At 51.5% G+C, this 57671-nt stretch carries 52 protein-coding genes, 1 pseudogene and 1 other annotated feature (1 of these 54 running past the window's edge); of the genes and pseudogenes, 22 read left to right on the top strand and 31 right to left on the bottom strand.

Annotated features, from left to right (window positions below):
- From HVY19_RS00265 to HVY19_RS00255, 3 genes are all read right to left on the bottom strand, one after another.
- Nucleotides 1–161, bottom strand: the 5' portion of a protein-coding gene (locus HVY19_RS00265) for a DUF1471 domain-containing protein (protein WP_181682461.1). It extends 52 nt beyond the left edge of the window; only the first 161 of its 213 coding nucleotides appear in the window; its start codon is at nt 159–161; the stop codon falls past the left edge of the window.
- Between the two features lie 295 nt (nt 162–456).
- Nucleotides 457–1290 carry an AraC family transcriptional regulator gene (locus HVY19_RS00260; protein WP_181682460.1) on the bottom strand — a complete coding sequence of 278 codons (834 nt, stop codon included), beginning with the start codon at nt 1288–1290 and terminating at the stop codon, nt 457–459.
- Nucleotides 1291–2211: 921 nt separating this feature from the next.
- A complete protein-coding gene (locus tag HVY19_RS00255; protein WP_181682459.1) occupies nt 2212–6048 on the bottom strand; it encodes a S6 family peptidase in 3837 nt (1278 codons plus the stop codon).
- A 353-nt stretch (nt 6049–6401) separates the two neighbouring features.
- On the opposite strand from HVY19_RS00255, the gene HVY19_RS00250 reads away from it, so the two are divergent.
- The 6 genes from HVY19_RS00250 (at nt 6402) to HVY19_RS00225 (ending at nt 12136) form a co-directional block, all read left to right on the top strand.
- On the top strand, nt 6402–6932 hold the full coding sequence (locus tag HVY19_RS00250; RefSeq protein ID WP_181682458.1) for a fimbrial protein: 531 nt from the start codon (nt 6402–6404) through the stop codon (nt 6930–6932).
- Nucleotides 6933–7019: 87 nt separating this feature from the next.
- Nucleotides 7020–9377, top strand: coding sequence for a PefC/AfrB family outer membrane usher protein (pefC, locus tag HVY19_RS00245; protein WP_181682457.1), 2358 nt, complete (start codon nt 7020–7022; stop codon nt 9375–9377).
- Nucleotides 9370–10071 (top strand): fimbrial chaperone, encoded by a 702-nt coding sequence (locus tag HVY19_RS00240; RefSeq protein ID WP_181682456.1) that lies wholly within the window; start codon nt 9370–9372, stop codon nt 10069–10071. Before pefC ends, HVY19_RS00240 begins: the two co-directional genes overlap by 8 nt.
- Nucleotides 10072–10089: 18 nt before the next feature.
- Nucleotides 10090–11091 carry a fimbrial protein gene (locus tag HVY19_RS00235; RefSeq protein ID WP_181682455.1) on the top strand — a complete coding sequence of 334 codons (1002 nt, stop codon included), beginning with the start codon at nt 10090–10092 and terminating at the stop codon, nt 11089–11091.
- Nucleotides 11092–11103: 12 nt separating this feature from the next.
- Nucleotides 11104–11625: a fimbrial protein gene (locus HVY19_RS00230; RefSeq protein WP_181682454.1), complete on the top strand. Its 522-nt coding sequence runs from the start codon at nt 11104–11106 to the stop codon at nt 11623–11625.
- Complete coding sequence (locus HVY19_RS00225; protein ID WP_181682453.1) at nt 11618–12136, top strand: fimbrial protein; 519 nt, start codon at nt 11618–11620, stop codon at nt 12134–12136. Before HVY19_RS00230 ends, HVY19_RS00225 begins: the two co-directional genes overlap by 8 nt.
- A 53-nt stretch (nt 12137–12189) precedes the next feature.
- Here the strand turns inward: HVY19_RS00225 and HVY19_RS00220 are convergent, their stop codons facing one another.
- On the bottom strand, nt 12190–12717 hold the full coding sequence (locus HVY19_RS00220; RefSeq protein ID WP_181682452.1) for an anti-virulence regulator CigR family protein: 528 nt from the start codon (nt 12715–12717) through the stop codon (nt 12190–12192).
- 134 nt (nt 12718–12851) lie between these two features.
- Here HVY19_RS00220 and HVY19_RS00215 point away from each other — a divergent pair, with 134 nt between their 5' ends.
- A complete protein-coding gene (locus HVY19_RS00215; RefSeq protein ID WP_181682451.1) occupies nt 12852–13754 on the top strand; it encodes a carboxylate/amino acid/amine transporter in 903 nt (300 codons plus the stop codon).
- A 25-nt stretch (nt 13755–13779) separates the two neighbouring features.
- On the opposite strand, the gene nlpA is transcribed toward HVY19_RS00215, so the two are convergent.
- Both nlpA and HVY19_RS00205 read right to left on the bottom strand, forming a co-directional pair.
- Nucleotides 13780–14598 (bottom strand): lipoprotein NlpA, encoded by an 819-nt coding sequence (gene nlpA, locus HVY19_RS00210; protein WP_181682450.1) that lies wholly within the window; start codon nt 14596–14598, stop codon nt 13780–13782.
- 179 nt (nt 14599–14777) lie between these two features.
- Entirely contained in the window at nt 14778–15194 is a 417-nt protein-coding gene (locus tag HVY19_RS00205; RefSeq protein WP_181682449.1) for a GNAT family N-acetyltransferase, read from the bottom strand.
- Nucleotides 15195–15322: 128 nt separating this feature from the next.
- Between HVY19_RS00205 and HVY19_RS00200 the strand changes: the two genes are divergently transcribed.
- Entirely contained in the window at nt 15323–15616 is a 294-nt protein-coding gene (locus HVY19_RS00200) for a YicS family protein (RefSeq protein ID WP_181682448.1), read from the top strand.
- A gap of 33 nt (nt 15617–15649) precedes the next feature.
- Here the strand turns inward: HVY19_RS00200 and HVY19_RS00195 are convergent, their stop codons facing one another.
- Entirely contained in the window at nt 15650–16606 is a 957-nt protein-coding gene (locus HVY19_RS00195) for a LacI family DNA-binding transcriptional regulator (protein ID WP_181684186.1), read from the bottom strand.
- 292 nt (nt 16607–16898) lie between these two features.
- On the opposite strand from HVY19_RS00195, the gene HVY19_RS00190 reads away from it, so the two are divergent.
- The 5 genes from HVY19_RS00190 (at nt 16899) to HVY19_RS00170 (ending at nt 21950) form a co-directional block, all read left to right on the top strand.
- Nucleotides 16899–17213, top strand: coding sequence for a PTS sugar transporter subunit IIB (locus HVY19_RS00190; protein WP_181684185.1), 315 nt, complete (start codon nt 16899–16901; stop codon nt 17211–17213).
- Nucleotides 17214–17369: 156 nt separating this feature from the next.
- Nucleotides 17370–18701, top strand: a complete 1332-nt coding sequence (locus HVY19_RS00185; protein ID WP_181682447.1) for a PTS sugar transporter subunit IIC — start codon at nt 17370–17372, stop codon at nt 18699–18701.
- A 20-nt stretch (nt 18702–18721) separates the two neighbouring features.
- Nucleotides 18722–20104: a glycoside hydrolase family 1 protein gene (locus HVY19_RS00180; protein ID WP_181682446.1), complete on the top strand. Its 1383-nt coding sequence runs from the start codon at nt 18722–18724 to the stop codon at nt 20102–20104.
- Nucleotides 20105–20116: 12 nt separating this feature from the next.
- Nucleotides 20117–20419: a PTS lactose/cellobiose transporter subunit IIA gene (locus tag HVY19_RS00175; RefSeq protein WP_008786514.1), complete on the top strand. Its 303-nt coding sequence runs from the start codon at nt 20117–20119 to the stop codon at nt 20417–20419.
- A 154-nt stretch (nt 20420–20573) separates the two neighbouring features.
- A complete protein-coding gene (locus HVY19_RS00170; protein WP_181682445.1) occupies nt 20574–21950 on the top strand; it encodes a carbohydrate porin in 1377 nt (458 codons plus the stop codon).
- A gap of 121 nt (nt 21951–22071) precedes the next feature.
- On the opposite strand, the gene nepI is transcribed toward HVY19_RS00170, so the two are convergent.
- From nepI to ivbL, 9 genes are all read right to left on the bottom strand, one after another.
- On the bottom strand, nt 22072–23265 hold the full coding sequence (gene nepI, locus HVY19_RS00165; RefSeq protein ID WP_181682444.1) for a purine ribonucleoside efflux pump NepI: 1194 nt from the start codon (nt 23263–23265) through the stop codon (nt 22072–22074).
- A 158-nt stretch (nt 23266–23423) separates the two neighbouring features.
- Nucleotides 23424–23876, bottom strand: coding sequence for a DUF1198 family protein (locus tag HVY19_RS00160; protein ID WP_181682443.1), 453 nt, complete (start codon nt 23874–23876; stop codon nt 23424–23426).
- Between the two features lie 194 nt (nt 23877–24070).
- Nucleotides 24071–25462: a hexose-6-phosphate:phosphate antiporter gene (uhpT, locus tag HVY19_RS00155; protein WP_181682442.1), complete on the bottom strand. Its 1392-nt coding sequence runs from the start codon at nt 25460–25462 to the stop codon at nt 24071–24073.
- Nucleotides 25463–25604: 142 nt separating this feature from the next.
- Entirely contained in the window at nt 25605–26933 is a 1329-nt protein-coding gene (locus HVY19_RS00150) for an MFS transporter (RefSeq protein WP_181682441.1), read from the bottom strand.
- Nucleotides 26934–26942: 9 nt separating this feature from the next.
- The gene (gene uhpB / locus HVY19_RS00145; protein ID WP_181682440.1) at nt 26943–28448 is read right to left on the bottom strand and encodes a signal transduction histidine-protein kinase/phosphatase UhpB; all 1506 of its coding nucleotides are present in this window, start codon (nt 28446–28448) and stop codon (nt 26943–26945) included.
- Nucleotides 28445–29038, bottom strand: coding sequence for a transcriptional regulator UhpA (uhpA, locus tag HVY19_RS00140; RefSeq protein ID WP_181682439.1), 594 nt, complete (start codon nt 29036–29038; stop codon nt 28445–28447). The genes uhpB and uhpA overlap by 4 nt, the downstream gene beginning before the upstream one ends.
- 153 nt (nt 29039–29191) lie before the next feature.
- Nucleotides 29192–29482 (bottom strand): acetolactate synthase small subunit, encoded by a 291-nt coding sequence (gene ilvN, locus HVY19_RS00135; RefSeq protein ID WP_181682438.1) that lies wholly within the window; start codon nt 29480–29482, stop codon nt 29192–29194.
- A gap of 3 nt (nt 29483–29485) precedes the next feature.
- Nucleotides 29486–31180, bottom strand: a complete 1695-nt coding sequence (gene ilvB / locus HVY19_RS00130) for an acetolactate synthase large subunit (RefSeq protein WP_181682437.1) — start codon at nt 31178–31180, stop codon at nt 29486–29488.
- A gap of 106 nt (nt 31181–31286) precedes the next feature.
- Nucleotides 31287–31385, bottom strand: coding sequence for an ilvB operon leader peptide IvbL (ivbL, locus tag HVY19_RS00125; protein WP_012908030.1), 99 nt, complete (start codon nt 31383–31385; stop codon nt 31287–31289).
- 525 nt (nt 31386–31910) lie between these two features.
- Between ivbL and tisB the strand changes: the two genes are divergently transcribed.
- The 3 genes from tisB to emrD all read left to right on the top strand — a co-directional run bounded on the left by tisB (nt 31911) and on the right by emrD (nt 34433).
- Nucleotides 31911–32000, top strand: coding sequence for a type I toxin-antitoxin system toxin TisB (gene tisB / locus HVY19_RS00120; RefSeq protein WP_181682436.1), 90 nt, complete (start codon nt 31911–31913; stop codon nt 31998–32000).
- A 118-nt stretch (nt 32001–32118) separates the two neighbouring features.
- Entirely contained in the window at nt 32119–32952 is an 834-nt protein-coding gene (locus HVY19_RS00115; protein WP_181682435.1) for a DMT family transporter, read from the top strand.
- A gap of 296 nt (nt 32953–33248) precedes the next feature.
- A complete protein-coding gene (gene emrD / locus HVY19_RS00110; protein ID WP_181682434.1) occupies nt 33249–34433 on the top strand; it encodes a multidrug efflux MFS transporter EmrD in 1185 nt (394 codons plus the stop codon).
- Here emrD and dsdC read toward each other — a convergent pair.
- Nucleotides 34426–35367, bottom strand: coding sequence for a DNA-binding transcriptional regulator DsdC (gene dsdC, locus HVY19_RS00105; protein ID WP_181682433.1), 942 nt, complete (start codon nt 35365–35367; stop codon nt 34426–34428). The genes emrD and dsdC overlap by 8 nt on opposite strands.
- A gap of 230 nt (nt 35368–35597) precedes the next feature.
- On the opposite strand from dsdC, the pseudogene dsdX reads away from it, so the two are divergent.
- Together dsdX and dsdA are read left to right on the top strand one after the other, a co-directional pair.
- A pseudogene (dsdX, locus tag HVY19_RS00100) lies at nt 35598–36936 on the top strand (D-serine transporter DsdX).
- A gap of 17 nt (nt 36937–36953) precedes the next feature.
- Complete coding sequence (dsdA, locus tag HVY19_RS00095) at nt 36954–38276, top strand: D-serine ammonia-lyase (protein ID WP_181682432.1); 1323 nt, start codon at nt 36954–36956, stop codon at nt 38274–38276.
- Nucleotides 38277–38309: 33 nt separating this feature from the next.
- Here dsdA and HVY19_RS00090 read toward each other — a convergent pair whose 3' ends face one another.
- The 3 genes from HVY19_RS00090 to HVY19_RS00080 are packed head-to-tail and all read right to left on the bottom strand — an operon-like array spanning nt 38310 to nt 40133.
- Nucleotides 38310–39437 (bottom strand): anaerobic sulfatase maturase, encoded by a 1128-nt coding sequence (locus tag HVY19_RS00090; RefSeq protein WP_181682431.1) that lies wholly within the window; start codon nt 39435–39437, stop codon nt 38310–38312.
- Complete coding sequence (locus HVY19_RS00085; RefSeq protein WP_181682430.1) at nt 39434–39796, bottom strand: DUF202 domain-containing protein; 363 nt, start codon at nt 39794–39796, stop codon at nt 39434–39436. The genes HVY19_RS00090 and HVY19_RS00085 overlap by 4 nt, the downstream gene beginning before the upstream one ends.
- Complete coding sequence (locus HVY19_RS00080) at nt 39786–40133, bottom strand: DUF202 domain-containing protein (RefSeq protein ID WP_181682429.1); 348 nt, start codon at nt 40131–40133, stop codon at nt 39786–39788. Before HVY19_RS00080 ends, HVY19_RS00085 begins: the two co-directional genes overlap by 11 nt.
- 97 nt (nt 40134–40230) lie before the next feature.
- Between HVY19_RS00080 and HVY19_RS00075 the strand changes: the two genes are divergently transcribed.
- Nucleotides 40231–40560, top strand: coding sequence for a hypothetical protein (locus tag HVY19_RS00075; RefSeq protein WP_181682428.1), 330 nt, complete (start codon nt 40231–40233; stop codon nt 40558–40560).
- Here HVY19_RS00075 and HVY19_RS00070 read toward each other — a convergent pair.
- Nucleotides 40521–42014, bottom strand: coding sequence for a sulfatase-like hydrolase/transferase (locus HVY19_RS00070; protein WP_181682427.1), 1494 nt, complete (start codon nt 42012–42014; stop codon nt 40521–40523). The two genes, HVY19_RS00075 and HVY19_RS00070, sit on opposite strands and share 40 nt — an antisense overlap.
- On the bottom strand, nt 42011–43726 hold the full coding sequence (locus HVY19_RS00065) for a solute:sodium symporter family transporter (protein ID WP_181682426.1): 1716 nt from the start codon (nt 43724–43726) through the stop codon (nt 42011–42013). Before HVY19_RS00065 ends, HVY19_RS00070 begins: the two co-directional genes overlap by 4 nt.
- Before the next feature lie 167 nt (nt 43727–43893).
- Between HVY19_RS00065 and HVY19_RS00060 the strand changes: the two genes are divergently transcribed.
- Nucleotides 43894–44757 carry a helix-turn-helix transcriptional regulator gene (locus HVY19_RS00060; RefSeq protein ID WP_181684184.1) on the top strand — a complete coding sequence of 288 codons (864 nt, stop codon included), beginning with the start codon at nt 43894–43896 and terminating at the stop codon, nt 44755–44757.
- A 69-nt stretch (nt 44758–44826) separates the two neighbouring features.
- Here HVY19_RS00060 and HVY19_RS00055 read toward each other — a convergent pair whose 3' ends face one another.
- From HVY19_RS00055 to ibpA, 3 genes are all read right to left on the bottom strand, one after another.
- Entirely contained in the window at nt 44827–46488 is a 1662-nt protein-coding gene (locus tag HVY19_RS00055) for a putative transporter (RefSeq protein WP_181682425.1), read from the bottom strand.
- 157 nt (nt 46489–46645) lie between these two features.
- Entirely contained in the window at nt 46646–47077 is a 432-nt protein-coding gene (ibpB, locus tag HVY19_RS00050) for a small heat shock chaperone IbpB (RefSeq protein ID WP_181684183.1), read from the bottom strand.
- 114 nt (nt 47078–47191) lie between these two features.
- On the bottom strand, nt 47192–47605 hold the full coding sequence (ibpA, locus tag HVY19_RS00045; protein WP_181682424.1) for a small heat shock chaperone IbpA: 414 nt from the start codon (nt 47603–47605) through the stop codon (nt 47192–47194).
- Nucleotides 47599–47671 (bottom strand) — a sequence feature (ROSE (Repression Of Heat Shock gene Expression) occurs in the 5'-region of heat shock genes and acts as an RNA thermometer to modulate expression.). It overlaps the preceding gene by 7 nt.
- Before the next feature lie 242 nt (nt 47672–47913).
- On the opposite strand from ibpA, the gene HVY19_RS00040 reads away from it, so the two are divergent.
- On the top strand, nt 47914–48246 hold the full coding sequence (locus HVY19_RS00040; RefSeq protein WP_181682423.1) for a YceK/YidQ family lipoprotein: 333 nt from the start codon (nt 47914–47916) through the stop codon (nt 48244–48246).
- On the opposite strand, the gene HVY19_RS00035 is transcribed toward HVY19_RS00040, so the two are convergent.
- Nucleotides 48247–49473, bottom strand: coding sequence for a DUF3748 domain-containing protein (locus tag HVY19_RS00035; RefSeq protein ID WP_181682422.1), 1227 nt, complete (start codon nt 49471–49473; stop codon nt 48247–48249).
- Nucleotides 49474–49572: 99 nt separating this feature from the next.
- Between HVY19_RS00035 and cbrA the strand changes: the two genes are divergently transcribed.
- The gene (gene cbrA, locus HVY19_RS00030) at nt 49573–50634 is read left to right on the top strand and encodes a colicin M resistance lipid reductase CbrA (protein WP_181682421.1); all 1062 of its coding nucleotides are present in this window, start codon (nt 49573–49575) and stop codon (nt 50632–50634) included.
- Here cbrA and yidA read toward each other — a convergent pair.
- From yidA to dnaA, 5 genes are all read right to left on the bottom strand, one after another.
- Entirely contained in the window at nt 50631–51443 is an 813-nt protein-coding gene (gene yidA, locus HVY19_RS00025) for a sugar-phosphatase (protein WP_181682420.1), read from the bottom strand. The genes cbrA and yidA overlap by 4 nt on opposite strands.
- 200 nt (nt 51444–51643) lie before the next feature.
- Nucleotides 51644–54058, bottom strand: coding sequence for a DNA topoisomerase (ATP-hydrolyzing) subunit B (gene gyrB, locus HVY19_RS00020; protein ID WP_181682419.1), 2415 nt, complete (start codon nt 54056–54058; stop codon nt 51644–51646).
- Nucleotides 54059–54086: 28 nt separating this feature from the next.
- Nucleotides 54087–55160, bottom strand: a complete 1074-nt coding sequence (gene recF / locus HVY19_RS00015; protein ID WP_181682418.1) for a DNA replication/repair protein RecF — start codon at nt 55158–55160, stop codon at nt 54087–54089.
- Complete coding sequence (gene dnaN / locus HVY19_RS00010) at nt 55160–56260, bottom strand: DNA polymerase III subunit beta (RefSeq protein ID WP_181682417.1); 1101 nt, start codon at nt 56258–56260, stop codon at nt 55160–55162. The genes recF and dnaN overlap by 1 nt, the downstream gene beginning before the upstream one ends.
- Before the next feature lie 4 nt (nt 56261–56264).
- Nucleotides 56265–57671 carry a chromosomal replication initiator protein DnaA gene (gene dnaA / locus HVY19_RS00005; protein ID WP_181682416.1) on the bottom strand — a complete coding sequence of 469 codons (1407 nt, stop codon included), beginning with the start codon at nt 57669–57671 and terminating at the stop codon, nt 56265–56267.

Genomic DNA, 57671 nt, shown 5'->3' with positions numbered 1-57671 from the left:
GTGATTTTGTATTCAGAGGCGTTCATCTCTTTCGCTTTCTGCGCAATGACGCTTTCCGCAGAATCCAGCGTGGTGCCCGTTGCCGTTACAGATTGCGCAGAGGCGCTAAACGCCGCAGCAGAGAACAGAGAAGCGGTAACAATTGCGATAAAAGTTTTCATAGTCATATCCAGAATGTATTGATTAAGTGCGTCGGTTAACGCGATGGGAGGAGAATACGCCTGTCGCTTGATGACATAAATGATACAAATGGCAATAGACTATTGCTTTTTAGTTAACAATAAGGGGGAATCGGCTCGCCTGTGGAAGCTAACGGGATCTATACCGCAAAGACTTAACGCAACAGGCGGGGTAAAGATTTTAGTAATACTCCAGCCTGTTGCGCCAATGCCGTTTTCTTCTGTGATGTGCCTTAAAGATATCTAAGGATGATTTAAGGAACATTGTATGAAAAAATCATAATGACTGTTTTTTGACTTTTAAAGCAAACTGCTTCGGTGTAATACCAAAAAACTCTTTAAAGTTACGGATAAAATAAGATGTACTGGTATAGCCCACTTCATTGGCGATACTGTTAATGTGCTTCTCAGTCGTGGTGATAAGTTTCGCCGCCTGATGCATGCGAATATCCAACACCAGCGTATTAAAATTATTACTCTCTTTCTCAAGCTTTTTACGAATCGACACCTCCGACATATGTAAAATTCTCGCCAGATCTGCCAGCTTCCACGATTTAGAAAGATCAGCTTCAACGATTGACTTCAGTCGCTCAGTAAAGGTGGTATCCGTTGATACCGACAAGGAATAAACTAACGATTCTATATCCCTCATTTTAGAAAGAAGATAGGTTATTTTATAGACTTGTCGGTGTTGCGGGACATCGTTCCCCATTAATCGTCTGAAGATTTCTGTATCTGTTTCATCAACAGGACAGGTAAATATTTTACGCCGCGTCTGGTTAACTCGTTGCGGATCCAACAGGAGCGGCTCCATCACCTTACAAATACAGCTTAACACATCACTATCAACATGATAGATCTCGTAGGGAACGCCTTTACCTAACACTTTTAATGCCACATCAATCACAGTGTTTTTTTCGATATAGCACAGTGATTCAGGGGGTACATTAAAGGACTGCCCATCTTTCGTTTTTATAAGCAGTTGCGCATCCCGCAGATAGATAATCGCGCAGTTATAAAAACGTATCTTTTTCAGCACCAACAGATTGTTGTGTGCAAAACTTTCCTTAGCCGGAAAATTAAGGGTACTTAAAGCACTTTGACTATTCATACAGTCACCCCCATGCTTTGTATGTATATAATTTCATGGGTTATCAGCCCTGTAAACTCGGAATTTTTTAATTGTTGAAACACTTATAATTTTAATTATTTCTTTTTTAACCATGTATTTCTATAAAATACATAGCGTTACCCAGCGACTTTGGAGAGGGAATTAATAATTTTAATATTTTCAATGAGAAACAATGCGAAAAAGTGGTAATCACACATTCGGTGTAAGAAAAAAATTCTTCAGCAAGATCGGCAGCTTTCGGGTAGATTTCGCACCCAATTTGAGTTTAATCGATCGTATCTTATAATAAATATTATTCTCTTTTAGCTGCGTTAACTTCGCGATCTCCCTGATTCTCTTCCTCTTAAAAAAATACAGATAGACGATTTTTCGTTCATCATCCGTAAAGCCATTGAACACTGAAACAGGCGAAGGTCTGCGGCTCGAGAACACACGCAGCTTCTCATGCTGGTACGAAACCTCCTCAAGGCTAAGACAGGTGACCGGGATTTTCTCCATCAGAAAGCAGTATGAAAAGTAATCATCCCTGTCGCAAACCAAATAGACTTGTTTATATTTAATCAGCATTTCATGAGCAGCATCGACATCGCTGTACTCGTAACATTTAATATCTAAATCATCATTAGCGAGCAATGATAATCCGTAATTAAAATAAGTATTTTTACTTGCCAACAAAAAAGCAACCGACATAAGAACTCTTAGTGATGAAATGTATTAGACACCCTAACTAAAAGTGACTATAAGGTATGAAAAGTGCAAAAACCACCCTAAAAAATAGCCCGTTACGATAAAATTTTGCACATTGAACTATTGCGCAAATGGATTTAATTCTCACTAACATTTAATTCATAAAAAAGCCTGAACGATGGGTTCAGGCTTTTACTTGCTCACCCGTTAAAATCAGAATGAATAACGGATATTAGCGTTAATTGCCTTATCAATATCGTAATCACCGAAGGCTGAACGCTCTATATTAAGACTAATCCTGGTGTTTTCTTTAATTTTGGCGTTAACGCCTAAACTGAAGATCGCCCGGCTATCTTTACCATTCTTAATATGAGTTTCCCCGGCAAAATCATGGACAACCGTTTCTGCCGGATTAAACAGGTCATACTGATAATGAACGCCCACCAGCGCCGTCAGTTCCCAGTCTTTGTCCCTGAACGTTTTCCCGGATTCCACACCTGTACGACCTATCAACGGATTATCCTGCTTACGCTGCATATGGATATCTGAGCCTGCAGAGTGCCAGTCAAACCGGGTTCCTGACACCGAGCCATAAACCAGTTCCGTCTGCGGCTGAATATAGGTTTCACCAGGTAACGAGAAGCGCCAACCCGTTTCTGCCCCTAGATACCAGGAGTGCGAACGGTAATCCTGCTCCGGCATTTCGGTTTCACTCGCAGCATAGTGGTTGTCGTGGCGAACATACTTGCCGATCGCATCCACATACAGCCCTGAGTCGAACATCGCGGACGCATAGAGACCGATACCGGTTGATTTCGTCTGACCGGACCAGCCATCGCTATGGCTGTTACTGTGAGTGAACGTGGCCGTCACACCGGTAAACAAATCACCACCGTCAAATGCGTGCTTTCTGTCGGCTCCAATCTGGAGATGAGTCCAGCTGTTGGAATAACCCGCATCAGCGGAACCCGTACCGCTGAAGACGCGCGCCCACGCCCCGGTTTCACCGTGAGTGTTGCGCAGATCACCCATGCGGTAGTTCAGGTTGTTCATCTCCGTCAAGAAGTTTCTGTATCCCATATTCATAACAGCTTTGCTGGCCTGCACCGCCGCATTGTCCTGCTGCACGTCAAATCCTTCCAGCTGCCATTGTTTGCTGTTCCCGCTCTCCACGATGCCGATCTGCGGCGTGAAGGTATGAACACCCGAGCGCTGTGTCACCGGTTTGAGCGTGAACACATCGGTAGCCGTTGTTTTCGGTGCCGTAACTAACGCTACGGGTGACATTTCATTACTGGCGGGGGCTGTTGTCGGGACAACAGTCAGCGCATTATTTTTACCCGTCAGCGACTGTTTAACCGTTACTGTATCTGCCGTTTTACCGTCAGTGTTCATGATGAACTGACTGTTGCTGGCAGTCAGATTGTCCACAGTCAGAGAACCCACTGCACCGGCGTCGCTGAAGCGCACTTGCGAACCATCCAGGCCGAGGGATTTCACAACGGACTGCCCGTTCGCCTGCCAAAGGGTATTCTTCATCGCCGCACGAGCCAGTGGCGCATTCAGGTTGCCGCCATAAGCCGTGAACAGATTCTTATGGGCTTCCTCTGCCGTACCAAAATTCAGGCTGGCGGCATCATCCGCCTGAATATTTCCTGTCATTACGCTACCCGCGCCGACATTCAGCGTCGTGCCCTGTCCGGCAACGCTCCAGCGCTCAGCGGTATACTCGCCGGATAACAGCGAAAGCGTTGACCCCGCACCGGCAGCCACTTCACTGTCAGAAACCAGCCCCGAGGTTGCCGTCAGCTTAGCACCATTTGCCAGCGACAACGCTGAGTGGCTGAAACGGCTGTACTGGCTGAGAACGGCGTCGGTGGATGCCACCCTCACCGAACTGTCTGCGCTGTCAATCCCGCCGGTAAAATGCTCATTAATGTTCAGGGTGGAACCTTTCTTCAGGTGGATGCGTCCGGTGAAATGGCTCTGATCGGCGTCGTTTGTCGCTTTTGACTGCCCGAATGTGGGCGTGGTCATCACGCCGTTCCCGTCATTGAGATCGATATAGAGATTTTCACTGCCCAGCGTTACGGAGGAATGGTCTGCAAAAAGAGTGGTATCGAGGCTGGCATTCCTCGCCAGACTAAAATCAGCGTTGTAAAGATTAAGCTGTTTCAGGTTGAAATGGCGGGTCTCCCAGTCATTCTGGGTAAAGGAAACCGGCTGAGTGAGAACAGAATTGTCGCCAAGCGCCTTCAGCTTATCCGCCACAGCCTGGCTGCTCACAGCGTGAACGACCGGATGCCCCTGAATAAACAGGCGGCCATCTTGTTGGGTGAAACTCCCTCGCGTGTTCATCCCGCCATCCATGACAAAGTCATTCTGCGTTCCGGGCGTAACGGTATTTTTGACATCAACATTGCCGGTGAAGTGGCCATGCCAGATGTTTGCCACCGCCGTCGTGGCACCCGCTTTGTTGAAATCCAGACTAACGGAAGCCTGCCGCCCGCTGTTGGTCAGGATCGCCCCATCATCCGCACCATTAAGCTGATGGAAGGTAAGGCTATTACCGTTAATATCAAGCTTACCGCCGTGATAGCCCCATTTGATATTGTCGGGATTAACCTGTTTGTCATCGCTTAACACAACGGTTGGGCGACCACTCACAATACTGACATTATTGAAGGCCTGAACATTGCCATCGCTGTCTGGCCGTTGCGCCAGAACCACCGTCCCTTCGCCAACATTCAGACCTCCGGGGTTGATACCCGTGCCATTCACTTTCAGCGTTCCGGTACCGAGCTTGTGAAGATTATCACCCTGAACACCGTTCACCTGCCAGTCGACGGTGTGATCGCTGCTAACAATGATCCCGCCACCTTTCCAGGTCTGAGAATCCAGGGGCTTAATAATGTAATCATCATCAAAGGTCAGCGTCCCCGCCCCCTGGTCAATGGTATTTTCTAACACAACGGAACCGCCCCCCTGGAAGGTGAGATCTTTACCGCTGTTCAATGAGGTAGTCGTAGCAGGACCAAAATTGCCATGCATTGACCAGGCGTTCGCTCCCTGGGTTAATGTGCCGATGCCGGTTTTATCATCATAAGACCAGTGAATATCACCTTCATTTCGTTGTGAATTGATGGGGGCATCAGCGTCCTCTTTCATGGTATTGGCCACGTCACCGACTGGGATGAGGGTATACCAGTTCGTATTTCCTTTAACCTGGGCCCACGCATGTTGTACAGCGATAATAACCCATTTATTTTTCTTTGCATCCCAGGCAAAAAGCGGAGAACCGCTATCCCCGGGAGCACCATAAGAAGACAGGGGAGAATCATCTATATTCGTGACGAAACTCCAGTCTGATATAATAGGAGGGTTAACAATCCCCCCCGTTTTATAAGCATACCCACCAGCAATATGTACTGGATTGCCATTAGCATCTCTGACATATTGCGTGCCCGTACCTACCCGATAGAAAACGGGGAACCGTTCCTGATTCTGATATGTACCTCTTGCGGTTCCTGCATCGGTCATATCCAGCGCAGTGACCTCTGTCACAATTTTGTTTAATCGGGGGGTGTGAAAGTCCCTCCAGTGGTTATTTCTGTCTACCAGGGTATAATTGGTGTCGTCCCCATAACCAAATTTTACATTTTTATAGCCGGCATTATGCTTTACACTCACAATATATTGAGGCGCGACTAAGGTTGCAACCCCCGTTCTGACGTTTGAACTAAAGTCTATCATGGGTGCTTTATTTAAGGTTGTAAGGACATTGCCTTGCTTATCATAAAGAGGAATATTCACGGCGCCGGGTTTGAAAAGACCCTTATTTTCTGAAAAATCACGGTAAGTCTGGTAAGGAATATCGTATCCTACTCTGGAAGCCGTTGACGCTGCAGAATATAACACACCCAAAAGTGTCACTAATAGTACACTCATCGATACTCGCGAGGTGATGTACTTTCTTATACCTTCACTGACCTCTGAAACAACAACCATCTCGCCCTTTCTGTTCTTTTTTATCGCATATATTTTATTCATTCTTCCCCCTGCACCTGTCAGCTGAAATAACTGAAACTCAAACAAAGATCAGAGCCAGTCAATAAAAAATGGTGTTTTTTATATTCTTATATCCTGCAAGAGCATCATGACGATGAACCTACTGCATCTATAATTCCATATCATCTCCCAGGTAGAAAATAGAAAATATAGTTACGGAAATTGAAACGACATAATCAACGGAATCTCAAATAGAAAAATTCGATAGAAAAATAACGATCGTCATTTTAGGATTTGCCAGCGCATTTCGAGCACCATATATTTTGTCTCGCTCATTAAGATTGTTTTGAGCTGACTTAAGAATTAAGCGATTTAGTTTATTAATGGAGCATAAAATGAAAAAGCTGATTTTAGGTTCGGCAATTGCGGCAGTTCTGGGTGTAGCGTCTAGTGCTATGGCTGCGCCAAACACCGGTACTGTAAACTTTACAGGTAGTGTTTCTACTGCAACTTGTAATATCGATCTTAAAGATTCTGCTGGTAGCGATATTTCAACCGTTGATTTAGGGACAATTGCAACAACTGCTACTGCCGGTACAGTAGTAAACTTCAAACTGATCCCTAAAGAACAAAACTGCCTCACTAAAGCTGCTGCGACTATGACCTGGAATTCACCAACTTTAAATGCTACGGGTTTGAGCAACAGCGTAGCTAATGGTACTAATGCAGTTATGCTTCTGACGGCTTCAAACGCAACTGCTCAGGATAAATCTGTTAAACAAGGAAACACCACTTTTGATTATAACGTAACGGGTGGTATCAAATCATTTGATTATGCTGCTGCACTTGCTAAACCGAATGCAAACACAGCATTTACTGCTGGTGCCTTCAGCGCAGCTGCCACTTACTCAGTTGCATATAAATAATCACTGTTAACTCTGAGAAGGGAGCATCGTGCTTTCTTGCCTGCTCCCTTTTACTTCTTAAATTTCAATAACTGGTGGCAAGAATAAATGAAAAAAGAGATCGTTTTTTTTGCAATTATTTTTCATTTAGCTTCAAAATATGCTCTTGCCGAGGAGTTTAATTACAATTTCATTCGTGGTGGAAGCAAAGAAATACCTGAAATACTCAACAACACTGGCAGAAATGTTTCTGGCAAATATTTCGTCGATGTAATATTAAATAAATCTAAAATTGCAAATTCTGTTGAGTTAAACATCAACAATAAAGATTCACAATATATTTGCCTGACAGAAGACTGGCTAAAAAATGTAGGCATATACCTTAATAAGGAATTTTATAAGGATTTTTTCAACGCTAGCCGAGAATGCTATAACATTGAAAAAGAAAAAAATAGCCAGGTAAAATTTGATCCTTCCCTGCAGGAGCTATCAATCGATATGCCTCAGGCAGGTTTTGTCGATTCTAAAAAAGAAGGCGGCACCTGGGATTATGGCAGCGCTGGTTTCAAACTCGCCTATGATCTTAATACTTCGAAATCAAGCGACCAGGAGCGGACAACATACGGGAATATCGAAGGCCAGATCAATATTGGAGAATGGGTCCTGCTTGGCAGGGGATATGCCTATCAGGGAGAAAAATTCGAGAGCAATAATCTTCTGTTAACACACGCGATAAAATCGATTAAATCAGATATTCTTATCGGTAAAACCCAGTCTTATAATACGTTGAACGATGGTTTTACCTTTTATGGCGCACAGTTAAAGTCAAACCAGGATATGTATCCCTGGGACTCGCAGTCTTATGCCCCGGTAATCAATGGTATTGCCAGAACACATGCGCGTGTCACTGTCGAACAAGGCGGATACACATTAAAATCGCTCGTGGTCCCGCCGGGTCCTTTTGTGATTAACGATCTGACCGGCGTGTATTCAGGGGACATTATTTTAAAAATCTATGAAGAAGATGGTTCGGTAAAAGAACAGCGATTCCCAGTCGCTGTGCTGCCCAACTTATTAAAACCTGGCAATTATAATTACAATATCGCGGTAGGTAGCAAAGTTGATCAATACAGTGACAAGCGTGATGATGACAGTTTATTCGCGCAGATGACCTATGATTACGGTTTTGAGCCTTTTACTCTCAATACCTCTGCGCTGGTCGATAAAAACTATAACAACTTTGGCCTGGGTCTTATCCGTTCTTTCGGCTGGTTTGGTGCCGTGGCAATGAGTGGTAACCTGTCACAGGCAAAATACCATAATGGCAAAGCCATGAACGGCTTTAGCGCATCGGTGAAATATGCCCGTGCCTTAGGGGAAAATGCGAATTTACAGTTAATCGGTTATCGCTTTAACTCAGAAAATTACATTGATTACGCGGATTTCAACTATCGCTATTACAATCTGTTAAACAACAGACCCAAGCAGCGGTATGAATCGATTATCACCTATCAACTCCCGGATATGAATGTGTTCTTCAACATGTCAGCCTGGAAGGAGGATTACTGGGACAGTTCCAGTGAGGTAGGTGCAAACGTCAATCTCAGTAAGAGTTTTAATAATATATCGGTCTCCCTGAATGCCGGGTATTCCCGACTGCAGGGTATGGAAAACGATTATAACGCAGGGGTATCTCTTAGCGTACCCTTCAGCATGTTTGATAAATCACACTACAGCTTCTCTGGCATAAATTATGATCGCCGTAATGGCACGAATTTCAATACCGGTGTTGCGGGAAGCGTTAATTCTCGCCTGAGCTATAATGCGTCCATCAGTCAGTCACGTAACACTACAGGAAGCGCGATTTCGGCGTCTTATCTGTTTGACGAGGTTCAAACCTCGGCAAGTTATTCGCAGATGAGCAGTACTTCCAGTTCTTCCTTCCAGGTCGGCGGAAGTGTTATCGGGCTGCCAGATGCAGGTATTCTTTTTACTCCTGTGAAAAATGATGAAATTGCGATTGTGCAAATGGAAGATGTTCCCGGTGTAAGATTTAATGGCTCGATGCCGGGCGATAAAAAAGGTCGCGCCGTCATTCCATTAACGGCGTATAACAATAACACGATTACGGTCAATGCCGACAACTTGCCTCAGAGCGTCGAATTGACAGAAAACGCAATCAATGTCACGCCGACAGAGAATGCAATTATCTACAAAAAAGTGAAATACAGAAAAATTAACACGTATATCGTAAAAGTCATCAGCAGTAATGGTTTTGTTATTCCAATGGGGAGTATCGCTAAAACCGCAGATAACCAGGAAATCGGCTACGTCAACAATGGCGGGATTCTGTTAATGAATCTTGAAGATAAAGATGAAGGGATCATTTCTGTAGGTGATTGCAAATTCAATTCACAATCGCTGCAGAAAGATATGGGTAAAGTACAGGAGATTAAGTGTGGCTAAGAACAATACACTGAAAAAGGTTTTCTTTTCTGCATCACTGTTTTTATTTGCAGCATCAAGTCATGCGGCATTTGTCCTTAACAGCACTCGTTATGTGTTTGATGGAAAAAGAGAGAATATCTCCGTACAGGTTGATAACCAGTCCACTCAGGAATATGGTGGACAGATATGGATTGAAAACCAGGACCAAAACGACAAAAATGTCTATTTTGTGCCCAGCCCGACATTTTTTAAAGTGGCCGATCAGCACAAACAAGTCCTGCGTATCCTGAAAATTAATGATGCGTTACCCAAAGATAAAGAATCGCTTTTCTGGATCAATATCCAGGAGATCCCCAAAGCACCGAAAGAAGGTACGAATGCATTATCAATTGCGCTGCATACCCAGGTCAAAATGTTTTATCGCCCTGATGCCCTGAAAGAGAAAAGAGAAAACGCCGAACAGCAGATTAAAATGATAAACAGTGATGGCAATACTGTTCTCTGGAATGATACGCCCTACTATTTTGCGATCATCAGTGTTAAACAAAACGGAGCACCTATTAAAGTTAGTAATGATATTAAAGAAAAATTATCTGTCTTTGCGCCAGGTGAAAAAGTTTCTCTGGGCAAATCAATTACCAGTAGCAGCCTTAGTATCGTAGCGTTTGATGATTATGGTGTTGACAAAGAGTATAAATTAAACAAATCCTGACACGTTTAAGGTTTTATTATGTGTAAATTCATATTTGCTCTTTCCATCGCTTTGTTATCACTCTGTTCTTTACCTTCCATGGCAGCTAACTGCAGTGGAGGAACCATACTTTTTGATACGGACCCCAGTGACCATGGGTACTGGATCAGTGGCTATACATCAGCAGATGATGATCGATTGTTAATAATGCAAGTGAACGTACAAAATGGCATGTCTTGCGATCCAGATTATGTAGAGAATGCGGTCGGGATGAGTAAAATGACCATGAGAATCACCAGCGGAGGAACTTGTAAAAACGCAACCACTATAACGACACCTTATCCAGGTATTGAATGGGAACTGGAAGGTATGCATTGTGATGGTAATTCTATCATCTCTAACAACATTAAATCTGGATCGTCATGGGATAGTAGAATTGACTGGCCCTCTGGCACTAGTCTCGGTAAAGTCAGGCTGGTTGTGAAGGATCAATATTGGATACAAAATACGACAACCGGGATGTACACCATTAATATCCCTGCCCTATCCTTTGGATCTACTTTATCAAATAGTCCAAGTGTATCTGTCGCTTCTGCATTGGGGTTTTCTGTGCCATTCCAAGTTAGGGATACTGCCACTTGTTCAATGAGTCTTTCTACTGAAAATTTAGACTTTGGTAAATTAACACCAACTAACGTTAATAATAATTCTTTATACAAAGAGCTCTCAGTTTATTATTCATGTAAAAATAAAGCCTTAGTTAATGGTCTGTATGTGCGTTTCGACCCAGAGAATGTTGTTAATGCGACAAATGGTATGTTTAGTGCCAACGATAATAATGGACGAAAACTTAACTTTCAAATAACCCGGGTTCGCGGAAATGAACACGTTATCCCTCTTAATGCAAATTTCCAAATATATCAGCCATCAAAAGTAGATCTTGATGCCACAGAGACATTCAGAATTAATGTCAGACCTTCAACACCGTTTCCTGCCGGGAAGGTTTCTACATACATGAATGTTTCGCTAATATACAGATAGGCTGGATTAATTATGCACAAATGGTTAGCCTTTATTTTGATAACTTTTTCAATTCACAATGCATCTGCGTCGAAATCCTTGCAGAAGAGAGTGACGATAAACGCCGAGTTAGCCTTAAACACGTGCGCACTGTCTCTCTCTCCGGCAAACCTGAACTTTCAACAAATCAGCTTTAGCCAGTTTGAAAATAGCGCAACAACGCCACAGACAGTGGATCTGAATATAGCGTGCAGTTGGCCTGCAACCGGGATCTCGCTAAAATTCTCGCCTGCAGCTGGCGTTTCCACAAGCAGCACTAGCCTGATGAAGACGGGTCTATCCGGCGTTGGGCTTGCGTTGTCATGGAAAAATGCAGCCGGCACAGATTTTACGCCGCTAGAATTGAATAAGTCTTTTGCACCCGCATCAACGGCATTAAGTAACAAAAATGAAACGCTTGGTCAGTTTCAGCTGTTACCTAAACAAATTCCAGGTGAAACGCTCCAGGCAGGGAATATTTCCACCAGTCTGACTGTCGAGGTGACCTATGACTGACAGGACATGTCTATTTTTCCCGATGCTGGTGGGGCTGTTAAGCGCATTTACGACGTTTAACAGCCACGCCGCACAAAAGGCAAGCGTAAGCCTCCCCATTGCAATGCAGGTCACTAATCCTCAGTGCCAAATCAATAAGGGGCTAGGCCTGCCTGAAACCGTGCAACTTCCGCTGATCACAACATCAGGTACCTTCTTAGGCGATAATAATGTTGAAGTTCCCCTTATGATTGACTGCGCCAGTGATATCACCAAATTCGAAGTGACTCTGGCGGGGGGCAATAATTCGAAACTCACTACGTCAAATAATATGGTCGATATTACCCTGTCATGGAAAAAGGGCGGAGGTGCAGTGGTGTTCGGGACGCCGGTCGAACTGAGTAAAGCGCCTTTTCTCGTAAGCCCAAAGCAGTTTGATGGAACCTTATTGGCCAGAGTATCTCCACATACCGGTACAATACCCGCTGGTAATTACACCGCCAGTTTGCCGGTGACGTTTACTTATTATTAAGATTGTATTGCAAAAGCCGGGGAATTCCCCGGCTATTTCGTTAATGAATTCGATTAATCAAACACGCCGTTAATAATCGCCGTAACCACTGCGGTGCTCAAGGCAATCAGTACTAAATCATCCCCAACAATTTTCCATTCATAGCCCGGATAGTAAGGAAGCTGTCCCAGCATTGATGCGGGAACCGTTTTTTTCGCAATCCCCGGAGGCAGAGGTTTTCCTCGCGCCAGGTTTTTTGCAATCCCCGGCGGCAAGGAGTCATAACCCGTCAGGCCATAGTTCACCGCCAGATGGCGAGCGGTCGCAAAGCTAATATCAGAATCAACGTGATCGGGTTTACCGTAATTTTTACGGTGATCGGAAGAGGCATTATTCTTTTGCCCTGAGTTTCCTTTCTGCCCGTGATTTCCCTGATTACCCTTGTTTCCATGATTGCCACTGCTGTTGTCCTGACCGCCACCGTTGCCATTGCCATTGCCATTGCCATTGCCATTCCCAGGGTTAGCCATAACAGGCGCAGCAAACAGGGAGAGTGAAACAACAGCAGCCAGCATAGCCGTTAAGCCACGACGCTTACCCATGATAAATTCCTTCCAGGTGAGGTTACATCCTGACAATAGAATGCCGGAAAGCGACCCACAATATCAAAGATTCCTGGTTTTCAGTGATTGCCTGTTATCATGCCAGGCTACGCAAAACAGACACCGAGGGAAAAATGAGTTCCAGCAGAAGAGGGATGCTAAACGTTCTGATTGCCGCCGTGCTGTGGGGGAGTTCTGGCGTTTGTGCGCAGTACATTATGGAACAAAGTCAGATGTCTTCGCCGTTTCTGACGATGATACGTTTGATATTCGCTGGTCTGATCCTGTTAATGCTCTCTTTTGTCCATGGCGACAAAATCTTTTCCCTGTTTAAAAACCGTAAAGACGCGCTGAGTCTGCTGATTTTCTCGGTGGTTGGCGCACTGACCGTACAGCTAACCTTTCTGCTCACCATAGAAAAATCCAACGCGGCAACCGCCACGGTGCTACAGTTTTTGTCGCCAACGATTATCGTCGCCTGGTTTTCGCTGGTAAGAAAAGCGCGTCCTGGCACGCTGGTGCTGACCGCCATCCTCACCTCGCTCGTCGGCACGTTCTTACTGGTGACTCACGGCGACCCGACCTCGCTGTCAATCTCTCCCGCCGCGCTGTTCTGGGGAATTGCCTCAGCGTTCGCCGCCGCGTTTTACACCACCTATCCTTCAGCGCTGATTGCTCGCTATGGCACCTTACCGATTGTCGGCTGGAGTATGCTGATTGGCGGGCTGATTTTATTGCCCTTTTACGCAGGACAAGGGACGAACTTTGTGGTGAATGGTAGCCTGATACTGGCGTTTTTCTACCTGGTGGTGATTGGTACCTCATTGACGTTCAGTCTGTACCTGAAAGGCGCACAGATGATTGGTGGCCCGAAAGCGAGCATTCTGAGCTGCGCCGAGCCGCTGAGCAGCGCGCTGCTCTCGCTACTGCTGTTAGGCATTACGTTCACGCTCCCGGACTGGCTTGGCACGCTGCTGATCTTGTCTTCTGTGGTGCTGATATCAATGGATTCCCGCCGCCGCACCGGTGCGGTTTAACGCGTCGGCGCGGCAACGATGGCAATTACCAGCCGGGAACCGCGCCGCCGTTAAAGATTTTTTCCGCCGCTTTTGCCACTTCCGGCGACTGATAGGATTGCAAAAACGCTTTTACGTTTTCCGCATCTTTATTGTCTTCGCGCGCCACCAGAATATTCACATACGGCGAATTTTTATCTTCGATAAAGACGCTATCGTGAACTGGGGAGAGCCCGGTTTGCTGGATATAGGTTGTGCTGATAATCGCCACATCCACTTTCGGATCGTCCAGCACACGCGGCAGTTGAGCGCCTTCCAGTTCCATAATCTTTAAATGTCGTGGGTTGTCGGTAATATCCAACGCGGTTGGCAGCAGACCTTTGCCCTCTTTCAGGGTAATGAGTTTCTCTTTTTGTAACAGCAGAAGTGCGCGACCAAGGTTAGTCGGATCGTTAGGAATCGCCACCGTGGCACCGTCTTGCAGTTGGTCGACCGTTTTTATTTTTTTCGAATAGCCCGCCATCGGGAACACAAACGTATTACCGACCGTCACCAGCTTATAGTTGTGCGCTTTGTTATCCTGTTCAAGAAAAGGACGATGCTGGAAAACGTTGGCATCCAGTTCACCGTGATTGGTGGCATCATTCGGTAACAGCGAGCCGCTAAAACCGACCAGTTCCACCTCCAGCCCGTATTTCTCTTTCGCGACCTTTTTAGCAACTTCAGCGACATCCTGTTCTGCACCATTAATCACGCCGACCTTGATGTGCTTTGCATCGTTGCTCTGCTGATCGCATCCCGCTAATAACAACCCCGCCAACAGCACCGCAACCCCTGCCCGTAAATGAGATATCGTCAATTTCACGTTCTTATCCTTTTGAAATAACCGCCTAATGGGTAATGAAATGACTATAACGGGAAGGCCGCTGCGCTTTAAAAAACGAAAAGGAATCAATAAGAAGAAAAAGGAATAATGGTGGTTTTACTGCCCGGTGGCGCTACGCTTACCGGGCCTACGAGGCAACATAACTTACTGCCCGGTCATCAAAATACTTTCGATAAATAGTGTCTGGCAGCGCCTTTTTCCGGGAAATCGTTTAGCGTCAATTCCAGTTGATAACCGTTTTTCTGGTAAAACGGCAGCGCCTGAAAACTCATGGTATCAACCAGCGCACGATGGCAACCTCGTTCGCGCGCCGTCTGTTCCGCCGCCTGCATTAGCTTCGTGCCGTAACCGCCTTTACGTAAGGACTCGTGCATCCATAAAAACTCAATACACAACCACTCGCCCTTGATTTTGCCGATCAAACCACCTTGTATTTCATTGCGATCGTCACGCCAGTAAACTGCCAGATCGCCGAAGTTCGTGGTTTTTAAAAACTGAAGATTATAAGCACGTAAGCCGGTGAGTAGCGCAGTTTGATCCTCTTCTGTCACCGTGTCCGCAATATGAAGCTGCATTCTATCCTCCTGATAGTTTCAAACTTATGGTTGATAATTTTTGCTGTCTTAACACAGCCTGCTGAGAGCGTTGGACTCCGTCTACACTTACTCTTGAAATGATGCGCATCGAAACAAGGATTATGACTATGAAAGCCGCCGTTTATCTTTTCACTGCCCTCTTTTTGACGCTACCCGGTATAGCGCTGGGCGATTCTCCTTATGGCGCTCTACAATCCGTACACGAAAAAAACGTCGTACTCAAGGATCTCCGAAAAATTTGCACGCCGCAGGGTTCACCGTCCGATGAGGCCTGGGAAAAAACGATCATGGCGAATGAGGATAATCAGCAGCATCTTCGCGAAGCGATTGTCGCAATGGAGAGGAATAATCAGACGAACTATTGGGAAGCGCTTGGCAAGGTGGAATGCCCGGATATGTAGGCGTGAAGTTGGTTCTTCACGCCTTTTCAACGGTTAACGCGGACGGACGTCGGGAATAATTAAGTCGCCACGTAAAACATACGATCCCAGCATATTCTGCGTTTTTTCGTTCAGCCAGGCCACAATTCGCGCCGCCATCGCATCCATGGAGTATTCGATGGCCGGAATGGTCGGCACGCCCGGCAAATGCAGTGACCCTGCCAGACTAAAGACCATGATGTCTTCCGGTACTGACTTATTAAACGCCTGTAATTGCGGGATCACGCGCTGTGCCTGCTGTTCGTCCGCCACCAGCAGCGCATTGAAATTCAGCGTCGATGCGTTATTCAGCAATTCCTGTAATGCCACCGAGGAAGAAGTCGCTTCCATAAACACCAGGTTGCGATTAAACGGCAGGAAATTTTTCTCCAGCGCATGTTTGTACCCGAGCAGCACCTGTTCAGCGAAGCCCATCCCTTCAGGGTGGATAAGCGCAATTTGCCGACGATTCTGACTGATCAGATAGTTACAGGCGGTTTCGGTTGCAAAGGTATGGTCAAACTGAATGCTGTTAACGTCATCACCCACGGCCAGACAATCCACCAGAATGACGTTTTCCTGAGTGATGTTCAGCGGGAATCGCGCGCCGATAATCAGCACATCGTCACATAACCCACAGCTCAGTTCATCAAGGGCGCTCATGACCTCCGCTTTGGTATTGGCAAAACGAAGCAGCAGATGCTTGGAATGCTGGCTCAGATGTTTTTCCAGCGCATAAAGATAACCCGTGGTCTGGTTGATGTTGTCCTGCGCACAGATCACCCCGATACAACCGGTGGTCTGGCTAAGCAGCGACTGGGCAATCACATTTGGACGGTAGTTAAGTTCATCCACCGCTTTCAATACGGCCTGACGGCTGGCTTCCTTCACCCCACGCGATCCGCTCAACACGCGCGACACGGTGGCTTTCGACACGCCAGCCAAACGCGATACATCGTTGATTGTAGACATCATTCTCCCCTGACAGAGCCCGCCTGGCTCCTCCAATCCTGAATTTAACATTGGCTCAAATATTCGCCATTCGCAGTATATCTGTTTCCGTTTTTCATGGAAACCGATTTTCCGTTTCCTCTCAAAAAGACTTTTTTGCAGACGAAATCGTGACCTGAATCGTAATAATTAGCCTTATAAGAATAAGATTATGATGGCAATCACAGTTTCGATTATCACGAATGGAAACCGGTTTCCGTATGATATCAAATCAGGCTCGCAATAAGTTTTTACATTTTGAGGATGGTTAATGATGTTCAGGATTATGTTGTGCTGCTCTGCAGGGATGTCCACCAGTCTGTTGGTGCGGAAAATGGTCGAAGAAGCGGAAAAACGAGGCCTGCCCGTTGAGATAAATGCCTTTGGCGTTTCCGAATTTGACATTCAGTTTCCAAATTACCAGGTGGTGCTGCTTGGCCCACAGGTAAAATACATGCTTAACACGCTCTCAGAAAAGGCTGCCACCCAGGGCATTCCCGTCAAAGCCATCGATATGCTGGATTACGGAATGCAACGCGGTGACAAAGTGCTGGATTATGCTCTGTCGCTCATTGAAGCGGCGCACTAAGAGCCTGTTCAGTCAACGTAATTGGCGCAGGCACTTTGAACACGGACAACGCGCAGCAACCGGAGCGTATACGCAGTACGTGCGGATGCGAGCACAGCCCAGGTTCAAAATGGCAAGCAAAATAGTCCTACGGGATAGGTTCTGGAAGGTGTCAATATGAGTTCGTTATATCAGTCAATGGTTGCTGTCATAGAACAATCCATCACTCCTCTTGCCGGTAAACTGGGCCAGCAAAAATACGTGATTGCTATTCGTGACGGTTTTACTGCGGCCCTGCCGTTTATGATCATCGGCTCGTTTATGCTGGTGTTTATTTTTCCACCGTTTTCAGCAGAAACTACCAACAGCTTTGCCCGTGGCTGGCTCGATTTCTCCGCCACGTATCGTGAACAGTTGATGCTGCCGTTTAACCTCAGCATGGGGGTTATGACGTTCTTCATCTCCGTCGGCATTGGTGCAAGCCTGGGCCGTCAATTCAACCTCGACCCAATCATGTCCGGCCTGCTGGCGTTTATGGCCTTTTTACTGGTCGCCGCCCCGTATGCTGACGGTAAAATCTCTACCCAGTATCTTTCTGGTCAGGGGATCTTTACCGCGCTGATTACCGCCATTTATTCTACCCGCGTCTATGCATGGCTGAAGCAGCATAACGTGACAATTCGCCTGCCGAAGGAAGTCCCGACCGGCGTTGCCCGTTCGTTCGAAATTCTGATTCCGGTTCTGGTGGTCATCGCCACCCTGCATCCGCTGAACTTGTTTATTGAAGCGCAAACCGGGATGATTCTGCCGCAGGCGATTATGCACCTGCTGGCACCGCTGGTTTCCGCTTCGGATTCTCTGCCTGCCATCCTGCTTTCCGTTCTGATGTGCCAAATCTTCTGGTTCGCCGGGATCCACGGCTCGCTGATTGTCACCGGCATTATGAACCCGTTCTGGATGGCGAACCTCTCCGCTAACCAGGCCGCTCTGGCTGCCGGTGCTGCGCTGCCGCACGTTTATCTGCAAGGCTTCTGGGATCACTACCTGCTGATTGGCGGCGTAGGTTCGACCTTACCGCTGGCTTTCCTGCTGTTGCGCAGTCGCGTAACGCACCTGCGGACTATCGGTAAAATGGGAATTGTGCCTAGTTTCTTCAACATCAATGAGCCTATTCTGTTCGGTGCGCCGATCATCATGAACCCGATGCTGTTTATCCCGTTCGTCTTTGTTCCGATGATCAACGCCGTCCTGGCCTACACCGCGACCCGCCTGGGCTGGCTGGAACAGGTAGTCTCACTAACGCCGTGGACCACTCCAGCGCCAATTGGTGCCTCGTGGGCGGCAAACTGGGCCTTCAGCCCGGTAGTCATGTGTCTCATCTGTATGGTGATGTCGGCGCTGATTTACCTTCCGTTCCTGCGCGCTTACGAACGTTCTCTGATGAAAACAGAAGAACAAAAAGCGCAGGATGCTGTCTCCGTGGCGAACGCAGCCCGTAGCAACTCATAATGAATCAAGGAGTCTGAACAATGAGATACCGTTTTCCTGAAAACTTCTGGTGGGGCAGTGCCTGCTCAGCGCTGCAAACCGAAGGGGATAGCCTGAACGGCGGCAAAAGCCAGACCACGTGGGATGTGTGGTTCGACCGCCAGCCAGGTCGTTTCCATCAGGGGGTTGGCCCGGCGAACACCTCAACCTTTTATCAGCACTGGAAACAGGATATCGCGCTGCTGAAGCAGTTGAAACATAACAGCTTCCGCACCTCTTTAAGCTGGTCGCGCCTGATTCCTGACGGCACAGGTGAGGTAAATCCCGAAGCAGTGGCGTTCTATAACAATGTTATCGATGAGCTGCTGGCGCAGGGCATCACGCCGTTTATTACCCTGTTCCACTTCGACATGCCGATGGTGATGCAGGAGAAGGGCGGCTGGGAAAACCGTGAAGTCGTGGAGGCATTTGGCCGCTACGCACAGACGTGTTTCGAGTTGTTCGGCAATCGCGTTAAGCACTGGTTCACCTTCAACGAGCCAATTGTTCCTGTTGAAGGCGGCTATCTGTATGACTTCCACTATCCAAACGTGGTGGATTTCAAGCGTGCGGCCACCGTAGCGTACCACACCGTGCTGGCGCACTCGACGGCGGTACGGGCGTATCGCGCCGGACGCTACGACGGTGAAATCGGCGTGGTATTAAACCTGACGCCTTCGTATCCGCGCTCGCAGCATCCGGCGGATGTGAAAGCCGCGCATCACGCGGACCTGCTGTTTAACCGCAGCTTCCTCGATCCGGTGCTGAAAGGGGAATATCCGGCTGATCTGGTGGCATTGCTGAAAGAGTACGATCAGCTTCCCCCCTGCCAGCCCGAAGACGCGCAGCTGATCGCTGACGGTAAAATCGACCTGCTGGGAATTAACTATTACCAGCCGCGTCGGGTGAAGTGTCGCGACACGGCGGTTAACCCGGACGCACCGTTTATGCCGGAGTGGCTGTTTGATTACTATGAAATGCCGGGACGTAAAATGAACCCCTACCGCGGCTGGGAAATTTATGAGCCGGGTATTTACGATATTATTACCAACCTTCGGGATAATTACGGTAACCCACGCTGCTTTATTTCTGAAAACGGCATGGGCGTAGAAAACGAACAGCGATTTATACAGGAAGGTCAGGTTAACGATAGCTACCGAATTGAGTTTGTCAGCGAACATCTTAAATGGTTGCACAAGGGAATAAGCGAAGGCTGTAATTGTCTTGGTTACCATATGTGGACCTTTATTGATAACTGGTCATGGCTCAACGGCTATAAAAACCGCTACGGTTTTGTGCAATTAGATTTAGACACGCAAAAACGTACGGTGAAAAAGAGCGGCGAATGGTTTGCTAATACCGCCGCAAATAATGGTTTCGATTAAGAGATAGATACAATGATTGCATTAGAAGAAGCAGTAATGGAGATCATCGTCAATGCCGGGCAGTCCCGTAGCCTGTGCTTTGAGGCGCTGCACGCCGCGCGCGCCGGTAATATTGACGAGGCGAAAAGCCTGCTTCGTGAAGCTGACGGTTATGCCCGTCAGGCTCACCACATGCAAACCAAATTGATCGAACAGGATGCCGGGGAAGCCCGGCAGCCCATGACGTTAATTATGGTGCATGCGCAGGATCATTTAATGACATCGCTGCTAGCTCGCGAACTGTCGGAAGAAATTATTCATCTTTACCAACGTTAATCCAAGCAAATAAATAAACGGAGACGCCATTACGATTAAATAAACGCTTTCTGTACTCTTATACACAAATAAAAAATCAACTTGTTTTGGTGATAGCACATTCAACCGAGACGGGATGGTTATTATCTTAAAATAAATTATATATGAGATAACCATGAACATGAAAAAACTTCCAGTAGTCATGGCAGTCATGGCCGCGCTTTGCCCAATTTCTGTACTTGCACAGGAATTTACTCAGGAACAAATCGACGCCATTGTCGCTAAAGCCGTTGATAAAGCGCTGGCGGAACGTCAGGCAAAAATGGACGCTGCGGTGGCGCAAAAGTCTGATGTCATTAACGAACCGCAAAGCGCAGCGCAGTCCCCGGATATGGCCATTCCGTTTGGCGTGAAGTTTAGCGGCTATGCCCGCTACGGCGCGCAATTCCAGGCCGGCGATCAGAAATACGTTGGCGTTGATGGCTCCTACAACGGCGCGTCCGCAATCGGCCGTCTGGGTAACGAAGGCAACGGCGGTGAGTTCCAGCTTTCTAAAGCGTTCAAGAGCGACAACGGCGCTATCTGGGACGTGAACGTGATGATCGACCACTGGGGCGACGAGGTGAACCTCAAGAAAGCTTACGCGGGCGTGACGAACGTGCTGGAATCTAATCCGAACGCTTACATCTGGGCGGGTCGTGACTTCCACCAGCGTCCGCAACAGGGCATCAACGATTACTTCTGGATGAACCACGATGGCCAGGGTGCCGGGGTGAAGAACTTCGACATCGGCGGCGTGCAGTTTGACGTCGCCACCGTAGCTGCCGTGGAGTCGTGTAGCCCGGAAGTGATGGAAGATGAAGCGAACCCATCACGTATCACCTGTACCGGCGGTTCCGGAACCGGTGATAAAGGCAACTACGCGTTAACCTCTAAAATCCACAACATGAAGCTCGGTCCGTTGGATTTTGAAATCTATGCTAACTACGGCTTTGATTCGAAAGCTATCGATACCGACGAGCGGATGAACGCCTGGCAGGGCGCGTTTGTGCTGAGTCACACCAATGACAGCGGCGTGAATAAAGTGATCGCCCGTTATTCTGATAACTCCGACAACAGCGTCTACAACAAAACCGACGATCTGACCGCGATTTACGCCAGCTTCGAAGGTAGCCACAAGTTCACGCAGCAGGCGCAGGTGGAATATCTGTTGGCGTTCCACGACTACGACAACAGTACCGATCAGAGCGAAAACCGCAAAAACTACGGCGCGATCGTACGTCCAATGTACTTCTGGAACGACGTTCACTCCACGTGGCTGGAAGCGGGTTATCAGCGCGTTGACTATGACGACGGCGGCGATAACAGCGGCTGGAAGCTGACGCTGTCGCAGAACATGTCAATTGCGATGGGGCCGGAGTTCCGTCCGATGCTGCGCTTCTACGTGACCGGCGGTAAGGTAGATAACGACCGCACTGCGCGCGTGAACGGTACCGATGACGAAACGCTGGACGATTTCAACGTCGGCGCGATGTGGGAAGCGTGGTTCTAATCGCGCAATCCCGCATTATCGTTGAAACCCAGGCCCGGTAAGCAACGTGCCACCGGGCATTATGCCGGATGGCGCTGCGCTTATCCGGCCTACGTGTACTGTTGCGCAATGAAATCTGAGATCATTGCATACCCTTTATGCGAACTTTCGCTGCCACCAGAAGCGCTGTCAGCAGCATCAGGCTGCCGGAGAGCATCAGGGGTGTCAGCAGGCCAAGGTTATCGAGTGCATAACCTCCCACTGCGGCCCCACAGGTATTGGCAAGCTGGATCACGGCGACCTGGACGGATCCAGCCTTTTCTGCCTGATCGGCAAGCGATCGGGTGATCCACGTCGACCAACCCACCGGCACCAGCGCAAACGCCAGCCCCCAGATAACCGCAATACTCGCCGCGACAATCTTATTGTCGCCCCACAGCATCAGCACCAACGCGCATATTGCCAGCACTAACGGCGCACCGGCCAGCGCCAGCCTGACGGAACGTTTGAGAACAAAAGACGACAGCGACGTGCCGACAAAGCTGGCAATACCGAAACTCAACAGCACCAGCGTCAGGCCATCCACATCAAACCCAGCCAGATTCATATATACCGGGCGGATGTAAGTGAAGAAGGCAAACTGACCAGCGAAGGACATAAAGATGGCGATCATCCCCGCCATCACGCCAGGACGATTGAGCAGGCTGAACATGTTTTGCTTCTGGTGAGAAGGTTCACCAGGCAGGGACGGAAGCGAGTTAAGGACCCAGACGGTACACAGCACGCCCATTACCGCCGCCGCGTTAAAGACGTTGCGCCAGCCGATAATCCCACCTAAAAAACTGCTCAGCGGCGCGGCAATCACCAGCGCGATAGAGACTGCGCCAAATATGACCGACAGCGCTTTCGGCACCGTGCGAGGCGGCACCAGACGCATCGTCAGCGAGGCCGACATCGCCCAGAATCCGCCCAGCGCAAGGCCAAGGCAGGCTCGTCCCACCAGCAGCAGTGCAAACGAATTGGCAAAGGAAACCAACAGGCAGGAGAGAGTCAGCAGCACGGAGAACAAAATCACTACGTAGCGGCGATCGGTCGCCTGAATGATTTGCGTAATGAACAGGCTGGCGAACATGGCGACAAAGGCTGTAACGGTTACCGACTGCCCGGCCACGCCCTCAGAAATCCCAAGGTCCTGCGCCATTGGCGTCAGCAGGCTAACGGGTAAAAACTCAACGGTAATCAGGCACGCCACACAGAACGCCACGGCAAATACCGCCGACCAGTTCGGACGGGCGACAACGTCAGCGCGGGCTTTTTCTTCGATACATTCACTCATTATTTGCTACCTGCGTGGTGTTACTGTGGAAAAGTTACGCAGTGTAGCATTTTAATTGTGACGCACTTAACGTTTTGGCAACTTTTTGTCGGTCGCGACTGTGTCCTTTGTAGGCCTGATAAGCGTAGTGCCATCAGGCATAACTATCCGGCAGCTTATCAATGCAGCCAGTGGACCGTTCCTTCCGGCTGAAAAAACGCGTTATAGCGCATCTGAAATGCATTGATATCCTGCATATCCGGCTCCATCTCGCGCAGAAAGCCGAGCGCCATGCGCACCTGAGCATCGGTCACCGGCGTTGCCAGCCGCGCTTTTTGCAGCAACCGATGCCACTGGCTCAGGTTCTGCTCGCTACCATCGACGATGACGATTTGCCAGATCAGCAGCACCTGCGCCGCGTTTTGCAGGTGGGATTCATCGGGACGATGAAGATACTGCAAAAACGCCTCGCCCTGTGCTTTCCCCATCTGATCGATCATCGATTCTACCGGCACGACATCAATATGCAGACGCTCGCTCAGGCGGCGAATCGCCCGCCGGGAACCCGACGTCAGCACCCGAAAACCGACAACAAACACCACGACTAACGTAGCCAGCATTATCCAAATCATGCGCACACCCATTACCAGACAGGGCGCCCATCATAGCGGCAAATTCGCCGCTGTCGACGGCTGAACGCGTCATAATGTGACCCATCTAATTGGCGACAAAGGAGGAGAAATCTGGTAGTGAAGACGGCTGTGCGCACATCGAAGCATAAAAAAGCCCAGCACCTGGGCTGGGCAATATATTACCAACTACACACTTAAGCGGTTCTGAGTTGCTGTACCTTCTTCTCACGACGGATTTTGCGCTCTTCCAGCACTGCGACCATCGCCATCAGAACGATACAACCGATCGCGGCAGCGTCCAGCGCGGCGAAGGTGCCTGCCCAACCGGTAAGGCCGAATACCGGCGTGCCGTCGGCAATCATCCCCAGACCCAGCTTCGCGAAGCTATCGCCGATCAGATAGGCGAAGGTGCCTTTAATTCCGTCAGCCGCGCCGATCGCTTTTTTCGGTACGAAGCCAACGGCGGCAACGCCGATCAGCAACTGCGGGCCAAACACCAGGAAGCCCAGCGCAAACAGCGAAGCCAGATAGACGTACTGGTTACTTGCGTGCTGATAAACGCCCAGGGTGGCAATAATCAACGCCAACGCGACGCAGGCCACCAGCGCCCGACGGCCGTTGGCAAGGTCAGAGAGCCAGCCCCACAGCAGCGTGCCGACCAGCGCGCCCACTTCGAACAGGGTGAAGCCCTGAATCGCCACCTCTTTAGAAAGCTTCAGCTCCTGGAAGGCATACACGGTCGACCACTGGTCAATACCAATGCGCACCACATAAAGGAAGATGTTTGAGAAGCACAGCAGCCAGATCACTTTGTTTTTCAGCACGTACTCAACAAAGATCTGCCATTTGGTCATCTCGTTTTCTTCGGTTTCTTTATCCTCTTCGCTGATCTCCTCACCGAACAGCTCTTCAGCTTTGCCGAGGCCGTAAGATTCCGGGGAGTCGCTGCCGTAGCGCAGACCGATAAAGCCGACAATCAGGGCGATAATCGACGGGAAGATAAACATGCCGATCACGTGGCCGTCGAACAGGTAATTTGCGCCAAACAGCGCCACGCCTGCCGCACCCGCCCCGCCAAGGTTGTGGGAGATGTTCCACATGCCGAGATACGAACCACGCTTGCGGCGCGGGGTCCATTTGGTGATGGTGGAATAGCTGCACGACCCGCCGGTACTCTGGAAGAAACCGCTCAGAGCGTAGAAGGCAATCATCATGAACAGGCTAACGGAGCCCGCACCCATGCTGGCGCTGAAGCCAAGCATACAAATTGCCGAGAGGATCAGCATAAACGGCAGGAACTGCTTGGTGTTTTTGCCGTCCGCGTAGTAGGAAACGACGGTTTTACCCACGCCGTAAGTGATGGAGAAGCCCAGGCCAATCATCCCCAACTGCGTCATGCTCAGCCCGTAGGTTGAGATCATGTCGTTCTGCGCGATGTTAAAGTTTTTGCGGATCAGGTACATGGTCAGGTAGCCGATGAAGACCACCAGATAGGACTGCATGAACGGTTTGAACCACATTTTGCGCCGTACTTCGAGCGGCAACTCCAGGGTTGGCTTGCGCACCTGGTTTAGAAAGGCCAGCATAGGATACTCCTGAGCAAATTTTTATACCTGCGAATGGCAGGCATTGTAAAAATCAGCAGGGGAACTGGCCTGAGACAGCGTCCAGGCGAAACCGGGAAAATTTCTTAGTTTTATCCCACTCGAGGTAAAAAAGTGAGCTGCATCACGCTTCACTAACCGCTCGCGGTGCCTGAGCGTTTAAAAACGGCAACAACAGCAGCGCGGAAATCCCCGCGGCGATACTGATCACGACGAAGAAGCCCGTCCAGTGCCAGGCTTCAAGCACCTGTGCCAATGGCCAGCCGGAAAGCGACGCACCGAGGTAAGCAAACAACCCGACAAACCCGGTCGCCGCACCCGCAGCCTCTTTGTGCGAACACTCTGCGGCCGCCATACCGATCAGCATCTGTGGACCAAACACGAAGAATCCTGTGGTAAAGAAGCACGCTGCCTGCATCACATAGCTGGCAAACGGCATCAGCCAAAGCGATCCTACTGAAAGTAGAATTCCGGCAGCGAAGATTAAGTTCATCGGTCCGCGATTGCCGTTGAACAGTTTGTCCGAGCCCCATCCCGCGACAAGCGCACCAATAAAACCGCCCAGCTCAAACATCGTGACTGCGGTATTGGCGGTCACCAGATCGACCCCCAGCGTCTCCGACATGTAGAGATTGCCCCAGTCATTGATCGCCGCGCGAACCACATACACCAGGACATAACAGAGCGAAAGTAACCAGATGTAGGGATTAAGCAGCACATATTTTGTCAGGATCTGTTGACGGCTTAAGCCCGCGCCCTCCTGCTGTTGCGCGATCTCCAGCGCATCGTGCTGCCAGTCACCTACCGGAGGTAAGCCCACCGCCTGTGGTCGGTCGCGCAGTCGCCAGCAGAGTAAAATACCGACAACAATGGCCAACGCTCCGGCAATCATCATCCCGGCCCGCCAGCCGTAGTGCAGTGCGGTGGCGGCCATCACGATGGGGATCAACGCCCCACCAACGTTATGCGCGGTGTTCCAGATAGCCCACCAGCCGCCGCGCTCGTTTCGCGAATACCATGCCGTTAATAAACGGGCGCAAACGGGCGCTCCCCACCCCTGAAAGAACGCATTCAAGGCCCAAAGCAGCGCAAATGCCCATAGCGAGGTTGAAAAACCAAACAGGATATTCACCACACCAGTAGCAATGAGGCCGATCCCCATAAAATAACGGGCGTTGGAACGATCGCTGACGATACCCGAAACAAATTTCGACAGGCCATAGGTGATGTAAAACAGCGTTGCCAGCAGGCCGATATCACTGCGGGTTAGCACGCCGCTGACGAGGATTTCAGGTACGGCTGCGTTAAAACTTTTACGCGTGAAATAGAACAGGGCATAGCCCAGCCAGATGGTCAGGAGAATATGCCGTCGCCAGTAGCGATAGAGAGTGTCAACCTGATGTTGATCAGCGATCAGCGGCGCATTGGCCGGAGCTTTTAAAAACGAAAACATCGCCGCTCCTTAAGCGTAGCGTAAAGGCAACGAGACGCTGACGCGCGTGCCGTGGGTACAGGAAATGGTTAGCGAACCACCGAGCGCCGTGACCCGTTCGCGCATACCGGTCAGACCAAACCCCTGCTGCTGGCCGGAGTCGGGAGGCAGGCCATTGCCATCATCGTCCATGACCAACATCAGCCGCTCGTCCTGCTGCCAGCCCTGCAGCGTTACCGCACTTGCATTGGCGTGCTTAACAATATTGTTCAGCCCTTCCTGACAAACGCGGAACAGTGTTACCCGCTGACCCTCGCTAAGCGCAGATTCGTCGATCCGCCAGTCGAGGTGGCTGATAATGCCACGGCCTTCCAGCTCCATCTCGCGCATTAAGGAACGTATGGCTTGTTCCAGCGAGAGGTCGTCCAACTGACGCGGCCGCAATCGGCCCAGCAACCGACGCACCGAGTCGTAAACGCCAAGCGACAATTGTTCGATAAACTGACCGCTCTGTTTTGCGCCACCATTTTCACCCGCCAGGCGCTGCACGATGCCAGCTTGCGTACGAATAGCAGTAATCGTCTGGCCGATATCGTCATGTAGCTCACGCGCGACGTCGCGGCGCACGCTCTCTTCTGTTTCCACAAGACGTTCGGCCAGCCGGTGATTACGCGCCAGTTCGTTTTGCAGCGACTGGTTAAGTTCACGCAGGCGCTGAATTCCCGCCCCCAGTAGCAATCCGGTCAGGCTTTGAACCAGCAATGAGAGCAGCAAATCAACGGGATGGTCATGCCAGGTCTGACTGGCGATCAGCGCGATAGCATTCATCAGGGTCGCAATCAGCGCTCCCTGCCAGCCATAGTGCCAGGCCAGCGCGATGATCGGCAGTGCGAGACAGAAGGGGGTAAACCGCGACAGCTCGGCGGGCAACCCCAACTGTAGCCACAGGCTAACGGTAAACAGCAGCAGGTACCAGATAAGATGACGTCCCCGCCAGTTAATCGGCTGCGACACCAACGCCGGGCCGAGCGGCAGCCAGGTCGTGCTGGTGAGATAATGCCAGAACACCAGACAAATCGGCGCGAGCGTCAACCCGCCAGTCAGGGTCAGAAGCAGCGCGTTCCAGGTGGTTTCACCTTGTCCAAGCCAGGGCAGCGACTGCAATAGCGCCGCTGCGGTTAGCGCCGCGCCTTGCAAGAGCAACGTGCGCCAGTCGCGCTGGTGACGATAGCGAGAGATTAACGCCACCGGAATCAAAGTCAGCGCGCTTCCGATCATCAATAGCGGCAAATGCGCCAACGCCACTTCTTGTGCCAGCCAGAATACCAGCAACCATTCCGCCCCAAGAAGCACCGGCCAGTATCCACGAGGGCATTGCAGCATCATTCCCAGACGCAGGCCAAACGGAAACAGCAATACCGCCAGTTCAGGGCGTTCAACCAGATGCAGGCTGATGCTCCACAGGCAAAACCAGGCGGCGGAGAAGATAAAAAAGCAGGCAACGACGGTGATAAACCGGGAAAAAAACGTCTTCATTGCCAGCCGTCAAACATCCTGCGTGCCAGTTCCACATCATTGCTGACGCCCAGTTTTTCCATCAGATTCGCACGATGGACGTGCACCGTTTTTGGCGAAAGCCCCAGTTCTGTCGCAATCTCTTTTACCGCCATTCCCTGAGAGAGTTTTTCAGCTACCTGACGTTCGCGTCTGGTGAGAGGATCCTGACGTCCAGCCGCCAGCTTGATAGCGATTTCCGGCGTGAGATAACAGCCGCCCGTGGCAACAGTATGCACTGCGGCAATCAGTTCATCAGGGCTACACCGTTTGGAGAGGAAGCCGCGTGCCCCGGCGTTAAGCGCTTGTTCAACTAACGCCGGGCTGTCGTGCACCGAAAGCATGATCGTCGCCATCCCTTTTGGCAGTTGGCTCAGCAACTCTAACCCGGATATGTCAGGCATGGAGATGTCACAAATACAGACCTGAACCCCACGTCCAGGCAGTCCAGACAGCGCTTCACGCCCGGATCCAAACTCTGCCACCACCTGAAAATCGGGTTCCAGCCCCAGGAGTTGAGCAAAGCCAGAGCGGACGATAAGGTGGTCGTCAATGAGGGCAACGGTGATCATGGGTTTCATCCTGGCACTAAGGCATACCTGATGGCGCTGCGCTTATCAGGCCTACTGGCAGGTGCCGTTATAGGCCGGACAAGTGGTTACGTCGCCATCCGGCAAAGCGCTTACCTTAACGATAAGCGCGTTGCTGTTCAAGCCTTGAGCGGCTCACTCAAAGAACACCGCAATTTTGTTGAACATCGTCGGATCGGACTGGTTACGCACCACTTTTGCTACATCTTCCAGCTTGTCGATCTGCGCAATCATCTGCTCCAGACGCTGGTCGTCGTTCACCAGTAGCCAGATGCGACTCTGGTCGCTGCCCTGAATCGGCAAACAGAGAATACCCTCAACGTTAAACGCACGACGCGCGAACAGGCCGCAGACGTGGGTCATAACGCCAGGGTGGTTGCGGACGGTGAGTTCCAGAATGACGTTATCATGTGATTGTTTCTGCATGGCTTATTCCCCCACCATCTCAGTATTTGCCGCTCCCGGCGGTACCATCGGATACACTTTTTCTTCTGCATCAATTCGTACGTGGATCAGCGCCGGCCCCGGTCGATTGATGATCGCCTGCAACGCGGCCTGCGGGTCGGCTTCGTTATTTAAGTCACAGGTTTCCAGCCCAAACCCGGCGGCAATCTGCATAAAGTTGATCGTTCCTGGATAAGTCGCAGCAAACACGCCCTGCTTATAGAACAGGCTTTGTTGCTGGTGCACCAGCCCCAGTGCTTCGTTGTTCATCAGAATGATTTTCACATCCAGTTGGTTTTCGCTGGCGGTGGCCATTTCCTGAATGTTCATCATCAGGCTACCGTCGCCGGAAAAGCACAGCACTTTTTTGTCCGGATTGGCCAGCGCCGCACCAATCGCCGCAGGCAGGCCAAAGCCCATGGTGCCCAGCCCGCCAGAGGTCAGCCACTGGCGCGGTCGGTTCAACGGATAAGCCTGCGCCGCCCACATCTGATGTTGCCCCACGTCGGTGGTGATAATCGCACTGTCGTCTACACAGGCGGCTACCGCGTTAATCAGGCCATAATGGCTGAGCGGATTGCTCTCTTGCGGAATGGTACAGGGAAACTCACGCTGCAAGTCGCTCACCAACTGATGCCACTCGCTGCGCGGCTGCGCTTCAATCTGCGGAATTAACTGCGCCAGCACCTCATCCACGTCAGCCTGAATGGCAATGTGCGGCTGCTTAATTTTCCCCAATTCCGCGCGGTCGATATCCACATGAATAATTTTGGCATTCGGGCAGAACTGTTCGGTTTTGCCAATCGCCCGGTCATCAAAACGTGCCCCCAGCACCACCAGTAAATCCGTCTCCTGCAGGATATAGTTTGTGCTGCGCGCGCCGTGCATCCCCAGCATCCCTAACGACAGCGGGTGCGCCTTCGGCAGCATGCCCAGCGCCATCAGTGTCATGGTAGTTGGTAACTGGGCTTTTTCCGCCAGTTCGCGCACCCGCTCGGGCGCGTTTATCACTCCACCGCCGAGGTACAGCACCGGACGTTTTGCGGCGTTAATCATCGCAGCCGCTTCGCGAACACTGTCTGCGCTGAATGCCGGTGCGGCCATAATCTCTGCCGGTGCAGGCATCTCTTCAATGTCGAAAACCGCCGTCTGTACGTCCTTAGGTACGTCTATCCACACCGGGCCAGGACGACCTGACTGAGCAAGACGGAACGCGTCGCTCATCACCTGAGGGAGTTCATCGATATGTCTGACCAGATAGTTGTGTTTAGTGATGGGGATAGAGATACCGTAGGTGTCCACTTCCTGAAAGGCATCGGTGCCGATCATCGAGGCAGGGACCTGTCCGGTGATACACACCAGCGGGATGGAATCCAGGCGCGCATCGGCGATGGCGGTCACCAGGTTGGTTGCGCCAGGTCCGCTACAGGCCATACAGACTGCGGGTTTGCCATCGGTACGCGCCATGCCCTGCGCGATAAATCCGGCCCCCTGCTCGTGGCGCGCCAGAATGTGACGGATTTGCGTACTCTGGCTCAGTGCGTCATAGACAGGCAGTATTGAACCGCCCGGGATCCCCGTGACAATGGTAATGCCCTGACGTTCCAGAAAATGAACGATGAACTCCGCGCCGGTAAAACGCGTACGCGTGGATGTTGATGCTGTGCCCGAACTTGCCATGCTCCAGTCCTTTCTTCTGAGCCGACTTTCCGGGTGGGTGCCTTAAACGAAAAACCCCGCCCGGTTTGCGCCGGCGGGGTTTTGGAATCGTGTGTTGTTCCGGACCCTACGGCGCATTGCCGACGACCACCACCACACGCACGACGACCGCTGCGCTAGATGGCGCAGTGTTTAGTAGGGTCGCAGTCAGCATGGAAGGGTTCATTAGGGACCTTGTCTGTTTTAGTGATTAACAGGATTTATACAAGCACAGCTTTTTAAGCGAAACAACGGAAAAATTTTCATCTGTATGAAAATGCGTCGACGATCACGTTTCGCAGATAAAAAAGGCTGAAAACAAAAAACCCCGCCGGAGCGAGGTTTTTTCAGCGTTATGCGGTTGGTTGCCGCAGAGCACACTGTGTTATGTCAACAGCGAAAGTATACGCGTTCTGCGAAGAACACGCAATTTCGGCGCGAATTTTGACGCATTTGAGTATGAACCAGAAGTTTTGTTCTGTCCATAAATTACTGTTCATTCATACAGTATTTATCTATAATATCCCAGTACGCAATGTGTTAGGTGGGGCCGCATCGTAAACCGGCGCAACAAAGTCCTGGCTGAAACGGGTGGTGCCGTCAGCGCCTTAACCCCCCGGTGAGCACACTGTGTTATGTCAACAAAGGTGCTGGTAACAGGCGGCGGAAAGGTACGTCAGCACCGTGCTCCTTTGACCAAAAGGAGACGCGTATGAGCCTCGTGGATATCGCTATTCTTATCCTCAAACTCATTGTTGCAGCCATGCAACTGCTTGATGCTGTTCTGAAGTACTTCAAGTAATTCAGATTCAAGTCGCACCAAAGGGGAGCGGGCAACCGCTCCCCTTTCACATCTGCCTGATGCTTGTCTTCTAAGGATATGTTACGTTTTTATGACGTTAACCTGAGATGGCAAGACGATGACCCTTTCCGTTTTTTGCATTTTGCTGTTCGCCGCACTGCTACACGCCAGTTGGAACGCCATTGTAAAAGCGGGAAATGATAAGCTCTTTGCCGCGATCGGCGTCAGCGGCTCCGCTGCCATTACGGCGCTGCTTTGTCTGCCCTTCGCGCCGCAGCCTTCAACAGCCAGTATTCCTTTCTTAGCGGCATCCACCGCCCTGCAGGTAATTTACACCGTGCTGGTCGCCCGAACCTATTCGGTTTCGGATATGAGTCAGACCTACCCGCTGATGCGCGGGACCGCACCGCTGCTGGTAGCGATTATCAGTGTCCTTTTTCTGGGTGATAGCCTGTCCGTGATGGCCTGGGTGGGTATTGCGGTGATTTGCACGGCGATACTCGGCATGGCCTTTAACGGTCGGGCGAGTTCCCGGCAGGGAATTGTGCTCGCGCTGATTAACGCCTGTTTCATCGCCAGCTACACGCTGGTGGACGGGACCGGGGTCCGGCTCTCAGAAACCGCGCTGGGCTATACGCTCTGGACCTTCTTTTTAAACGGTTCCTGTCTGCTGGGTTGGGCGATGATTGCCCGCAGGCCGGAGGCGCTGCGTTATCTGGGGCAGCACTGGAAGAAAGGGATTTTTGGCGGTATTGCCACTATGGGCTCTTACGGGCTGGCGCTGTGGGCAATGACGCTTGCACCGCTGGCGGTCGTTGCCGCGCTGCGGGAAACGTCGATTTTGTTTGGCGCACTGATCGCCTGGCTATTGCTGAAAGAGCGCGTTGCGGGGATGCGCCTGATTGCAGCGGGAGGTATTGCCGCCGGAGCGATTTTGCTGCGGTTATCCTGATTGCTGTTGGTGAGGTTGCCGGATGGCGGCGTACAGCTGTTCACTCCTTGTAGGCCTGATAAGCGCAGCGCCATCAGGCATTAACGCAGGATGGCGGTCGACATGACGACAGAGGGCTGATCACTTCCGGCAACATTTATTGCCGCATTTTGTTTACATATCCTGCCGTTGTCCCCTTTTCCATTCCTGCAAACCATCTGGTCTTCTTCTTCTGTTGTGCTAGATTTCACTCGCATTTATGGGAATGCGCAGCACCTTATTCTTATTTTTTCTCTTTTTGAAAAGTATTCAGCGAAATGAAAAGGCAGAGAAGCGTCAATTTGTTGTTGATGTTGGTCATACTTGTAGCTGTCGGTCAGATGGCGCAAACCATATATATCCCCGCCATTGCCGATATGGCTCGCGAGCTAAATGTCCGCGAGGGGGCCGTGCAGAGCGTGATGGCCGCCTACCTGTTGACCTATGGCGTATCGCAGCTGTTTTACGGCCCGCTTTCCGACCGCATAGGACGCCGCCCGGTGATCCTCGCCGGAATGTCTATTTTTATGCTGGCAACGCTGGTCGCTATGACAACCCACAGCCTGACAGTACTGATTGCCGCCAGCGCGTTGCAGGGGATGGGCACTGGTGTGGGCGGGGTTATGGCTCGCACCCTACCGCGCGATCTTTACCAGGGCACGCAGTTGCGCCACGCCAACAGTCTTCTGAATATGGGGATTCTGGTCAGCCCTCTGCTGGCGCCGTTAATCGGCGGCCTGTTGGATACGGCCTGGAACTGGCGCGCCTGTTACGTTTTTCTGTTCATCCTGTGCGCGGGTGTAACCTTCAGCATGGCGCGCTGGATGCCCGAAACTCGTCCTGTTGATGCGCCCCGCACACGACTGCTCACCAGCTATAAGGTCTTGTTTGGCAACGGTGCGTTTAACTGCTATCTGCTGATGCTCATTGGCGGGTTGGCTGGTATCGCGGTGTTTGAAGCCTGTTCCGGCGTGTTAATGGGGGCAGTTTTAGGCTTTAACAGCATGACAGTCAGCATCCTGTTTATTCTGCCAATTCCGGCTGCGTTCTTTGGCGCATGGTTTGCGGGTCGCCCGAACAAGCGTTTTTCCACGCTGATGTGGCAGTCGGTGGTGAGTTGTCTGCTGGCAGGGCTGATGATGTGGATCCCCGGCTGGTTTGGCGTGATGAACGTCTGGACGCTGCTGATCCCTGCCGCGCTGTTCTTCTTCGGTGCCGGAATGCTGTTTCCGCTGGCGACCAGCGGAGCGATGGAGCCGTTCCCGTTCCTCGCAGGGACGGCGGGTGCGCTGGTTGGCGGTCTGCAAAATATCGGTTCAGGCGTGCTGGCCTGGCTGTCTGCGATGCTTCCTCAAACCGGTCAGGGCAGTCTTGGTCTGCTGATGACGCTCATGGGGCTGCTGATATTACTGTGCTGGCTACCGCTGGCGGCGCGTATGTCGCACCAGGGGCAGGCTATTTAATGCGTGGCAACCCGGCCTGTTCGTGCAACCAGCCGATAAAGGCCTCGATTTTTGGCCACTGTCTGCCAGGCAGCGTCGTGATGTAATAATGCTGGTGGCAGGTGAGCGACATCTCGCCAAAGGGAGCGACAAGTTCGCCACTTTCCAGTCGCTTCTCCACCAGCCGTTTTCTTCCCATCGCCACACCGATATGGTTCATCGCAGCGATGACCGCCAGGTCGGAACGATCGAAGCCAATCCCCGACGATGTCGGCAAATTCACGCCAAAATGTTGCGCCCAACTGTGCCATTCATCGGTCCCGGAATCATTGCTCCACGCCTGACGGTCATGCAACAAGGTACAATGGGGCAAATTCACCAACGATCCCAGTAAGTCAAAGCGTTGCGCATATTCCGGGCTGCAAACCGGCAGGATTTCTTCATCCATTAAAAAATGGTGGGACAACTGCGAAGATGGCGCATCGTCAAAGTACAGCGCCAGATCAACTCCGGCACGCTGCAAATTCACGTTATCGTTGCCGGTCAGGATAGTCAGTGAGATCGACGGATAACGGCGCGTGAAGTCACCCAGCGCGGGTACCAGCCAGCATTGGGCGATTGACGGACGTGAATAGACGGTCAGCGTCCCCGACAGCTCCTGGTTTTTGATGTCCAGAATCTCCTGATTCAGCATATCCAGCGACGACTTCAGCGCCCAGAATACCCGCTTCCCTTCGTGGGTAAGCTCTACTTTGCGATGCGATCGGACAAAAAGCTGAATTCCCAACTCGGCTTCCAGTTGGTTGATGCGGTGACTCACGGCGCTGGGGCTGAGCGACAGCTCATCAGCCGCCATCGCAAATGACTGGTGCCTTGCCGCCACTTCAAACGTGTACAGTTTGGATAATTGCCAGCCGTTGAGAAGCTGGTTTCTGACTTCGCGTGGAGCTTCCATTGTTGCCTCGATGACATCAGCGTCCGTTTTACGAAGTGTAAAAAAAGATGCGGAAAAAATCAGCACAAAGATGAATGAGAGTGAACCATAATAAAAAAACAGCTGATTATTCGACGCACATCACTTCTTTGATCCAATCTGATTCACGTGAGAGACAATTTATATCGTTTGTCAGCCAGTGCTGTAATTTTGTCCAATAGGGACAGGTAAATCACAGGGCAAGGTGAGATATGCACTCTCAAATCTGGGTTGTAAGCACGCTGCTGATTAGCATTGTGTTGATTGTATTGACCATCGTGAAATTTAAATTCCACCCGTTCCTGGCGCTTCTTCTCGCCAGTTTCTTCGTGGGCACCATGATGGGCATGGGACCGCTGGACATGGTCAATGCCATTGAAAGCGGTATTGGCGGCACGCTTGGCTTTCTTGCCGCCGTTATCGGCCTTGGCACTATCCTCGGTAAGATGATGGAAGTCTCTGGCGCCGCAGAACGCATCGGCTTAACACTTCAGCGCTGCCGCTGGCTCTCCGCTGACGTTATTATGGTGCTGGTGGGGCTGATTTGCGGTATCACGCTGTTCGTGGAAGTCGGCGTCGTGCTGCTCATTCCGTTGGCGTTTTCGATTGCGAAAAAAACGAACACCTCACTGCTGAAGCTGGCGATTCCCTTGTGTACCGCGCTGATGGCCGTACACTGCGTCGTGCCACCCCATCCGGCAGCACTGTTCGTGGCAAACAAGCTGGGCGCGGATATCGGTTCTGTCATTGTTTACGGTCTACTGGTTGGCCTGATGGCGTCGCTGGTTGGCGGCCCGCTGTTCCTGAAATTCCTCGGCAACCGTCTGCCATTCAAACCGGTTCCCGCTGAGTTTTCTGATCTCAAAGTCCGCGATGAAAGTACGCTGCCTTCTCTGGGCGCAACGCTCTTTACCGTCCTGCTGCCAATCGGTTTGATGCTGGTGAAGACCGTGGCAGAGCTGAACATGACTAAAGGCGGGACGCTGTATACGCTGCTGGAGTTTATCGGCAACCCAATCACCGCCATGTTTATCGCCGTCTTCGTGGCTTACTACATCCTTGGCCTGCGTCAGCACATGAGCATGGGTGCGATGCTGACCCACACCGAAAACGGCTTTGGCTCAATCGCCAATATCCTGCTGATTATCGGCGCGGGCGGGGCATTTAACGCCATCCTGAAGAGCAGCAGTCTGGCCGACACGCTGGCAGTTATCCTCTCCAATATGGATATGCACCCGATTTTGCTGGCCTGGCTGGTGGCGCTGATTCTGCATGCGGCGGTCGGTTCCGCAACGGTGGCGATGATGGGCGCAACGGCAATTGTCTCGCCGATGCTACCGCTCTATCCCAACGTTAGCCCTGAAATCATTGCTATTGCCATCGGTTCCGGTGCCATTGGCTGCACGATCGTGACTGACTCTCTTTTCTGGCTGGTGAAGCAATACTGCGGCGCGACCCCTGAATGAGACGTTTAAGTACTATACGACCGCGACATTTATCGCGTCGGTCATTGCCCTGGCTTGCACATTCCTGCTTTCCTTTATCATCTAAGCGCTAAGAGACGTACTATGGAAAACCTACAAAAACTTATCGCCCGGTATCCTTTGGTAGAGGATCTGGTCGCCCTTAAAGAAACGACCTGGTTCAACCCTGCCACCACCACGCTTGCGGAAGGTTTACCTTACGTGGGACTGACGGAACAGGACGTGAAGGGCGCTCACGCCCGCCTGGCACGCTTCGCACCGTATCTCGCCAAGGCCTTTCCGGAAACCGCTGCCACCGGAGGAATCATTGAATCTGAGGTTGTGGCGATCCCGGCAATGCAAAAACGGCTGGAAAAGCAGTACGGGCAAAAAATCAGCGGTAAAATGCTGCTGAAAAAAGACAGCCATCTGCCGATTTCCGGTTCGATTAAGGCGCGAGGCGGCATTTATGAAGTATTGGCCCATGCCGAAAAACTGGCGTTAGACGCAGGGATGATCACCACAGAAGACGACTATAGCGCGCTGCTATGTCCGGAGTTCAAAGATTTCTTTAGCCAGTACAGCATCGCGGTGGGCTCCACCGGCAACCTGGGGCTGTCTATCGGTATCATGAGCGCACGCATTGGCTTTAAGGTTACCGTACATATGTCCGCCGACGCCCGCGCCTGGAAAAAAGCCAAGCTGCGCAGTCATGGGGTCACGGTCATTGAGTACGAAGAAGATTACGGCGTGGCGGTTGAACAAGGACGTAAAGCTGCAGAGGCCGATCCAAACTGCTTCTTTATCGACGATGAAAACTCGCGCACTCTGTTTTTGGGCTATGCGGTGGCAGGGCAGCGCCTGAAGACGCAGTTCGATAAACACGGTCGCGTGGTGGATGCCGATCATCCGCTATTTGTGTATTTGCCATGTGGTGTTGGCGGTGGCCCTGGTGGGGTCGCGTTTGGACTGAAATTGGCATTTGGCGATAACGTTCACTGCTTCTTTGCGGAACCAACGCACTCGCCTTGTATGCTGCTGGGCGTGTATACCGGTTTGCATGATGAAATTTCGGTACAGGATATTGGCATTGATAACCTGACAGCAGCGGATGGCCTGGCGGTAGGTCGCGCATCCGGATTTGTGGGTCGCGCAATGGAACGTCTGCTCGACGGCCTTTACACCCTCGATGACCAGACAATGTATGACATGCTCGGCTGGCTGGCACAGGAAGAAGATATTCGTCTGGAACCGTCGGCGCTGGCGGGTATGGCCGGACCTCAGCGCGTTTGTGGATCCGCCGATTATCAGCAAATCCAGGGGTTCACCCCGGCGCAACTGAATAACGCCACGCACCTGGTCTGGGCGACGGGCGGGGGCATGGTGCCAGAAGCAGAAATGGCGCAATATCTGGCGAAAGGGCGTTAATTTCTGATCATCTCAGGCCGGAGGGCGCTGTGCTTATCCGGCCTGTTGACGCTGCATCATTACCATCAGTTCCATCGGAGAGCGGTGCATTTTTACCAAATCCCGCATCACGCGCATATGCGGCGCACAGTGGGTATGAAAGGCTTTATATCCTTCACATAACACGCTTTTGCCACTCCCATCCCGGTGTTTTGGACAATCGCCGTGACAAAAACTCAGCCAGGAACAGCTCTGGCACTCGGCACTGAGCGTTTCGTGTTTCTGCTCGCCAAACGCATCTGCTGGCGGACTGGCATTCAGTTCCCTCAGCGAAGTTTGATGGATGTTGCCCAGAAGGTATTGCGGATAAACATAATGATCGCACTGGTAGACATCACCGTTCGCCTCCAGTGCAAACGCATGGCCGCAGGTTTTGCTGAATGCGCACATCTGCGACGGATAGCCGCACCATATCCCCAGCGTGGAATCAAAAAGCTGAATAAATACGCGCCCGATATCTTCTCGTACCCAAATATCAAAAACGTCACGCAGAAATTGTCCCCACGCTTCCGGCTCCACCGATTCTTTCGTCAGCTTACCCTTTTCATCATGCTCGACCAGCGGGATAAACTGCAGGTAGGGTGTGCCAAGCTGGCGGAGATAATGGTACATCTGCGCGGGATGTTGGCTGTTCAGACGGTTCACTACCACCAGCAGGTTGAAATCCACACGATGCTCGACCAGCGTCGCTATAGCGCGCGTCACTTTGCTGTGGGTCGGTTTGCCCGCGCGGTTAACGCGGTAAGCATCATGGAGTTCAGCCGGACCATCCAGCGAGATGCCCACCAACCAACCGTGGCGACGGAAGAAACGACACCAGTCGTCGTTGAGCAAAATGCCGTTGGTCTGAAAAGTGTTCTGGATCTGCTTCCCTTCTCCGAATTGCTTTTGTAGCGCAACCACGCGACGAAAAAAATCCAGGCCACAAAGCGTAGGTTCTCCGCCCTGCCAGGCAAACAGTACTTCTGCCCCTGGCTGTGCGGCGATATGTTGCTGGATAAACGCGTGAAGCGTGGCGTCATCCATTACAGGTTGAGTGGGTTTATCAATGTAGAAACAGTAACGGCAATCCAGGTTACAACGTGAGCTGGCCGGTTTGGCCATGACCTGACAGACTGTCATACTAAATTCCCAATAAAGACGGCAAGTTGGCGAATGTGCGATACAGCAAACAGGATTGCGAGTGACAACACCGCGAGGGAGATCAAAAATTTGTCACGTATCGCCTGAGAATGGGAAAAATCAAAGTGCGTCACATCCATCAGATTACGGCTGCGGGTATAGCGCCAGAGAACGAGCGCCACAACGGCCAGGACGCCGAGAGAAACCCAGAACAAAAAACCCGCCTGATGCCAGTTGTGCTTTAGCGCTAGCGCCATCAGCGCGCCGTAACCCAGCAGCGTGCGAAACCAGGCCAGTGATGTGCGCTCAGGCTGAAGTCCTGGATCGGCCATGCGGCGGGCTTTGCGGCTATCCGGCATATAACACCAGTGCCATAACAATAACGGCGACCAGCATCAAAATCAGGCTGATGATTAACAGGCTATGGGTGTACGGCAAGTCCTCTTTCAGACGCATTGCTTTTTCATTTCGCAGCCAGCGCAAATAGCCATAAATCGCCAGACCACCGGCAAACAGGCAGAGCAGGAGCGCCAACAGCTCACGAATCACCGGCGTGGCAAAGTTCGGCGCTAGCTGGTCAAGCCCCACGCCTGCCGCCAGGAAACCCAGCGCGGTACGGATCCAGGCCAGAAAGGTCCGTTCATTTGCCAGCGAGAAGCGGTAGTCCGGCGCTTCTCCGAGGCGGGAAATCTTCATTACGACTCCTTCTTGTTCGTCACGCTGTCATCGTCCATTTTCAGAATGATAAACAACGTAGTACTGCTACGATTCCCCCCTTTCACAGGGAGGTAAAATGGTAATCATACTGCAAAATAAACGTAGTTTATCAGGGATGCTGTTCGGCGTTATTGCCCTGACTATCACGCTTTTCCACTTCACTTTTGGTCCGTTTGACCCGCCTCAACACCCGCTGGAAAGCGTGGTGGCGGAACATGTTTCCGCCGTAAAACAGGGCATTATGGCTGGACTGAAAGGTGAAGTGCCAGCCGATATTGGGGAAAAAAACACCATTAATAGCGATAAGTTACCGGCTAAGCGGAGCCGTGGGTTAGCGCCAGTAACGCAAGCGATACCGGCGTTTTGTCAAAACTTCTGCTTTTTCTCTTCAACCTTTACGCCTTGAGTGGGTAATCCCGTGTCATAGTCACGCACAACAGGAGAATAACCATCATCCGGGCGCGGGCGGAACGCGCCCATCCAGCGGGGGTGGGCATCTTTTCGCCACGGACGCAGACTCCATTGGTAAGTGCGAAACGGATCGCGAATTTTATCCATGTAGTCCAGTAACGCATCATGAAGCTGGTTTCGAACATCGGCTAAATCAGGGTCATCAATCAGATTATTCAATTCATGCGGATCCTGATGTCTGTCGTACAGTTCATCGCTGGTAAATAAGTTGAGAACCAACTTATATGCCTCTGTCACCCAACAGCGCACCGGAATAAACCCGCCAAAGCTGTCGTGTTCTATCTCGTAACGGTTAAATTCCACCATCACGCCCCGTGGCGCTTGCGCGTACAGAATGTCTTCACCCGGGAGAATATCGGGCTTGTCGATGCCAGCCAGCGTCATCATGGTTGGCAACAGGTCGATATGGCTGACGGGGGTATCAACCTGCCGATGTTCACCCTGCGGCGAACGGATAATTAACGGGATGCGGGTAATGTCGTCGTACATCGCCGCCCCTTTGCTGATCAGTTTGTGCGCGCCCATCATCTCGCCGTGATCGGAGGTATAAATCACCCAGGTGTTCTCCCGCTGCGCCGGCGTCAGCGCCTTGATAACCCTGCCAATCTGATCATCGACAAAATCATTGCAGGCAAAATAGAGCGGATGGTGATAGCGTCCGTCCTCACCCACCGGGGATGGCATCGCCTGAGACCACAAACGATGATGTTCGGGTTTATTTACCAGCGTATCGTGTGCCTTCGCGCCGAGGTCATAATAAAAGTCCTGATATTTCTCGAGGTACTCTACCGGGCAAGTAAACGGGTGATGTGGCTCGTCATAGGAAACAACCAACAGAAACGGCTCATCGGCGCGCGCGGAATGCTGGAGAAAATCCACCGCCCGGTTGCTGATGCGGTGCGCCCAGGTGAAGGTTTCATCGATATTATTGGCCTGCAAATCTTCTATGGTATTCAGGCCATTGCGCCACAGGCCGATTTCTTCTTCTGTCAGTTCCGCAAGATAATTGGCGCCGTCGTACCAGTAATCGGCATCCCACTCCGCGGGACACTCACCGGTACCAAAATAGTCATGTCCGTCGAGATGCCATTTGCCGATATAGCTGGTGTGGTAGCCCGCATCTTTAAAGTAGCGCCCCATCGTCGAGATATTTTTTCCCGGTGCGACATTGTTGGTCCACGGGCCGGATTGATTAGCGTAAATGCCGGTGAAAAGCCCAGCACGCGCTGGCGTACAAACGGGGGAACAGGTATAGGCGGAATTAAAGCGGATCCCTTCCGCCGCCAGACTATCAATATTCTGCGTATTCAGTGACTTGCCGCTATAGCAGCCCACCATATTGGTCGCCTGAGTATCGGTCATGATGAACAGGAAGTTTGGACGAGTCATGCATTTTCCTTAGAGTCTGAAACACACACCGCAGCGGCGGAACGGCGTGCCTGCCAGCTGCTATAAATCAACCAGACGACAACCGCTGCCGTGATGCCGTAGCTGATCATGGTCAGCCACTGCGTGTGATAGCCACCAAACTGTGCAAGCCCGGCATAAACGCCAATCATCGCAAACAATATGCCAACGGAAGCGATCTTCGCGTTTTTCCACGGCTGCATATCCACGGCAAAGGCGTCCTGAAATTTAAACGGCGTGGCGCGGGGTTTGATAGCACCAATGATCAACATGACCACTACGTTGATGCAGAAGGTGCAGGCGAGCACGTACAGAAAGTGGAAATCGAATTTCACCAGATAATTGATGGTGATATAGCTAACAATCCCCAGGCCCATCGCCACTTTTGCAGCCAGCGCGGGAATACGAGGGAAGAAGAATCCCATGATGATGATCGTCACCAACGGCACGTTATAGATGCCATTAAGTTGCTTCATCCAGCTATACAGACCCTCAGGTGCGTTCGCAATCCACGGGGCGACCAGCACAGAAATAATGGCGATAAAGAATCCAAATTTACGCCCGACGCGCACCAGTTGGTCCGGTTGCGCATTCTGGTTAATGATGCGCCGGTATATTCCCATACTGAATAGCGTGCTGGCGCTATTGAGGAACCCATTGAAGGTACTGATGACCGCACCAAACAGTACGGCACCAAAGAATCCCACCAGCGGGGTCGGCAGAACATTATTGACCAGCGTGGGGTAGGCCATATCCGCTTTAGGCAAATCCTGATACAGATGAAACGCAATCAGCCCCGGTAGCACCAGAACCAGTGGGTCGAGCATCTTCAACACCGCCGTTAACAGCGCGCCTTTTTGCCCTTCCGCCAGGCTTTTTGACGCCAGCGTGCGTTGGACAATCCCCTGGTTGGTGCACCAGTAAAATGTATTGACCAGAATCAGCCCAGTGAAAGCTGCGCCGATGGGCAGCGGATCGTTCGCACCGCCAATCGAATTCAATTTCTCAGCGTGAACGGTGGTGAGTTGCTCCAGTCCCTGCAGAAAACTGCCTTTCCCCATGGCGATCAGGCCAAAGACTGGCACCATCAGGCCGCCAATTACCAGACCAATTCCGTTAATGGAATCCGCTACCGCCATCGCCCGCAACCCGCCAATCACCGCATAAATAATGCCCGCTGCGCCCAGCAGAATCACCAATAGCCAGATGGCCGCGCCGTGGGAGATCTGAAGTGATTCGCCAATATGGAACAGGCTGTTCAGCGCCAGTGCGCCGGAATAGAGAACGATTGGCAGAAAGCAAACGCCTGTCGCGATCAGAAAGCAGAAATCGATAATGATGCGCGTTGTTTTGTCGTAGCGTTCTTCCAGAAAGTCGGGAATCGTGGCGATGCCGCGCTGCAAATAGCGTGGCAAAAAAATCAATGCGAGAAAGATGAGCGTTACAGCGGAGGTCACCTCCCAGCCCATGACCGACATCCCGCTTTTGTAGGCCTGGCCGGAAAGCCCTACCAGTTGCTCTGTAGACAAGTTCGTCAGCATTAACGAGGCGGCAATGACCGGCGCTTTCAGCGAACGCCCAGCCAGAAAGTACCCCTGCTGGGATCCGGTATCGGTTTTGCGTATTTTCCACCAGGTGATTACCGCCACCAGCAGTGTAAAGCCGACAAAGCTCAATATTTGTAGCGTATTCATCTCATAGCCCTTTTATTCATTATGTCCCGGCCGCCTCTTATGTAGGGTGAGGTATGGCGAACCGGGTCAGGCAGTCAGATTTCTTAAAATACTTCTGTCATATCCCTGAAGCCTTAACTTTCTGTTATGTTCAGGTTGTAGGCATAATTCTCCGCCAGGAAATTAAAATGAATGGAAGTTTGCAAAATTCGCATGTAAAAAACGAAACTACGTACAATATTCCGCTTCTAATTAACGAAAATGTGATCTCCAGCGGAATTTCTTTGATATCGCTATGGCACACCTATGCCGATGAACAATATCGGGTAATCTGGCCGCGCGATAAGAAAAAGCCGCTGATAGCTAACGCCTGGGTTGCTGTCTATACCGTTCAGGGGTGCGGAACCGTCATCTTAAAAAGTGGCGAGAAAATTATCCTTAACGGGAATTGTGTTATTTTCTTAAAGCCCATGGATATTCAGTCCTATCATTGCGAAGGAATACTTTGGGAGCAATACTGGATGGAGTTTACGCCGACCAGCGTAATGGATATCCCCGTTAAGCAGCAAAGCGTTATTTATCACGGTGATATTTATAATCATGAACTTGAAGAAGTCTCGCAATTAATAACCGCTGCGGATCCAATGAAAAATAATCTCGCGGTCGCCTTCCTCACCAAAATTATTTATCAGTGGATTTGTCTTATTTATGCCGAAGGGAAAAAAGATCCGCAGCGTCTTCAAATTGAAAAATTAATTGCCACCCTACATGCCAGTTTACAACGCCGATGGAGTGTGGCGGATATGGCCGCGACCATTCCCTGTAGCGAAGCCTGGCTCCGACGCCTTTTTCAGCGCTATACCGGTAAAACGCCAAAAGAATACGTTCTGAATGCCCGTCTGGAACTGGCGTTATCGCTGTTAAAGCAGGAAGGGAGCAGTGTGGGTCAGGTCGCGGATCGACTCTGCTTTTTTGACTCGTTTCATTTCAGCAAAGCGTTTAAGCAGAAATTTGGCTACGCGCCTTCGGCTGTGTTAAAGCATAAAATATAAAATGCCGGAGGGCGCTTCGCTTATCCGGCCAACAAGCAGGGTAAGTGAAGCACCATCCGGTAGTTAAAATTATCCCATTCCCCAGAAAATCACCGCCAGCAGCTGCGGAGTGATAATGCGCAGGAACATCACCAATGGATACACGGTGGCGTAGGAGAGCGCCGCCGCGCCGCTGGTGGCATGAAGGTTATTGGCGAAGGCCAGCGCGGGCGGATCGGTCATCGAACCCGCCAGCATCCCACATAGCGTCAGGTAGTTCATTTTGGCAAACATTCGCGCCAGGATACCGACCGTTATCAAGGGGATCGCGGTGATAAAAATACCGTAACCAACCCAGCTTAAGCCCTCACCTTGCATTAGGGTATCGACAAAGTCGCCGCCCGATTTTAACCCCACCACCGCAAGGAAAAGGACAATCCCCAACTCTCGCAGCGCCAGGTTTGCGCTCGGCGGCATAAACCAGTACAGCTTACCGATGCTGCCGATACGTCCTAATATGAGCGCCATAATCAACGGTCCGCCGGCCAGCCCGAGCTTCAACGCGACCGGAAAGCCGGGAACAAATAGCGGGATGGAACCGAGCAATACGCCCAGCCCAATGCCGATAAACACTGGCAGCATCTGCACCTGCTGCAGTTTTTGTTTCGCATTACCCACCACATTGGCAACCGCATCAATCGAGGAGGGACGCCCGACCAAATTGAGAATGTCACCAAATTGCAGGCTGGCATCATTACTGGCAACCAGCTCAACGCCCGCGCGGTTCAGACGAGAGATCACGACGTCGTAACGCTCTTTAAAATGCAAATCGCGAATGCGTTTGCCGAGCACTTTTTCGTTGGTCACCACGACGCGCTCAACGCGCAGATCCGTACCGCGCGTCGACAAAGAAGTATCCACTTCCTGGCCTATCACCAGTTGTGCATTACGCAGATCGCCCGGCAACCCGACCAGATGCAGCAAGTCTCCTGATTGAATCACCGTTCCCGGCGATGGCACCATCAGCGTTTCATCGCGCTTCAGTCGCGAACAGATGATTTTGTCACTGTTGAGAATGGGTACATCCTGAATCGCCATATTGTTGAGGTTTGGGTTCTCAACACGAATATTGATGGTCTGGATCAGCGAATGGCCGTTGGTCAGCGTCGATTCATGCGCCTGCGCTTCCGATTCCACATTGATGCGGAACAGGACTCTCATTAGCCACATGGTAAGCAAGATCCCGCAAATCCCGAACGGATAAGCCATCGCATAACTCATCCCCATCTGGTCCACCAGATCCATCGGCGTTCCCAGATCGCGCAGGATTTGCTGCCCAGCCCCCAGCGCCGGCGTATTGGTAACCGCACCAGAAAATATCCCCAGCACCACCGGCAACGGGATGGCGAAGATTTTATGCAGGATGGCGGTGACCAGTCCCCCCATGATGACAATAAGAATGGCAAACAAATTGAGGCGTAAACCCGAGACCCGCAACGACGCGAAGAAGCCCGGCCCCACCTGAATACCGATCGTGTAAACGAAAAGAATCAGGCCAAATTCCTGAATAAAGTGCAGCATATCGCCGCTCAGAGACATCCCCGCCTGGTCGACAAAATGCCCGACAATAATGCCGCCGAACAATACTCCGCCGATGCCAAAGCCGACACCCCGAACCTTGATATTGCCGATCCATAATCCGACAACCGCCACCAACGCCAGAACGCTGACCGTCAATGCTATGTCACTCATCTTCTAATCCCTGTGAATAACATCATTAAGTAAATGGATTCTCGCAGAGTACAAGCGCAATGTATGGGTGGTAAAGCACAAAAAAGCCCCGTCATTTCTGACGAGGCTCTGAATGTTTGTAGGCCGGGTAAGCGCAGTGCTCACCCGGCGGCGCGCATTAACTTTCTAATGCAGGGCGTTCGCTGCTAATGGCGATACGCTGCGGAGCAAGGCTTTCAGGGACATTCCGGGTTAAATCGATATGCAACAACCCGTTAGTGAATGTCGCGCCGGACACTTCCATATGTTCTGCCAGGGTAAAGCTCAGGCTGAACGACTGGGTGACCAGCCCCTGGTGCAACCATTTCGTCTCTTTTTCAGGCTGCTGCGGCGTGCCTTTGATGGTCAGGCGTGTACCTTCCAGTTGAATATCCAGATCTTCCTGCCGGAAACCGGCCAGCGCCAGCGTTATGCGATAGTGGTTATCGTCACTTTTTTCGATATTATAGGGCGGGAAGCTCTGGCTTTCACCGCTGTTTTGTAACGCATTAGCCAGTTTGTCAAAACCGATCCATTGACGCAGCAGTGGGGAAAAATCGTAGTTACGCATGTTCATATCTCTTTTCTCCTTCTATGAAGCGAGGGGTACCCGTCGTATTTCACGGGTTATGCTCCCTGACGGCGAGCATGGGTTTAACAGGCCGCGCGACGCGGCCCAACAGAATTAGTTGATTTCGATGCGGCGCGGTTTGTTCGCTTCAGGAATCACGCGCTCAAGATCGATATACAGCAGGCCATTCACCAGATTCGCACCACGAACATGAATGTTCTCGGCTAACTGGAACTTGCGCTCAAAGTTACGTTCGGCGATGCCCTGGTAAAGGTACGAACGTTCTTTTTGCTCATCCGCATGTGCCCCTTTAACCACCAGCAAATTGTCCTGAGCGGTGATTTCCAGCTCGCTTTCAGCGAAACCGGCAACGGCAATGGCAATGCGATAATGGTTTTCGTCTACCAGCTCAACGTTGTACGGAGGGTAGCCGCCATTACTCTGGCTCTGGTTGTTTTCAAGCAGGTTAAACAGACGGTCAAAACCAATAGCAGAACGGTACAGCGGGGATAAATCAAAGTTACGCATAATCAATAGCTCCTGAAATCAGCGAGAATGTTGGACCTTCCATCATGGACAGGTCAGGTAGTCAGAACACCCATCAGGCGTGCTCTTTCGTTGTCTACACCGAATAAATGGGTCTGGATACAAACTTTTCAACCCTTTTTGGTCGACTTTTTTTTGCAGTTTGCTGTCTTTTGCATAGACTGGGTGGGAGAGCACTAATCGTTAAAGTGCGATAACCGCCACAGTGCGGCATGATGAAGATGTTATTTATGGCAAGGGATCGCTATAACTCGTCATGCAAACACCGATGCTCAACAGATGAATAAATCATGATAAGAAATGTGTTGTTAACGCTGATGATGTGCAGTGGGATAGTTTTACTGAGTGGTTGCTCCAGCGTAATGTCACATACCGGTGGTAAAGAGGGAACTTATCCTGGCACGCGTGCCAGCGCCACGATGATAGGTGACGATGATACAAACTGGGGCACGAAGTCGCTGGCCATCCTGGATATGCCTTTCACTGCGGTACTGGATACACTGCTGCTGCCGTGGGATCTGTTCCGTAAAGATAACTCGGTCCGCTCCCGCGTAGAAAGAAGCGAGGAGAGAACACAGATAACCAATTCTGTGATCCCCCCGGCTAAAATGCCTGCACCTTAATTATCTTCCGGTTTCCGTTAGCCAAAGCTGGCGGAAACCATCCACATCCTCCATCCACGCCACATATTCGCCATTCGGCGAGAACACGACGGCATCCGCTGACGGCGGGTTACTGTGGTTTTGCGTTAAAAACGTGATTTCCCCGGACCGTGCGTTGCAACAGGCAATGCGATTATCGGCGACAAACCCCAACCATTTTCCCGACGGGTGCCAGTTAAACGCAGACTGAATGCCCGTCGCATGACGGGTGAGTTGGCGAGGTTCCCCACCCTGAACAGGGATTAACCAGAGCTGAACGATGCCAGAATCATCACGCATTAGAAACGCGATCTCGGTGGCCTGCGGATTACTGCGCACCCAGTGACGCGGGACATTCATCAGCCCAGGGAAGCGGCGCGCATGGGTAAACGTCAGACGGCGCTGCATCACGCCTGCCGGAGGGGCGGGCAGCGTTGACGCAGTGCCTTCCAGCGGCGTATCGCTGGGGGTTTTCCAGGCGGCCTCGTCACGCGGCAGTTCAACAATAAACAGCTCCGGTATTTTTATTCCGTCGACTGCCAGCGTATCTCCGATAAATGCCAGCGCGTGATCCCCAACCCAACCCTCTTCATAGGCTCTGTTGATCTCATCACTGCCCGGCTGCGGCGTTGGCGTCGTCCGACTGACCAGAACACACCAGTGGCTGCCGCTGTACTCACGCGGGTGTTGAGGCGTCACGGTGACCGGACCATAAGGGGCGGCAACGCCGACGTTGCGTAAATCCAGCGCCAGATCGCGCTCATGAAGAACATGATCGTTATAGGTGAAACTCACATACTGTCCGTTCGGGCTAAATATATGCACATGGCTACCGCCGCGCAGCGCCCCTGGTGTATAAGGCGCCGTAATATCCATGGCATCCAGATTCGCCACTTCCCCCTGCTCTGCAATTACGCCACGACGATGATGGAAATCATATTGCCAGGTTTCGTCCGGGTTCTCAGGTCCATGAATAAAGACATATTTCTCCGCGCAAGGATGAACGGTCACCACGCCGACGTGAGCCCCTTGCGTTGCACGATAGATCACCTGCACTTCTCCGGTGTGCACATTCACCCGTTCAATAGTTTCGCCGGTGAATGACGCCCCTGAAGGACGAACGTCAAACGCCAGCCAGTTGCTGTCTGGAGTCCAGGTGTTGGTATTGGTAAGTTGATGATTACGCGGCGTAAAGGTGATTTGCTTCATGGGTTTCTCTGGTCCAGGGCGATTTCAATAATCATACTTCACAAGGACTTCACTTTCAGGCTTTAGCGTAGCGTCATCTCAATTTTTACGGACAGGAAGATGGAACATTACGACGTCGCAATTATCGGCCTTGGCCCGGCAGGGGCCGCGCTGGCGCGCAAACTGAGCGGCAAGATGCGCGTGATTGCACTGGATAAAAAGCGTCAGTGTGGAAATGAGGGGTTTAGCAAACCCTGCGGCGGCCTGCTGGCCCCGGATGCGCAACGTTCGTTTATTCGCGACGGGATTACGCTGCCCGTGGATGTCATTGCCAACCCGCAGATTTTCAGCGTTAAAACGGTGGATGTCGCAGCCTCGTTGACCCGTAATTATCAGCGCAGCTATATCAATATCAATCGTCATGCCTTTGATTTATGGATGAAATCCTTGATTCCGGACAATGTGCAGGTATACCACGACAGCCTGTGCCGGAAAATCTGGCGCGAAGACGACAAATGGCACGTGATTTTTCGTGCAGACGGTTGGGAGCAGCAGATCACCGCTCGCTATCTGGTGGGAGCCGACGGCGCGAATTCGCTGGTGCGTCGTCATCTCTACCCTCAACATCAAATCCGCAAGTATGTCGCCATTCAGCAATGGTTCGCTGAGAGCCATCCCGTTCCGTTTTATTCGTGCATTTTCGACAACGCGGTGACGGACTGTTATTCATGGAGTATCAGCAAAGACGGCTGTTTTATTTTTGGCGGGGCCTACCCGATGAAAGATGGACAGGCACGCTTTGAAGCGCTGAAACGTAAAATGGATGCTTTTCAGTTCCGCTTTGGTACACCAATGAAAAGCGAGAAATGTACGGTACTGTTTCCGTCGCGCTGGAAGGATTTTGTTTGCGGCAAAGATAATGCTTTCCTGATTGGCGAAGCGGCGGGGTTTATTAGCGCCAGCTCGCTGGAAGGGATCAGCTATGCGCTGGATAGCGCGGATATCTTAAGTACGATATTAGGGCGTGGCGCGACAAAACCAAACGAGAAATATCAAACAAGCACGTTTAACCTGAGGGTGAAATTAGCGGTCAAAATCGTGAAATCCCGGATACTGACACAGCCGCTGCTTCGAAAAATCCTTATGCGCAGCCGTATCAGTGATATCCCGGTAAGCGCTTAATTCAGGACATACTTCTCGATTGCATACGCGACGCCATCTTCCAGGTTGGATTTGGTGACGAAATTGGCGATCTCTTTCACCGACGGAATGGCGTTATCCATCGCCACGCCCACGCCGGCGTATTCGATCATCGCGATGTCGTTTTCCTGATCGCCAATGGCCATAATCTCTTCCTGTTTTATCCCCAGCGCATCGGCCAAAGATTTCACGCCGGTGCCCTTATTGACGCGTTTATCGAGGATTTCGAGGAAGTACGGCGCACTTTTCAGCACGGTGTACTTTTCTTTCACTTCCGCCGGAATGCGAGCGATAGCCCGATCGAGAACCGCAGGCTCATCAATCATCATCACTTTCAGGAACTGGGTGGCCGGGTCCATTTTCTCCGCTTCGCAGAAGACCAGCGGAATGGTCGCCACAAACGACTCATGTACGGTGTAGTAGCTGATATCGCGGTTGGCGGTATATAGCGTATTGCGATCCAACGCGTGGAAATGCGAGCCTACCTCACGGGAAAGTTGTTCCAGGTAGCGATAATCCTGATAGCTCAGCGCTGTCTGCGCAACGGCACTGCCATCCCCCGCTTTCTGCACTAATGCACCGTTATAGGTAATGCAATAGTCGCCGGGTTGTTCCATATGTAATTCTTTCAGATAGCTATGCACACCTGCAAACGGACGGCCGGTGGTCAGCACGACGTTGACCCCTTTCTCACGGGCAGCGGCAATCGCCTTTTTCACCGCCGGTGAAATGGTGTGATCGGGCAGCAGAAGGGTGCCATCCATATCGATAGCAATGAGTTTGATAGCCATGAATTCCCCGCATTAAATGAGTCTTGACTCATGCTAACGCGATTCCGCACAAAAAACAGCTATCAAAAGGAGGATTGAAAGGGGAAACGGGTTTCCCCTTTTGCAGTGAATTGTAGACCGGATAAGCAAAGCGCCATCCGGCATTCACAACATTGCCGGATAGCGGCGTAAATCCGCCTTATCCGGCCTGGAGGAAGGGATTAAATGTCGATATTCGCCGCTTTCAGCGCGTTCTCTTCGATAAACGCACGACGCGGTTCAACGGCATCGCCCATCAGGGTAGTGAACAGCTGGTCAGCAGCAATCGCATCTTTGACGGTCACGCGCAGCATACGGCGGCTTTCCGGATCCATCGTGGTTTCCCACAGCTGGTCCGGGTTCATCTCGCCCAGACCTTTATAACGCTGGATCGCGAGGCCACGACGAGACTCTTTCACCAGCCAGTCCAGCGCCTGTTCGAAGCTGGCAACCGGCTGGCGACGCTCGCCACGTTCGATGAAGGCGTCGTCTTCAATCAGTCCACGCAGCTTCTCACCAAGCGTACAGATACGACGGTATTCCGCCCCGGTCACAAACTCGTGATCCAGTGCATAATCGGTATCCACGCCGTGCGTACGCACACGTACGATCGGCTCGAAGAGGTTCAGTTCCGCATTGTGCTGGATATCGAACTTCCACAGGCTACCGTGCTGCTCGTTTTCGTTCAGTTCGGTAATCAGTGCGTTCACCCAGCGAGTGACGGCCTGCTCGTCAGACAGATTGGCTTCGGTCAGCGTCGGCTGATAAACCAGCTCTTTCAGCATCGTTTTCGGGAAACGACGCTCCATACGGCCAATCATTTTCTGCGTTGCGTTATACTCAGAAACCAGTTTTTCTAACGCTTCGCCAGACAGTGCCGGCGCGCTGGCATTGGCATGCAGCGTAGCACCATCCAGAGCGATAGAGATCTGATACTGATCCATCGCCTCATCGTCTTTAATGTACTGTTCCTGCTTGCCTTTCTTCACTTTGTACAGCGGCGGCTGAGCAATGTAGACGTGACCACGCTCCACAATTTCAGGCATCTGGCGATAGAAGAAGGTCAACAGCAGCGTACGGATGTGCGAGCCGTCGACGTCCGCATCGGTCATGATGATGATGCTGTGATAGCGCAGTTTATCCGGGTTGTACTCGTCACGGCCGATACCACAACCCAGCGCGGTGATCAGCGTCGCCACTTCCTGAGAGGAGAGCATCTTGTCGAAGCGCGCCTTCTCAACGTTGAGGATTTTACCTTTCAGCGGCAGAATCGCCTGGTTCTTACGGTTACGCCCCTGCTTCGCAGAGCCGCCCGCAGAGTCCCCTTCCACAAGGTACAGTTCAGACAGCGCCGGGTCGCGTTCCTGGCAGTCAGCCAGTTTGCCCGGCAGACCGGCTAAGTCCAGCGCACCTTTACGACGCGTCATTTCACGGGCGCGACGGGCTGCTTCACGCGCACGGGCGGCGTCGATAATTTTGCCGACGACAATTTTGGCGTCAGACGGGTTTTCCAGCAGGTATTCGCTCAGCAGTTCGTTCATCTGCTGTTCTACCGCCGTTTTCACTTCAGAGGAAACCAGCTTGTCTTTGGTCTGCGAGGAGAACTTCGGATCCGGCACTTTTACGGAAACCACAGCAATCAGGCCTTCACGGGCATCGTCACCGGTGGCGCTCACTTTCGCTTTTTTGCTGTAGCCTTCTTTATCCATGTAGGCGTTCAGGGTACGGGTCATCGCCGCACGGAAGCCTGCCAGGTGCGTACCGCCATCACGCTGCGGAATGTTGTTGGTAAAGCAGTAAATGTTTTCCTGGAAACCGTCGTTCCACTGCAGCGCGACTTCTACGCCGATACCGTCTTTTTCGGTGGAGAAGTAGAAGATATTCGGGTGGATCGGCGTTTTGTTCTTGTTCAGATACTCAACAAACGCCTTGATGCCCCCTTCATAGTGGAAATGGTCTTCTTTACCGTCACGCTTGTCTTTCAGGCGGATGGACACACCGGAGTTGAGGAAGGACAGCTCGCGCAGACGCTTCGCCAGGATTTCGTATTCAAACTCAACCACATTGGTGAAGGTTTCATGGCTCGGCCAGAAGCGAACCTGAGTACCCGTCGCTTCCGTCTCACCCGTTACCGTCAGCGGTGCTTGTGGAACACCGTGAACATAGGTTTGCTGGTGGACTTTGCCTTCACGACGAATCACCAGTTCCAGTTTCTGCGACAGGGCGTTTACTACGGACACGCCTACACCGTGCAGGCCGCCAGAGACTTTATAGGAGTTATCATCGAACTTACCGCCTGCGTGCAGAACGGTCATGATGACTTCTGCGGCGGACACGCCCTCTTCCGGATGGATACCGGTTGGGATGCCACGACCATCATCGGTGACGGAGACGGAGTTGTCCGCATGGATCGTCACCACGATGTCTTTACAGTGACCCGCGAGCGCTTCGTCGATAGCGTTATCCACAACCTCGAATACCATGTGGTGCAGACCGGTGCCGTCATCCGTGTCGCCGATATACATACCCGGGCGCTTACGCACCGCATCGAGTCCTTTCAGGACTTTGATACTGGAGGAGTCATAAGAATTCGACATCAACGTTTCTCGCTCATTTAAACTTGGGTTAATCCGTTATTTTACCCTTTTCCACGGTGAACATCTTCGAATTTTTGTCCGACATGTCCAGAACGTGTTCAGCGCTGATTGCGCTGACAAAGACCTGTGATTGCGTTGCTTTTAATCGACTGGCTAGCAGCCCGCGACGCGCATCATCAAGTTCAGAGGCAAAATCATCTATCAGGTAGAGACACCGCCGCCCGCTCTCACGGGTGAGGAACTCCCCTTGCGCCAGACGTAAGGCGCACATCAGCAGCTTTAGCTGCCCACGCGACAAGGTATCTTCCACCGGCGCACCGTCTGCGCGAATGCGGAAATCCGCTTTGTGCGGACCGTGCGCGGTGTAAGTCAACATGCGGTCGCGTTCAAAACCCCGCTCCAGCACCTCAGCATAATCTGTCTCTTTCTCCCAGCCGCGCTGGAAAGAGAATGAGAGAGAAAACTCTGGAAGAAACTGCTGGCAGGTATCCGCCATATCCTGCGCGATACCGGCGCTATACTCCGCGCGCCAGGTGCTGATTTGTTCCGCCAGTGGGATCAGTTCTTTATCCCACGGACGCAGTTGCTCGTAACGACTCACCTGGCGCAACGCCGCATTGCGCTGCTTTAGCAAGCGCTTCAGGTTACTCCAGGCGGTGAAGAATCCGGCTTCGTTGTGAAAGCATCCCCAATCGAGGAACGCTCTTCTGTATTTGGGGCCGCCATTGAGTAAAGTAAACCCCTCCGGGGTAATCAGTTGCATCGGCATCAGGTGCGCCAGTTCCGCGACCTTGTGGCCGTCGGTACCGTCGATGCGTACTTTACTCTCACCCTGTTTATCTTTGGTTAACCCGATAGACGTCTCACGCTCATCGCCCTGCAAACGTCCGTGGAGGATAAAAGATTCCTGCTCGTGACGAATCACGCGGCCAATCTGCAAACTGCGAAACGCCCGGCCATGACCGAGCGTATAGATGGCTTCCAGAACGCTGGTTTTGCCGCTGCCGTTAGCGCCTACCAGAAAGTTAAAGCCAGGGGATAAAGCGAGATCCGCGCTTTCGATATTGCGAAAGTCGCGGATCAACAGGCGGGTGAGCGACATTACAATCTCATGGGCATAACAACATAAGCCGCGCTTTGGCTGGCCGCATCTTCAATCTGTACGCTCGAAACGGAATCGGTCAACATAATACGCACGGTTTCGCACTTCAGCGCATTCAGTACGTCCAGCACATAGCTGACGTTAAAGCCGATTTCCAACTCAGTCCCCGGATAAGACACATCCAGAATTTCTTCTGCTTCTTCCTGTTCCGGGTTGTTGGCGGTTATTTTGAGCTGATTTTCATTCACATGCAGACGCACGCCGCGAAACTTCTCGTTAGAGAGGATCGCCGCACGAGCAAAAGCTTGCTTAAGAATATCGCAGCCCGCTTCCAGATGTTTATCCGGGTTTTTCGGCAGTACGCGACGGTAGTCCGGGAAACGGCCATCCACCAGTTTCGAGGTAAAGATGAAATCGCCCACGTGTGCGCGGATGTTGTTGCTGCCGATCTGCACGCGCAGCGGGTTGTCGCCGCCGTCAAGCATACGCATCAGTTCAATCACACCTTTACGCGGCACGATCACCGAATGGCTCGGCAGTGACTGGCCGATAGGCATCGAGCAAACTGCCAGACGGTGACCATCGGTCGCCACGGTACGCAACTCTTCGCCTTCCGTCTCAAACAGCATCCCGTTTAAGTAGTAGCGGACATCCTGATGCGCCATTGAGAACTGCGTGGCTTCAATCAATCGCTTCATCGTGGCTTGCGGCAGGGTGAATTCAACCTCGCTCTGCCAGTCATCGAGATTCGGGAAGTCGGCGGCAGGCAGCGTCGAAAGAGAAAAACGGCTACGCCCGGAACGCACCAGCATACGGTCACCTTCCAGTTGGACGGCGATCTCTGCGCCTTCCGGCAGACCACGGCAGATATCAAAGAACTTACGCGCCGGGACAGTGGTTGCACCGGGTTCATGCGGCTGAATCAACGCAACGCGAGCGACCATTTCCATTTCGAGATCGGTGCCGGTCAAAGAAAGCACACCCTCGGCCACTTGCAGCAGCAGGTTACCGAGAATAGGCAGCGTAGGACGACCTCCCAGCGGGCCGCTGACCTGCTGAAGCGGTTTTAATAAATGTTCACGTTCAACGGTAAATTTCATAGCGTCACGAAGATAATGTTCTGATTAAGTTTGAGAAATCTTCTTTAATATCATGGCTTTCTTCACGCAACTGCTCAATCTTACGGCAGGCATGAAGCACCGTAGTGTGGTCACGCCCGCCAAACGCGTCGCCAATTTCCGGCAGACTGTGGTTGGTGAGCTCTTTTGCCAGCGCCATGGCCATCTGACGCGGACGTGCTACCGAGCGAGAACGACGCTTGGACAACAAATCCGCAATTTTGATTTTGTAATATTCAGCCACCGTCTTCTGAATGTTGTCGATGGTGACCAGTTTTTCCTGCAACGCCAGCAAATCACGCAGCGCTTCACGCACGAAATCGATAGTAATCGCCCGGCCGGTAAAATTGGCGTTTGCGATCACGCGGTTCAGCGCTCCTTCCAGTTCACGCACATTAGAACGGAGACGCTTAGCAATAAAGAACGCAACCTCACCTGGCAAGCGAATGTCGTTTTCGTCCGCTTTTTTCATCAGGATCGCGACGCGTGTTTCCAGTTCTGGTGGTTCGATCGCCACCGTTAATCCCCAGCCGAAGCGGGATTTCAGACGATCTTCCACACCGTTGATCTCTTTTGGATAACGATCCGACGTCAAAATGATCTGTTGATTGCCTTCGAGAAGGGCATTAAAGGTGTGGAAAAACTCTTCCTGGGATCGTTCTTTATTGGCGAAAAATTGAATGTCATCGATCAGCAGCGCATCAACGGAACGGTAGTAGCGTTTAAACTCTTCGATCGCGTTGTTCTGTAGGGCTTTTACCATGTCCTGAACAAATCGCTCGGAGTGCATATACACCACTTTCGCGTTGGGCTTGCGCGCCATAATGCCGTTGCCCACAGCGTGCAACAGGTGGGTTTTACCGAGGCCCGTGCCGCCATAAAGGAAAAGTGGGTTATAGGCGCCGCCTGGGTTGTCCGCAACCTGACGCGCCGCCGCGCGTGCCAGCTGGTTGGATTTACCTTCGACGAAGTTATCAAATGTGTGTTTAACGTTAACGTTAGAGCGATAGGTCGGCTCTGCGGGCGCCGGAACGTTGTCCCAGCCAGGGCGCGTCGCCGCAGGCGCTGCGCGCTGAGGCTGCACCTGAGCCACTTGTGCAGGCGCGGCAACGTTGTTATTCACCGGCGTCTTCAGCGTTTGAGTGACCGGCCTGGTCCCAACCTCAAAACGCAATTGCGGGGCATCCGCACCGCAAAAATTATTCAGCAGTCCATTGATATTATTAAGGTACTTGTCTCTTACCCAATCGAGCACAAAACGGTTTGGCGCATACAAAGCCAGCGTGTTATCGCTCAGCTCCGCCTGCAAAGGGCGGATCCACATGCTGAATTCTGTGGCTGGTAACTCATCCTGCAATCGGGCAAGACACTGCTGCCAAAGCGAAAGTGACAC

Source organism: Citrobacter sp. RHB25-C09 (genome assembly GCF_013836145.1).
In the GTDB taxonomy this organism is placed as follows: Bacteria; Pseudomonadota; Gammaproteobacteria; order Enterobacterales; family Enterobacteriaceae; genus Citrobacter_A.
This window is presented reverse-complemented; position numbering and strand designations above follow the sequence as displayed.

Excerpts from the sequence above, each read along its gene's own strand:
- HVY19_RS00260 (WP_181682460.1), bottom strand. The coding sequence starts at position 1,290 with ATGAATAGTCAAAGTGCTTTAAGTACCCTTAATTTTCCGGCTAAGGAA.
- HVY19_RS00255 (WP_181682459.1), bottom strand. The coding sequence starts at position 6,048 with ATGAATAAAATATATGCGATAAAAAAGAACAGAAAGGGCGAGATGGTT.
- HVY19_RS00250 (WP_181682458.1), top strand. The coding sequence starts at position 6,402 with ATGAAAAAGCTGATTTTAGGTTCGGCAATTGCGGCAGTTCTGGGTGTA.
- pefC (WP_181682457.1), top strand. The coding sequence starts at position 7,020 with ATGAAAAAAGAGATCGTTTTTTTTGCAATTATTTTTCATTTAGCTTCA.
- HVY19_RS00235 (WP_181682455.1), top strand. The coding sequence starts at position 10,090 with ATGTGTAAATTCATATTTGCTCTTTCCATCGCTTTGTTATCACTCTGT.
- HVY19_RS00230 (WP_181682454.1), top strand. The coding sequence starts at position 11,104 with ATGCACAAATGGTTAGCCTTTATTTTGATAACTTTTTCAATTCACAAT.
- HVY19_RS00225 (WP_181682453.1), top strand. The coding sequence starts at position 11,618 with ATGACTGACAGGACATGTCTATTTTTCCCGATGCTGGTGGGGCTGTTA.
- HVY19_RS00220 (WP_181682452.1), bottom strand. The coding sequence starts at position 12,717 with ATGGGTAAGCGTCGTGGCTTAACGGCTATGCTGGCTGCTGTTGTTTCA.
- HVY19_RS00215 (WP_181682451.1), top strand. The coding sequence starts at position 12,852 with ATGAGTTCCAGCAGAAGAGGGATGCTAAACGTTCTGATTGCCGCCGTG.
- HVY19_RS00205 (WP_181682449.1), bottom strand. The coding sequence starts at position 15,194 with ATGCAGCTTCATATTGCGGACACGGTGACAGAAGAGGATCAAACTGCG.
- HVY19_RS00200 (WP_181682448.1), top strand. The coding sequence starts at position 15,323 with ATGAAAGCCGCCGTTTATCTTTTCACTGCCCTCTTTTTGACGCTACCC.
- HVY19_RS00195 (WP_181684186.1), bottom strand. The coding sequence starts at position 16,606 with ATGTCTACAATCAACGATGTATCGCGTTTGGCTGGCGTGTCGAAAGCC.
- HVY19_RS00190 (WP_181684185.1), top strand. The coding sequence starts at position 16,899 with ATGTTCAGGATTATGTTGTGCTGCTCTGCAGGGATGTCCACCAGTCTG.
- HVY19_RS00185 (WP_181682447.1), top strand. The coding sequence starts at position 17,370 with ATGAGTTCGTTATATCAGTCAATGGTTGCTGTCATAGAACAATCCATC.
- HVY19_RS00180 (WP_181682446.1), top strand. The coding sequence starts at position 18,722 with ATGAGATACCGTTTTCCTGAAAACTTCTGGTGGGGCAGTGCCTGCTCA.
- HVY19_RS00175 (WP_008786514.1), top strand. The coding sequence starts at position 20,117 with ATGATTGCATTAGAAGAAGCAGTAATGGAGATCATCGTCAATGCCGGG.
- HVY19_RS00170 (WP_181682445.1), top strand. The coding sequence starts at position 20,574 with ATGAACATGAAAAAACTTCCAGTAGTCATGGCAGTCATGGCCGCGCTT.
- nepI (WP_181682444.1), bottom strand. The coding sequence starts at position 23,265 with ATGAGTGAATGTATCGAAGAAAAAGCCCGCGCTGACGTTGTCGCCCGT.
- HVY19_RS00160 (WP_181682443.1), bottom strand. The coding sequence starts at position 23,876 with ATGATTTGGATAATGCTGGCTACGTTAGTCGTGGTGTTTGTTGTCGGT.
- uhpT (WP_181682442.1), bottom strand. The coding sequence starts at position 25,462 with ATGCTGGCCTTTCTAAACCAGGTGCGCAAGCCAACCCTGGAGTTGCCG.
- HVY19_RS00150 (WP_181682441.1), bottom strand. The coding sequence starts at position 26,933 with ATGTTTTCGTTTTTAAAAGCTCCGGCCAATGCGCCGCTGATCGCTGAT.
- uhpB (WP_181682440.1), bottom strand. The coding sequence starts at position 28,448 with ATGAAGACGTTTTTTTCCCGGTTTATCACCGTCGTTGCCTGCTTTTTT.
- uhpA (WP_181682439.1), bottom strand. The coding sequence starts at position 29,038 with ATGATCACCGTTGCCCTCATTGACGACCACCTTATCGTCCGCTCTGGC.
- ilvN (WP_181682438.1), bottom strand. The coding sequence starts at position 29,482 with ATGCAGAAACAATCACATGATAACGTCATTCTGGAACTCACCGTCCGC.
- ilvB (WP_181682437.1), bottom strand. The coding sequence starts at position 31,180 with ATGGCAAGTTCGGGCACAGCATCAACATCCACGCGTACGCGTTTTACC.
- ivbL (WP_012908030.1), bottom strand. The coding sequence starts at position 31,385 with ATGAACCCTTCCATGCTGACTGCGACCCTACTAAACACTGCGCCATCT.
- tisB (WP_181682436.1), top strand. The coding sequence starts at position 31,911 with ATGAGCCTCGTGGATATCGCTATTCTTATCCTCAAACTCATTGTTGCA.
- HVY19_RS00115 (WP_181682435.1), top strand. The coding sequence starts at position 32,119 with ATGACCCTTTCCGTTTTTTGCATTTTGCTGTTCGCCGCACTGCTACAC.
- emrD (WP_181682434.1), top strand. The coding sequence starts at position 33,249 with ATGAAAAGGCAGAGAAGCGTCAATTTGTTGTTGATGTTGGTCATACTT.
- dsdC (WP_181682433.1), bottom strand. The coding sequence starts at position 35,367 with ATGGAAGCTCCACGCGAAGTCAGAAACCAGCTTCTCAACGGCTGGCAA.
- dsdA (WP_181682432.1), top strand. The coding sequence starts at position 36,954 with ATGGAAAACCTACAAAAACTTATCGCCCGGTATCCTTTGGTAGAGGAT.
- HVY19_RS00090 (WP_181682431.1), bottom strand. The coding sequence starts at position 39,437 with ATGACAGTCTGTCAGGTCATGGCCAAACCGGCCAGCTCACGTTGTAAC.
- HVY19_RS00085 (WP_181682430.1), bottom strand. The coding sequence starts at position 39,796 with ATGCCGGATAGCCGCAAAGCCCGCCGCATGGCCGATCCAGGACTTCAG.
- HVY19_RS00080 (WP_181682429.1), bottom strand. The coding sequence starts at position 40,133 with ATGAAGATTTCCCGCCTCGGAGAAGCGCCGGACTACCGCTTCTCGCTG.
- HVY19_RS00075 (WP_181682428.1), top strand. The coding sequence starts at position 40,231 with ATGGTAATCATACTGCAAAATAAACGTAGTTTATCAGGGATGCTGTTC.
- HVY19_RS00070 (WP_181682427.1), bottom strand. The coding sequence starts at position 42,014 with ATGACTCGTCCAAACTTCCTGTTCATCATGACCGATACTCAGGCGACC.
- HVY19_RS00065 (WP_181682426.1), bottom strand. The coding sequence starts at position 43,726 with ATGAATACGCTACAAATATTGAGCTTTGTCGGCTTTACACTGCTGGTG.
- HVY19_RS00060 (WP_181684184.1), top strand. The coding sequence starts at position 43,894 with ATGAATGGAAGTTTGCAAAATTCGCATGTAAAAAACGAAACTACGTAC.
- HVY19_RS00055 (WP_181682425.1), bottom strand. The coding sequence starts at position 46,488 with ATGAGTGACATAGCATTGACGGTCAGCGTTCTGGCGTTGGTGGCGGTT.
- ibpB (WP_181684183.1), bottom strand. The coding sequence starts at position 47,077 with ATGCGTAACTACGATTTTTCCCCACTGCTGCGTCAATGGATCGGTTTT.
- ibpA (WP_181682424.1), bottom strand. The coding sequence starts at position 47,605 with ATGCGTAACTTTGATTTATCCCCGCTGTACCGTTCTGCTATTGGTTTT.
- HVY19_RS00040 (WP_181682423.1), top strand. The coding sequence starts at position 47,914 with ATGATAAGAAATGTGTTGTTAACGCTGATGATGTGCAGTGGGATAGTT.
- HVY19_RS00035 (WP_181682422.1), bottom strand. The coding sequence starts at position 49,473 with ATGAAGCAAATCACCTTTACGCCGCGTAATCATCAACTTACCAATACC.
- cbrA (WP_181682421.1), top strand. The coding sequence starts at position 49,573 with ATGGAACATTACGACGTCGCAATTATCGGCCTTGGCCCGGCAGGGGCC.
- yidA (WP_181682420.1), bottom strand. The coding sequence starts at position 51,443 with ATGGCTATCAAACTCATTGCTATCGATATGGATGGCACCCTTCTGCTG.
- gyrB (WP_181682419.1), bottom strand. The coding sequence starts at position 54,058 with ATGTCGAATTCTTATGACTCCTCCAGTATCAAAGTCCTGAAAGGACTC.
- recF (WP_181682418.1), bottom strand. The coding sequence starts at position 55,160 with ATGTCGCTCACCCGCCTGTTGATCCGCGACTTTCGCAATATCGAAAGC.
- dnaN (WP_181682417.1), bottom strand. The coding sequence starts at position 56,260 with ATGAAATTTACCGTTGAACGTGAACATTTATTAAAACCGCTTCAGCAG.